The organism is Paenibacillus mesophilus, assembly GCF_005938385.1.
Lineage (GTDB): Bacteria > Bacillota > Bacilli > Paenibacillales > NBRC-103111 > Paenibacillus_AB > Paenibacillus_AB mesophilus.
This window is the reverse complement of sequence record NZ_VCRA01000044.1, coordinates 1-46,022: the sequence shown is the minus strand read 5'-3', so window position 1 is coordinate 46,022 and position 46,022 is coordinate 1. Positions and strand designations below refer to the sequence as shown.

Here is a 46,022-nt window from a genome sequence, read left to right as displayed (position 1 = left end):
GACTAACGGTTGGGTTCGCGACACCATAGTTCATCGACCTCCCTCGCCAGCCGTAATCTAATTATAAAACGTCTAGCCCCCATTTTCATATCTCTGTGGTGCCCCGTCAAGGGGCATGGTTGGCTAACGGAGACGATAGTGTGGAGCTGCCGCAAGGACAGCTCCCTCTGATGCGCGTTGAAGTAACAAGCGGGATAAAAATTTCTTAAGGACGATGCAATATGGATAAGCTAATTAAAGCGCTAGAGGAAGAGTATGGTATAAAAGCTTATGATGTTAAAAGAATACAGTACGGCCTTTGGGAGGAAAGTTTCTGTATTTTGGCTGGATCAAAAAAGTGGTATGCAAAAAGATTTTGGTATAAGGCACGAGTTGAAAAACGATATGACCGAATGATTAGAGGGCTTGAGTTAAGTCAGTCGTTACGAGAATACGATTTTCCTGCTCCCCTTCTTATTAAAACAAGACAAGGCAAATTGCTAGCGCATGTTGATAATGAGACTTATCAAGTTAATGAATGGGTAAGAGGCAATACATATCACCCTGGACAATTGCCAGAACGTGAAGCCTTTTATATGGGGCAACTTTTAGGAAAGTTCCATCGGAATTGGATTATAACAACTGATAAACCCAAAAATAAGTTTCATTCTCCATCGGATGCTAAAAATCGATGTTTTGAACTACTCCAAAAGTATGAAGGCTACTCAGAAGAGTTTGCTTGTATGGCAAAAGAAGTCCTTTCGGAGCAAATAATATTACTTGACTCAGTCACAGATGAAATAATTAAAAGCTTGCCAGCCTTAAGCTTAGTAGGTAAATGCTACAATTCTTACTGGGTAGAACAGTTAATGTTTCATCCAACTGGTGAAGTGGCTGCCTTGGTGGATTGGACTGATGGAGCAGGAACCGAGGGTTACATAGGTGAAGATTTATTGTGTTGTTTACATTTGTCGGCATTAGATTTAAACGGTATTTTTTCTTTTTGTAGAGGTTATCATTCAATTAATCCTTTGCCAAAAGAGGAATGGAAAGCAATTGCGGCTGAACTCTGTTATGGCTTTGTATCAAGTACAAACTTCTTAGGTGGATGGTTCGACAAGTATAACAGACGCATGGAACACTGGGAAAAAATTGCTACTGTATGGCATAAGAGGGTTCCCATTCGATTTAAAGAGTGGAAAGAAATTGAGAATGTTCTATTATCATTATGTTACTTTTCCGTTGACCGCTGCAATACAAGGTGATGAAATCCTGCGAATGAGTGAGTATATGTGAGATAACCCCTTAAAACCGAGGGACGGGGCAGGTTAATATAGTTGCAAATAAAGGAAAATAGATAAGATATGTGAAATACTAAAGGGATAGCGGTTCTGGGAGTTGTGTTGCCGTATTCGCAACTTCTTCCATGGATCATTCAGAATGGCCTGGATATGTCTCATTTAGTAGAAGAAATAACCCAAACGCGCATTGGATGATTTGCATGGATGGATGTTTTAGTATCAGCAATTGTACTTATTGTGTTCATTCTCTTCGAAGGCCAAAGAAATGGTATGAAGTCGTTATGGTTGCCAATTGTAGGTACTCTTGTAGTAGGTGTTTCATTAGGCCTTCCTTTATTTTTATTACATCGTGAAATAAACATCGAGAAGAAATTACAAGGATGAATTCCAGAACTTTTGTGGGACGGATACGATAGCTGAATAAATTAACGAAAGCAGCCGTCCAAATTGAGAGGCCACTGAGAAAGGCACGTTTTTTCCATGGCGCGTCGATTATTAAGTTTGATGTTACAGAAAAATAACGAAAAGACCGTTTTAAGCCATCTCACAGGCTAAAAACGGTCTTTTTGCATTTTAGAAAAAGCCGTAAGGACTTTTTCAGTGGCCTCCCAAATTGATCGGCTGCCTTTGCTCATCGAACGGGGAAGTTTAGTTTCAAAGGAAAGGAGGGCGGAGCAAAAAGCCCGCCCGGCGCGTCGATAAGGGACGCCCCCTGGGCGGGCTTGGGCAGGCGGATATTACTTGGCTGCCGTACCGGAAAGCTTAAATCTCGTCCACATAAGTAACCGGTTCTTGAACGGGTCCGTGCTGAAGTTTACTTTTTGGCCGATTCATCTGCCGTAATCTGTTTGTTCAGCTTCTCCTCCTCTTCCCGGAGTGCGGTGTTGATATCTTTCGACCCGTCAATAACCGCCATCATCGCATTGCCGATCGCAGCTGCCGCTGAAGTATTGTACTGGTTGTACGCAATCGTTTTAGGCCCTTTTTGCGCCGTGACCGCGCTAATGTTTTTGCCCTTCCAATCGGCTACGTCGCGGGCGAACGCGGACTTCACGTCCGGATTTTTCAGCGGGGCGAGGAACGCCAGCTTCGATGCGCGTTCTTGCTGCACCTCGTCCGTTAGCAACTGGGTAATCGCTTGAAACGCTTCGTCGCGGTGTTGGCTCGTTGTTGGCACGGTTAAGACGACAGGATAAGGCTGTGAGGCTACTCCTTTCAAGTCACCCATTTCCGGAAAGCTGGCGGCGTCCCAGTTCGGCACATTTGCGTTTACCGTTGCGGCGTACGAATTGTAAGCGCTAGTCATCGCCGCTGATTTTTCCTTCAGGAACAGATCGTACCCGTATGCCTCTTTGACTGCGTTGTAGCCTGGGGCTGTATAGATCGGAATAAATTTTTCCGCGATTTTTTTCCAGTTGTCGGAATTAATAACGGCCCGGTTCGTCTTCGCGTCGATAAAATCATATCCGTATTGATTCGCATTAATAAAATTCGATGGCGGTCCCACGTAGCCGCGATACGTAACTCCGCCTTCGGAACGGGTCATTCGTTTGGATACGTCAATCATTTCCTCCCAGGTCAATCCGTTTTTCGGATAGGGTACGCCGAACTTGTCGAACAAGTCTTTGTTGTAGTACAAAACGAACCGGAGCTCATAAAGCGGCAATGCAACCAGTTTCCCGGTATCTAGGCTGCGCATCATATCGAGCGATGCTGTTTCGATCCGGTTCAGATCAAAGTTGTGTTTCTTGACCAGATCGGACAGGTCGCCGAGCAGTCCGTTATCCTTCACCGCCGGCAGCGAAGCGAAGGAGGCGAGCATGACGTCAAGATTCGTTTTGGAGACGACCACATTGGCTAACGTATTCTCCTCTTTGTTGACGAGCACTTTGAACGAGAAGTTCGGGTATTTTTTCGCGATCAGTTGCCCGTACTGCTGCTGAAATGCGTCTCCGACCGGGCCGTCGGCCGGCACATGATACCATGTCAATTCAACCGGCTTTTGTTCCGCGCTTTTGGATGCAGGCAGCTTGCCATCATCCTTCGCGCCCGTATTCCCCGTTCCACATGCTGCCGTCGTCAACGTCAGCGCCGCAATAAGCAGCGAGCTTGTTCCTTTCTGAACGTTCATGGTCACAGTCCCCTTTTCATGTATGACTTCAACGCTATTATAAAATTCCTTCTAGCAAAATGATTTATCTGCTTGGTCGGTTCTTTTACCAAACTGGACGATCGCGTTATAATGAGCGAGTAGCGAGCAGGTGGGCGTTAGTAGACTCGGGTTCATATGGAGGAGGCATATCGAACATGAGGTTTCCGAGGTATCGGCTGCATAGAGAGCTGTCCATCGAAACGATCATCTCGTTTTCATACCGTCAACTGCCCAAACAATATTTCAGCGTTGGCGAGAGTCACGATTTTTGGGAATTTGCATACATCGACCAAGGGCAGGTTGAAGTATTTACGGATATCGGCCGGTACGACTTGAATCAAGGAGACATTATTTTTTACAAGCCCAATTTATTTCATGTCGGGAAAACAAATCCCGAAGACAGTCCGGTATTGGTCAATTTGTCGTTTGAATGTGATGCGGCGTGCATGAGCTTTTTTCCTCATCATCATTTCAGGCTTGAGCAGCATGAGCTCCAGCTTCTGACGAACCTGGTCAAAATCGGAACGGAGGCGTTCGATCCTCCTGTCGATTCCGCGCGAATGAGATTTCCGAACCGGTGGGAAGGGGCCAAGTTCGGTACGGAGCAGCTTATTATTAACTATTTGGAAATCTTTTTGCTGGAATTAATTCGCAATGGCGAAAGGCGAAGCGACCATGCGAAGCCGGCTTCCGTCATGAAGGACAACCAGCAAACGAGCGAAGTGCTGAAGCTCATTGAATATATGACTCGGCATATTGCAGCGGAAGATTTATCGATAGACGAACTTTGCAACCAGTTTGCAATCGGACGAACCCAGTTAAAGACAAAGTTCAAGGCGCAAACCGGGTACGGGATTATGGAATATTGGCGACTGATGAAGATTGAACACGCAAAGCGGATGATTGCCGACGAGCAGTACAATTTTACCGAAATCGCCGAATGTCTGGGCTATAACAACGTGCATAGCTTTTCCCGGCAGTTCAAAAATATGACAGGTATGACGCCATCGGACTATTCGCGGACGATTGATGTAAGATTCGTAACGGGGAAACCGTTTTTCCGATTCACTCGCGACGATTAGTTGTCATTCTGTAATCGCTTTCGCGTAGTTTTCAAAGTGAAAGGATCGGAAAATGGAAGGGGGATAAGCGGAGTAAAAAGCCCGCCCGGCGCGTCAAAAGCGACACCCCTGGGCGGGCCTGGCCGGCGGTTCTTAACGATAAAGAAAGATTAAGTTCGGTAAAACATGAAAGCGAAACGAAATACGAGCCAGCTCAGAGAGGCTTACACGTGATCATTTCTAGTTTACTATTCGAAGGGGAGCGATAAGAAGATGGCCATTATCATCAAACGAGTAGACAGCTGTGTCGAAGATGACGTGCAAAATGGTGTCATGTGCGGAGGCTGTGGGATCGGAACGACGAAGCATACCGAGCCGACTCCATGCCGCTGCGGAAAGACCATGGAGCCCTTCACTTTTGATTTCAGCAGACGGATTCCAGGCTATGTTCTGATCCGATGCGATTGCGGTAAAAAGATCGAGTGCTCCGGATTCACAAATACCTGCTCTTGCGGCAGGGCCTATAACTGGAACGGCGACGAGCTCGCTCCGTCCGATCAATGGGGAGAGGAGACCGGTGAGTACAGGTCGGAATGCTACTTAGGGGGTTCAGCGTTTGAACAAACAGCTGAACAAAACGTGGGTTACATTTAGAAAGATGGGTGATTAAATATGCGCGGTAAAATTGTAATCTAGGTAAAGGGCACGATAGTGGAATTAAACAGGGAGCAGACGCCGCGGCAACTGCTCCCATCTTCATTGAAGTACTGAGACGATAGCTCAATAAAAGGAAATCCTGTACTTGAAGAAAACCGCTGTTAGGCGGTTAAGTCTTTGGCTAATCATTAACAATCTTTAATGAGAATTAGATAGCCTTCTGTATCAGTTACATGAAAACTGGTCGTTTTCTCAAATGGACAAAAATAAATTTCATCAACTTGAGCACCTTTTAATTTTAAGTACTTGTGAGCGGCTTTAATATCAGGCGAAAACAAACTAAATACTGCATGCGTTATCGGGTTACGTTTTTCCGATTCAATCAGCAGTACTCGGGTGCTGCTCTCCATGTCCAACCCGCCTTCAGCATTTATCTGGATGCCAAGAACATCCGTATACCATGCCATCGCCTGTTCGAAATTTTTTACATGAATATAAATTTCAGTAACACGGCTTGTAATTACTTTAGTTGACGTTTCCATTGATTAAGGCTCCTTTCTTATGCTCGTATTCTAATTTCCAGCCTGCCAAACAGTTATTCGGTTTCCATCAGGATCATAAAGCTCAAAATGGCGACCGCACTCTCCTTCATCGATACTCTCTTCTGTTTGCACGCCTTTTTCTTTTAAATAGTTATGAAACTCGAAGATGTTATCACAAAAATAAGCGGTTCGCGGGAGTGGCTTTCCGTCCACCCTATTTTGTACAACGGGGGCATCCGTCCGTAATAACTGAAGGTCGGGTTGCAGAATGGCGTGTGTTTCGAATATTAAATCAGGCTGAAAGCCTAAAACCTCCGAATACCACTTTGCAGAACTTCTGACATCCGATACAGGAATAAAAGTAAAGCATAAACGGGCAATTTTGCTAACAACCCGTTCACGGAACCCATCACCTAATCTATTTTCCATTCCGAGCAATAACTTTTAGAACCTATGGCATCGAAAACCAGATTATCGCCTTATACGCAAAAGGTGTGAGCACACGCGACATCCAGGATCATCTGAACCGGCTCTACGGCAATGACGTCTCGAGCCTCAGCCGAAGGATTGCTTCGTCGGCTGAGGCTCGTTTTTTCTCTATATATGGTGGCTTTGCCGGTATTGGGACGGGCTGATGTGCATTTTCTGGGAGAACACACGGCTTAAGTACAGCCCGTTTTCATAGCCGCATTGACTCGCAATTTCATTCAGCGTCAGTTGGGTTTCCAGCAGCAGCGTCCGCACTTTGCTTAAACGTAAACTGGTGACGTAGTCGGTTGGAGACATGCCGTACACCGCTTTGAAGCGCCGTGTAAACTGCACAGCACTCAGATCAAGCCCACTGGATAGCGATTTGAGCGACAAACGTCCCATCGCATGATGGCGCAGCTGCTGCTCCGCGCGCTTCATCAGCGGATCGACTACCTGCTCCCGCAAATCCCGCTGAGCACTGTCCCACTCCCACGTAAACAGTTGCCACAAGTCTTGCAGTAAAAAATTGCGCCGTTCCAATGCAAACGAATCGATTCGGTCAAGCAGCTTCTGAAAATGGAGATGAGTCGAGGTAAGCCGCTGCATATCTTGAATAACAAATTTCCCGACCGGGCTGGGCATCAGCTGACGATCCGATTCGATCCGCTCCCCTTGCGGGGAAAACCAATTGAAGTTCATGATCAGAAACGTAGAAGATCGAATCATGTGACGATTAAACTGTGTGTGCGGCGGGCAAAGCAGGAGATCGTCCGGACCAGCAATGCCTTCGTGCTTCCCGATCTGATAGTGAAACTTCCCTTGCAGCACATAGAACAAAATCCACACAGGGACATTTACCGTTTGATGCAGAAACGCTTCTTTCTGCACCCATTCCGCCAAAAGAATCAGTTGGGGGTTCAATTGCGCTGGTGTGTATGGTTTCATTCCAAGTCGACTCCTCGTACTAGCCTTCTATTGCGCCCCATTATATCGTCTTGTCAAAGATGAAATCAAGTGCATGAAATCAAGTGCATGTGCAGCGCATTATTTCTGTATAGGAAAAGGAATGCGGTTTCATTTATGATGAATGCGTGCACACGGTAGAATGGGATCCCATACGAGGAATAGAGAATGCCATGCGACAGAAGGAATGGTGCCAACATATACGAAGCTGCAGACGTAGCTGCTTGTTGTGTGGGGGGAGGGGGAGGTTTGTCCGGCGTTGCGGCGACGATCGCTGAGGCGCGCAATGGCGTGCAGGTGGGTGTTGTACCAAGGCTGTCCGGTTCTTGGTGGAAACCCTTCCCCGGACGGCCGCCCGCAGCAGTCCATGGTAGGAACTGCTGCGGCGCAGCCGGTTGTATTGATGGAAGTGACGCTTGTGCTGGATAAGCGGCCTGCATCGCCATTTAGCGTTGTCTCAACAAAACGGGCATCACATCCGGAGCTGTTGAAGCAATTCCGTTAATGGAGGGAGCGGACAGAAGTGGCAACTCGCTGCCCAGGTGCACAGCAAATACAGGCGTCAGCTGACATTCGCCGTATCGCTGCAAGCAGTTTCCATGCTGCGGATTGAGCACATCGCGACGAACGGTCAGAATCATAGTCGGATTATCGAAATCGGTTGCGAATAACGAATCTTGCCATTCATTTTAAAACAGGGGGTTTACCATATGAATCCTTTCCAAGCACGAACAATCGCACTGTTGATCACTGCAACGGTCGTTGTACTGTCCGGCTGTGGCAGCAAGGAAAACAAAACCGCTGAACCGAAAGAGAGACAGTCGTCGCCGGTAACGCTTCGCCTTGCCAGCAAAGGAGCCGCCCCCATACTTGACGAAGTATTCCAGCAAGTTGTCGGGGAGCGTCTCAAAGCGAAGTACCCGCACATTACACTTGAATATTTGCCGGAGACAGCGGGGACGAAGTTGGATGAACTGATTGCATCCGGCAATGCGCCGGATTTGATCGTCACCAATACAGGCGCCCTCGCAGAGTACCGGGATATGGAACTGCTGTTCAACATGGAACCATTGTTCACAGCGCGGAACTTGTCCTTGAGCCGCTTTGACGCCAACTACATTACAGACGTCCGCAATGCCTCGGACAAAAACGAACTGTACGGTTTGCCGATCAACGTCAGCTATCATGCAATGTACTACAACAAAGATATTTTTGACCAAGCCGGTGCGCCTTACCCAACCGATGGCATGTATTGGGATGACGTGCTGAATCTGGCGAAAAAAGTGACACGCACCCTTGGCGGCGTGCAGTACCACGGTCTCGATCCAGGCTACACGATTATTTGGATGTCGCAACCGCTTGGCGTGGGAGCAATTGATGCGAACGATCAAGTGACGATTAACAATGACAAGTGGAAGCGCGTGTTTGAATTGGCAAAAGCGATATACACGATTCCGGGCAACGAGCTGATAGCGGAATCTCCGAAGAACCAGTTTATGAAAAGCAAAACGCTGGGCATGCTGCTCGATCTGAACATCCTCAACCAGCTTGTTGAAGCCGAAAAGGACGGGCTTCATTGGGACGTGGCGCAGTATCCGAGCTATCCGGAAAAGCCGAACACATACGGTAATGCAAGCGTATCTACAGTCATTGTGACCAAAACGACGAAGCATCAGGAGGATGCGATCAGCGTCATCGAGACGATGACCTCGGATGAGGTGCAGATGGAGCTCTCCAAGCGCGGCCGTTTGTCACCACTCGCCAGCAATGCGATCAAGCAAGCGCTTGGATCATCCAATCCTGGGTTGAAAGACAAACATTTGCCAAGCATTTTCAAAAGCAAACCCGTCCCATATCCGGTGTCCTCGCCATACCGCGGTCAGGGAGAGAGCATTGCCATAAACAAATTCAAAGAGTATTTGCAAGGAACGATAGACGTCAATCAGGCGTTATCACAAGCAGACGAAGAAATCAAGCAGAAGCTGGCAGCGGTCAAAGGCGCTAAATAACGAAATAGAAACAAAGATGCCTACTGATCTTCAAAATTGAGGCAAGTATTTGAGCAGTTAATCGGGATGTGGTTGGGCATCGAACGAAGTGGGAGAAGGTTTCAATCAATTTTCAAATATTTCCCCTTTTCGATGGATCGAAAGGGGGGCCATTTCAAGATTAGGGGTGAAATTTTAAGATGGACAATCAACGACTGGAAAGTGAAAAACAAAATCAGAGAATGGAACGAGCCAAATCAGAGGAAACGAGGACACACGGTAAATGGAGTCGAAGAGATTTGCTGGCTGCTATCGGCGTAACAAGCGTTACTTTCGCTGCAACCGGCGGGGTGGCCCAAGCTTTTGGTCAGGTCAATTCGGCAGCATCAGTAACTTCAGCAACATACGGAAAAGGCGCTGGTAATCCCCATGGACAAATTGGAGATTTATCTTCCTTAAAAACGGCAGAAAAATCCAATCTTGTTGGTGCGATCAATGAAACGTTCTCAAGCTTGGAAGCGTTTTCAGTCCCGAGCGTCGTTGACTCTATTTCTGAATTAACAACTTTCGAGGCATTGGACAAGCAGATTGTAATCGTAAAAGCATTTTATGATGACTCAAAAGTAGGTGGGGGCAAGTTTATTTTTACACTCGGTGACGTGGCTACCCCAGATAACGTTTATCGTTTTGCTGGTGACGGAGGTATATGGTATCGCTTGAATTGGAAAAATCCAGACATCTATGATGCTGGTATCAAGGCTGACGGAACGAATGAAACGCTAAAGTTTAAAGCATTGCTCAAAGCAGTAGTTGCTTATTTTGGCAGTGCTACAGTTTCTTTGCGGGGCAAAAGTGTAAAACTAACAGATTTTGAGCATCCGTCAAACATTACGCTGTATAACGGGGGGCTGGACTTCTCAGAATCAACAACGATACTTTCTGACAATAAGTATTACAATGGGTTTATTATCGGCGGTAATCGTGCCGACAGAACGTCTAATCCGTCTGCTAAAGATGCCTACGCCGCTTTAGATGAGTTGAGAAACATTGGCTACATCAAAATTAGCTTCAAAACACCTCCAGCAGGGACATACAATTTTTCTACTGACATAATGTATTTTCATAAACTGAAAGGATTCAAGCTTGTGAACTGCGACGGGGATGGTATTAACTCGAACCGTATTTGTACGATTGTTGGTGGAGCCAGCGGCACTGTAACCACAAATGATATTGGTGTTTTTGATCTTATCGACCCAGTTAATGGCTGGTCAAGTGACATCCTCATTAAATACAACAATTTTAATGCTGGGCATGTATTTGGGACAAATTCTAGTGGACAGAATTTGATTGTCCCGTCTATGCGTTTAACAGCGTGTGAAGAAGTTGAGGTGAGTCATAATACGTTTAAAAACTTTAATTTCGGTGTACTCATTGACGCCTACTCTCGTAATGGCTCTGCACATCACAACAATTTGTCAGTCGATGATGAAGTGCTAGACATTTGGTTAAGCACAACGAGCCGTACAGCACAAAGCGGTATGTACGTTGGTCAAAGTGCGTATAATGTGGACGTTTACAACAACAACATCTACAACTTCATCAATCAGGGAATTGTTTACGAGGGCGTAAGCGGCGGAAACGTTTACGGAAATCGTATCCAATTCTCCGCCTATGCAAAAACGTTAACTGTAACGCTATCTCAGGGAATTAACCTACAGCCGAACATTCGGCAACATCCATTCACGGCTGTTGCAGGTGTGCAAGAAATTTATGTGTTCGATAACTATATTGAAGCATCCAATGCACCATTTCTAATGTCAGGTAGTTTTAGTTATGCGCTTAAAGAGATAAATGTGCATGACAATACGTTCAATTCTAAAAATGGTTCAATGTCGATGCAAGTAACCCGCTGTTTTGATTCAGTATTCAGCAACAATAGCTGTATAGGTGGGTTGATGATAGGTGAAACGAACAACTGTTCATTTATTGGCAACAAATACAATACTCCTTCTAACTTCGCATTGTATTTGACCGGAGCTGAGAAGTTAAACTTACTGCTCGAGAGCAATACTTTTGTAGCAGATGCAGGACAAGCGATATACAACGGCACGGCATCAACTGCTCTTATTGAACTCTTCGGCGGCAAAATACAAGCGAAAGATGGCACATCGCCTGCACTTCGAAGTGGTACTGGCGTCGGCAAAGTTCGTGCTTATGAATTTGTAAATGGTGTGACTGAAATGCGCCATACGATCAGTCCAACGATTAACTTGGCGGCCGGTGCAAGAACGGTGATCACGCAGGCAATTGCAGGGCTTAAGGTAGGATGGCTTGCTGAAGCCAAGCTTGGCTCTCTTGGTTCTTTATGGACAAACAGCTCGATTGATATAACGCTTAAAGCAGGTGTACGCAATGGCGAGGTTGATATTTTGGTGAGAAATGAGGGGACAGCAACAGTAAATCTAACATTTACTTTTATGCTAGATTTTAAATCCCATTTAAGTAATGTATACACAAATTAAAAACAAGCCTCATTAATGCCCAGTTAAGCGCAACGGGTTTACACTGTCGCCTATTCGGGAGCTTACAGCTTGCTGGTTGGCGGAGCGGGTTGAGGCGGCCGTAGCAGCAGGTTCCGGCTGAACCGGGCTTGACTCATCTGAAATTACACTACTAAACCCCTGCCAGCACGTCAGCAGGCACGATTCAATTGGGGTTGAATTTGCTGGACGATCAGGGCAAACGGATCGGAAGCTTGCGTTCCGGCATACATGCTTTGTCCGAAACTGCGGGGTCGTGGACGGCATTCGAATTGAATGCGGATATAGCGGAAACGGTAAATGGCAAGCCGGTTAACGCGCTGAAGGTTGTCGTCATCGTCGAATCCTCCGCAGCGGAAGTATCTGTGGACGATGTGCAACTGCTGCAGGCCGACCCGTCGTCTATCGTACGAAACGCCTCGTTCGAAAGTATGGCGGCGGCGACTTCTTCGTCATCGACGAATTCGTGCGCTTGATCCGCGAGAAGCGCTGTCCGGCGATCGACGTATACGACGTCGTGCTGTGGAGCTCGGTGTTCCCGCTTTCGGTCGAATCGGCCGGGGCGAACGGCAAGACGGTCCGCTTTCCGGATTTAAGAGGCGGAACTAGTGGGAACCGCTTTTCACGATCAAAACTATATATAGCGGGATCGCATCCGCATACGGGAGGAAAGAAACAATGGGAAGCATACGCACGGCCGTAGTCGGCCTTAATTTGGGAATGGGACATGTAAGGGCCTATAAGGCATTGGAGCAGGCAGACCTGCGCTGGGTCGTCGATCTCGACGAAGAGAAGGCGGCGAAAGCGGCGGAAGAGTACGAATGCCGTTATACGACGGATTGGACTTCGATTCTCGACGATGTCGATGCCGTGAGCATCTGCACGCCGCACCATCTGCACTACCCGCAGACGATGCAGGCGATCGAGGCGGGCAAGCACGTGCTGCTGGAGAAGCCGTTCGCCAATACCGAGGAGGAATGCCTGAAACTGATCGAGGCGGCCGACGCCAACAACGTCAAGCTTATGCTCGCCTACGTCGTCCGTTACATGCCGCATATGCGGCGGCTCAAGCAGGCGATCGATTCGGGCGAATACGGCGTTCCCTTCAACGCCGAGTGCTGGGTCGAAGCGTACCTGCAGCCGCGGCCCGGCTCGTGGCTCGCGCAGAAGGACAAGCTCGGCGGCGGCGTGCTGTTCAGCCACGGCTGTCATTATGTGGACGCCCTCATGTGGCTGCTCGGAACGCCTACCCGCATGACGGCGATGGGAACGAGAGCGGGGACCGAATGGCTGGAAAGCGAGGGAACCTCCCATGCGCTGATGCAATTCGAAAGCGGCGCGCTCGCGCATCTCGTGACGAGCTGGGGGATGAAATACCGCGAGACCCCGGCCAAATACCATATTCATACGCCGAAGGCGGCTTTTATCGTAAAGGGAGAACAGGTCGACGTGATTACGGAGGAAGGCCGGAAGACGCTGTACGATCCGGCCGAAACGAAGCAGCCGAACATTTTCCTGCCGGAAATCGAGCATTTCCTCGATTGCATCGCCACGGGCCGAAGCCCGGAAACCGACGGGCGCGATAGCTTGAAGTCGCTGCGCGCGATTTGGCGCATGTATGAAGAGCAAGACCGCTTCGGACTGGGCGAAGCGCGGCTTTGACGGGCTTTGAATCATGAGGAACTGCCACGTATGACGCTATCACGATGAATCTAGAGGACTGGAACGAAAGTCAAATTGTCCGGCTTGACCTGGATAACTACCAAGGCTCGATGTCGCCTGGGAGCTAATATTGTGTCGATAGACACGACAAGAACGTGGTTGCATGTATCGATCACAATTTCCTGATGCAACCATGTTCTTGTAGCACAATCGTTACACAACGGCAGCCGGCCAAAATGTTCGGCTGCCGTCGAGTCGCTAAGCTAATGTCGGGTGACAAGAACATTATCTCAAACCCGACGGAGGGTAGAGAGGAGTATCTTTCAACTGAAGCAGATCATTATATATTAGACATAATTGCGGAACGCGGCTAGCCCGTACCAGCTCATTTTTTCGTGTCAGGGAAATGCTAGGAATTGGCATTAGAACTGGCCGGCAGAGAAAGATTTTTCTTTGTGATGAGCAAGGACTGAACAACAAATCAAAAAGCGGGTCAAGTTCTTGTCGTCCGACACAGGTGTCGGCTGACAAGAAAAATATAACATTAAGAGTCGCGTATATCGCGGCTCTTTTCATTTATGTTGTCATGTTCTTGTCTTGGGTCAATGACAAGAACTCGACAACATGCCCCACAGGTGACAAGAACATGACAACATACTCCACAGATTGATTTTGATTCTTATGTAATGGCTATCAGGCCATGGCTGACATTCTTGGAGGACAAGAACATACATTCAATGAAAGTTTCGGCTTTATATTTTTTATCTGTAAGTTCTTGTCCTTTTCGCTGGACAAGAACTTACATCGTTACCCGAATTGGACAAGAACATACCATTCTTAGCCGCGACTGAACAAAAAACGGTTGAGGGAGAAAGTGTTGAAGCACTTGCGTGGCGCGGGTTTCAAAAAGAAGTTCGGCTTTACGTGCACCTGTTTATTCCCAGATCATTCAGTCACTTGCCCTGAATTCTGATCTGAGGTATTTGTTGATTATTCACGAATGCACTTGAGACTGTTAGCAATCGTTTTTTCTTCTTCATGACTAAGCACGCGATCGGCGGGGCCGTACCCTTTGAAGGGCGGGCGGCGCTTCTTCGCGGCATGCGGGGATCCGGCACGGCTGCGATCGGGTCGATGAAGATGCGACCTGCCGGTCGGTTTCGTCTAAAGCGTGCGAGAGGGCCGGGCTAGCCGGCCCTTCCCGCTTTTCTTACCGCATACGGCTCCCACCGGGCGGTGGATCGCTGCACGACGGCGGTCAATCGACCGCATGCGGCGGCTTAGCGGCGGCCTAGAGCACATTGTTCAAATACGGATTTCCGGTAATTTCATCGGCCATATAGACGAAGATGCCGTCCACGTCGAGCTTGTCGTACGCGGCCGCATACCTCTTCAGATCGGCGGGCGAGTGCGGCATCAGGAGGGCGCCGGCACGCGGGTCGCTGGCCAAATAGTGCTTCCATCCGTCGATGCAGCCGTATATTTTTACGCCCGTATCGCGCCGCAGCTTCATATAATGGCCGATCGGCGGCATGGGCTCGGTCGTCACCAGATTCGACGGGATGATGCCGTCCACGTCGCCCTGCGCCGCGCAAACGGCCAAAGCCCGGTAATAGACCGCCTGATCGGCCGGCACTCTGACTTTCAGCTCGAGCTTTACGCCGGTGAGCTTCTCCTTCCTCCGCAAATACGATTTTGCGGTGGAGATTGTATCGACGAGCGATTCGACCGTCTGGTTTTTAAAATGTCTCATATAATCGAACAGAAGTCCGCCTACGTCGTAATCCGTCACGATTTCTTCGATGATGCCCAGCGCGTACCGGCGAACCTCGGGATCGCCGTAATCGAGGTCGCCGTCCTTGACCAGATGCGGGTGCCGCCTGACGAATGACTCGGACAGCGGCTTGTTCCACAAATACGGTCGGTTCATGCCGATATTCGCCGTCAAGCGAACGCCGCGGCCGTGGGCGTACGAAACGGTTTCGCGCAATATGTCGCAATTCGCGACCAGCTTCACCGGATCGTCGATAACCGTCTTGAAGTCGGTAACGGCGGGTTCGTTCAACCGTTCCACCAGTCGGCTGTGATGCAGCGATTTCATGCCGATGCGGATCGTCTGGCACGTAATCTCCGTCGGGCGGAGACGGAGAAACTCCTCGAGCATGACCCCGTTCATCGACTCGGCATCATGAAAGCCGTGCAAAGAGTACGTGTAAGGCTCGTAGTACAAGATCAACTCTCCGGTACGCGACGAAGCGGCATCCGAACTTGTTCCGGCATCTTCCGGGGAGTCGTTCCGTATCGCTTTTCCGTCGGAATGGGGGTGCGCGCCACCGGCGACAGGCACCAGCTTGATATAAGAGAGCCGCCCGAAATCGTAGTGGGATACGACCGTCTCTCTAAGCTGGGCGATCTCGATCGCGTCTTTCCGGAGGTAGCCCCTTGTCCAGTACAGCTCCTGATCGGTTTTGCCGGCATGGTGGCCCGCCGTCAAGTGCGGGGTCATCACCCGGGAGAATGGGGCGTCGCCCGCCCGGGCCATAAACCTGAGCCAGCCGCCGGACGTGCCGAAGTAAATGTCGTACCAGCCTTCGACCGGCACCGGCACGCGGATCGGGGGCAGCTTCTCGTGAAAGCCCATGCCGACGAACGGGCCGCACCTTCCTTGGCCGATCTTCCATTTCCCGTCCCCCTTGCGCGGATTCGCGGCCCCGTCTCCGCCCAAATAATGTGTCCAATCGTTCAAATAAACGACGTCCGACTGCTCTAGCGTGACGTCGTGTTCCTCCTCGTACTCGCCGTCGACCGTCATCCAAACGAACCTAAGCCGTACAGTACCCGTAAAGCACCCGATGTCGAGATAGCTGTTCCAATAGAACGCCTCAACGTTTTCGGTCAAACGGACGATTCCCATCGTAACCGCTTGATTCCATACGAACGTGCTGCCGTCGAGCGCAAAATCGCCGCTCAAGTCGGGATAGATCACGGCCGGCCGCCATTCCTTCCCTTCGATGGCAAAGCTTGCCTCGCAGCTGATGAGTCGCTCCCGCTCCCGGTCGGCCAAGCGAATCTCGACAAGCCGATCGGTTCTGACCATGACGGAATCGATCATGACCTAATCACTCTCCTACAACACAATAGTATGGTATGACCATATTATTTATAATCGAAAATAGCTCGTTCGTCAATGCAAAATGCAAAAAAGCTCCCGGTGGCGCGCGAACCGACGCCGTGTATCGCCCGGAGCCAGGCATTGGCGGCTTCGCGACTTACGAATCCGTAGAATAGAAGTCTTTTGCATCTCTTACTTTCGGTTGTATCCGATTTGCGAGAGGAATAAGAGACGATAGCATTCCTTATTCGGGGCGAAAAACCGTTTTGCCGGGGAGAGTGGCCGAATAGCAGCTGGAAATCGCTCTTATTTTGCCCAAGAACTACCCCGGCTTCGGAGATAAGAGGTGCAAACCGCTCGTATTTGGACGCGGTTGCCGACAAGCGCCTCCTTTTCCTTCCTGATCGAGGCCCGATGATGCCTCGCCGCCCGGTATGGATGCGGGTGGAGACAGCAGCCCAGATTCCGGGAACGGTGTGGGGGAGGGAGATGGGATGGACTGCCGGACTAGCATAAGCCAGCCGGCGACTCCGCCTCGCGCGGTCTTTCGCGGCCCCGAACCCCGTCGGCAAATTGATATTTGCGATGGACCAGATCGTCATCGCTTCGTTTGAAGGGCTAACCGGCTATTCAAGCGGCGCCGATGCGATCAAAATCGTGAATACATCGATGAACGGCATTGCCGGCCATAACGAGGTTTACCTGGATCGTCTCAAACAGACGGTCGGGGCGCTGCCCGAGTCGGCGCACATCGGCGGCTTGTCGGTGCTGCCCGATTCCGATGCGCAGCAAGTCACGCTGGGCGTCGAACTGGACGACATTCCTCCCTCATGGCTGTCCGGCGGCAGCTGAAGCTGAGAATGAAGCTGATGCAGCATGGTCAAATGCTGTGCATGGGAAAATATACCAGCCCTACCGCCTGCAATTGAGGAACTACCACCAGAGCAGCAGAAAGACCCGAATATTTTACGCGCTTCTGCTTATGCTGACCCATTTACTGGCAGTGATCGTTTCTTCTTAGAAGCGCTGCGAAAACGCGCGGCTGGTGATGAGCAAGGCGCAATAGATGTTTGCACCGCGGACGGTACACCGGGCACATGGGAGATCATCGGCACTAACGGAGGACTTACGGCATAGGCGATCAAGCTTGCATCGCCGAATGGAACCGTTTACAAAATGGCAGTAACCGATGCCGGGGCATTGACGGTAACGCCAGCTTGACCGCATGTACATAACTTGGGGAGGAATGAATCTTGGAAACGATCAGCAGAAGGAAGTTGTTGGCTTCGATCGGCATCGCAGGTGCGGCGCTCGCGACAGGCGGCCTCGTAAACGTTGGCACACAGGTCGCAGACGGCAAGACGGATGTGACAGATAGCGTATATGGCAGCGGCAGAGATAAGATCGAATCTTTTGAATCAATTGCAACATTAACAGCTTATACATGCCATAAAGACAAGCAAGTAGCGCTAGTGATGTCTTATTATGCTGGTTCTAATATTGGCGGTGGTTTGTTCTGTGCTGATGCTAGTGATACTACAACTGTATCAAATGGCGGCACGGTCATTGTAGCGGCAGACGGTACACGCTGGAAGCGTATTTATTCTGCTGCATTACAGCTTGAAGATTTTGGCTATAAAGATTCCAATACAGCCGCAGAAAACACCACAGTTCTAACCAATGCTTTGGCTGCATCATCAAACATTACACCAATACAGCGAACACAGGCGGCTTCTGTGGTGGTTATTTCATGTTCCAGCCGACTGGCATCACAATGACGGCATCACAGCATCTCATTGAAAACTGTAGATTCGAAGATATTTATACGATGCAAAACGCCGCAGCTCAACTTTATCATGATAGTGACGCGATTCGCTGCTATTTCAATCAATACGGTAAAAGCGTTGCTGGTTATGACGATGCAGTGCAAGCAACGGTTATCAAAGTGCAAAACTGTACGTTCATTAATGTGTTGAAGTCATCTTGTAAGCTGCAACATGCCAAAGTTGTGATTGATTCATGTTATTCAGAAGTGAATAGCTTGAAAGACCAAGGTCAAACATGGGTTTATACTGGTCCGCTATCAGTATGTTGAAAACGTCACAATTACTAACTGTGAAATTGTGGGCTATTATCGTTTTGGCTGCTATGTAGCAGGTACAAACAATGTGGTGGATAACCTGAAAACTAGTTTACTGGTAGTGTCAGGAGTTGAACAAGCTGCTGTTCAGGTGGGTGAATTATCTGCTGGGAACGTAGACTATTGCGAATTGGCGAATATCAATAGCTCATACGGTATTTATGCACTTGGCGCGAATCGCTTAATTGTACGTGACTCTAAACTCGGTAAGCCAATTTTGGCTAACGTGACATCTTGCAAGTTCGTGGATTGCGAATTAACGAACTTGATGGATAATACCTCATTAAGGGGCTATAACCCAAGTATCGGAAAAATTGAATATATCGGCTGTAAAGTGACGTATGCAGCGGGTGTAACGCTTATGTTGACTTTATCATCAACAACGAACATTGAGCTGTATATGCGCGATTGTAAGATTGTTGGCTCGGCTTCATTGTTACCAACAACAACCTATCCGTATGCTTTAGTGGATATTCGCAACTGCGAGTTTACGCTGACAGATAACACTACTTCAACCACGCGCCGTTTTATGATGGTGCCATCAACAGTAACGGTTTTCAATGTCATTGATGTGGTCATCAATGACAGTCGGACATCTACCCCTGACTTAGTTATAGCCACAAACTCAAATAGCACAGTAACCAAGATCAGCGGCGTGACACTAAATGGTAATTCTGCAAATCTATATACGCGGCTTATGTATTTGACGTCAGTGGCAATCAATTCGGTTGTTGAAAACTGTTTATTTAAAAACTTTCCGAGTGGTGTTGATGCTGTAACAACAACGAACAGTAATTTGGCGATTCGTAATAATGGCTGTTTGTATCCCTCAGCAAAGTTTGTTATCAACCAAACAAGCGGAACTGGTTATTATCCGTTCATTGGCAACTATGGAACTTTGGCAACCCCTCATATTGTGAGTAGTGGGGCTGGTACAGTGACGGTGTTAGAATATGGTACAGCGAAATATAGTTAATCGGGCGTGATTTAGTTGGGGGATGACTTTATGTCTGATCGCACTGTGGGAGTGGCTGAACAGTTATTGGAAAATAACGAGTACTCGGATGATACAATGGGTGAAGTTTTGCTAGAGGCTATCAGCAAGGGATACATAGACATCTGCCGATACTTGGTTGAAGGCGGAAAGGTAAATTTAAATCATCCCGTTAAATTTGCCAGCACAACATTTACACCCTTACATTGGACATCGATACCAAGGAAGACAGACTATGATTTAACGCGCTACTTTGTGCTTCACGGAGCGAAGCCCGATGCTGAGGCTTTAGGACAGGTAATAGCACGAGGAGACATCAAACTCGTTCAATTTTTGCTCTATCACAAAGCAGATCCCAATGGCGTTTCTGATGGCAAATCGATGCTAATGATCGCGAAAATGTGGAAACATGAATCCGTCGTTCAATTACTCATTCAATACGGAGCAGAATAATAATCCGTGTAACTAATTCCGCAACTAGCCGATATTTTCGTCCCGGCCATAACTCATATTCTAACGATTACTGGAACAGCAATAACGGAGCCACGCGGATTTGCGGGCTCCGTTTTCCAATTAATTCTGTAATATCATAAGGCCGATTTTGAAAGAAAAAGCCAAACCCTTGGGGAAATTCGAAGAAAGGAAGAAAGTCTGGGCTTACTTCGCAAACGAGGGCGAAGCGATTCCAAAGAAGCAACACCCATTCCTGAAAAAAAATTTTTTTAGGAGGCAGTTACGTGTGTGCTTATAGTGCGCTAGCCGGCTTTTTCGAATCACATTTTGTAGGTGTTTGAGCCCATTTTCTATCTTTTTTCATTAGTGGATTTAATAAACTTAGCATTTTTTAACGCGTATTCCAGAGCCAAATTTATTAATTCGTTGCGTGAACGATTAAAATTAAAACGTAGAATTGTTCATCTATATGACCGGTAGTCATGTTCTTTATACCACGGATATGAAATAATGAAAGCGCAATCAGGTAAGTATTCTGCGCGAGGATCATAAGCAATATCATACGATTGGACAACGGAAGCGATCGATCCGAAGAAGGGAGGCGCATATTTCTAAAATCACATATTCGTTTATTAACGGTCAGACATGATTGAAAATTCGAAAAAGAGAAGAGATGATAAATGTGTTAGGCAAACAAATAAGGGAGCGGTTGCATAATGGAGAACGGGTGTACGGCACGCATTCGGTCAGTTTCGGCAATCCCCTTTCCGCCAAATGGAGTACCGGAATGGAGCAGGACTTCGTATTCATCTGCACCGAGCATATTCCGATTGATCGGACGGAAGTGGCCGCCATGTGCAGGCTGTATGCCGATAATGGAATATCGCCGATGGTACGGATCCCTTATCCGGACAAGTACTGGGCGAACATGACGATCGAGGGCGGAGCACAGGGGATTGTGGCTCCTTATGTGGAAACAGTCGAACAAGTGAAGGATTTGGTAGGAGCCGTCAAGTATCGTCCGATCAAAGGGGAATTTTTGCAAGAGATGCTTGACGGTACCCGGCAGCCGAATGCCAAATTAAGCAACTATTTGAACGAATTCAACCGGGATTTATATTTGATCGTCGGCATTGAGAGCGTCGAAGCGATTGATAATTTGGAATCGTTGATTTCGATCGAAGGGGTAGACGGGGTATTTTTGGGGCCGCATGACATTACGTGTTCCATGGGAATACCGGAGGAGTACGACAATCCGGAATTCATCGACACGATCGTCGATGTCATCAAGCGATGCAGGGCGCGCGGCCGGGGTGTCGGCATTCATATGGATTCTACCTTGGATTTGTGCAAGCCGTTCTTTGAAGCGGGAATGAATTTTATATTGAACGGTGCGGATGAGACCAAGATGATCAAGTTGATTCGAGACGAATTTCAGCTATTGAGACAACGATATGGCGACAAGTTCATTCATTCCGGCAACATGGAAAATCAATCCGAGCGGATCGTGTATTGAGAACCGCTGTGGTAGAAGGAGGATGACATATGAGTCACGTTAAGGTCGGCGCTGTCGACTATACGGTCCAACTGGATACGGTTCACTCCGGGTTCACCGACTCGCACTGCTGGGTTCACAATCGTGCGGGATGCATTCCGGGCGTGCGACCCGAGGTAGTGATGACGATGCAGGAGGTCCGATTGATCGGAACGGACATATTCAACTCGCTTCATGAGATGTCAACCGGCGATCTGGGGCAAAGCTGGAGCGCCCCCAAAGAGGCATATGGTCTGCACAGCCGATACGAGGGCGACAATGAGCGAATGGTCGTATGCGATTTTACGCCATCGTGGCATGCGGCGTCGAAGAAGTTGCTCGGTACGGGGGCTCTTGTCGGATATGACCGGAATCAGAATAGAAGCCGCTTTGTACAGACCGCCTATGCCGCATACGATCCGCTCTCGCGCAGCTGGACGGATTGGCGGCAGCTCGAACTGCCGCCCAAATTTGTCGGTGCCGTTGCTGGCTGTACCCAGCGCTACGATTTGCCGAATGGGGATGTATTGCTTCCGGTCTACTTCCACGAAGGCGGGGTTCCGTATTTGCACGTTACTCCCACAGGGAATACATCGTTTTATCGCTCGACGGTTTTGCGATGCCGGTTCGACGGTAAAACATTGAGCTATGTCGAGCATGGGACCGAGCTTGTGCTGGAAAAGGATCGGGGCTACTACGAGCCTTCGGTGACGCGATATGGGGATGCCTTCTATATCACGCTGCGTGCCAACGATCGGGCCGATGCAGCGCGGAGCGCGGATGGAATTCATTTCGATGTGCCGAAAACATGGACCTGGGACGACGGTGAAACGGTCCCCATTTACAACACGCAGCAGCATTGGGTGACACATAGCAGCGGCTTGTTTCTCGTCTATTGCCGGAAGGCGGAGAACAACAACCACGTCGTTCGTCATCGGGCTCCTTTATTCATCGCGGAGGTCGATCCCGGCAGCCTGTGTCTGATCCGTTCGTCAGAACGGATACTCGTTCCGGAACATGGGGCCGGGCTCGGCAATTTCGGAGTCGTTAACGTTGGACCTGACGAGACCTGGGTGACAACCAGCGAATGGATGACTGCCGGGGCGCGCGAGCGCGGGGCCGACAATCGGGTGTACGTGGCCCGCATCAAGTGGAGCAAGCCGAATCGGGATGTCGAATCCAGGGAGGATTGTTAAGGATGGAGAATGAGAAACGCAACCAACGGATGGATATTCGGACCACGGCGCCATAATAACGGAATCGGAACAAGGGATCGACAGAAGAAAGTTTCTGCAAAAAATCGGGATCGCGGGAACGGCCGCGGCTGCGGCCGGTTTGATCCATGCAGGTATGTCCGGTAGCGCGTTCGGCGCCCCTTCCGTCAATGGACAGGTCTATGGCAACGGTCCTTGGTTCAATCCGCACACACACCCGGCCGAAGAGATCGATTGGTCCGGGCTTGGCGAATCGGCTGAAAGCGTTGCGGCCGCGGCTGCCTACATCAAGTTTGACAGCGTTGAACTCATGAAAAATGGCGTAGTGCCATCGGGTAAGAGGGCGAGATGCACCCGCTTATTATACTTTGGTCGCAGACCTTGAATATTACAGCAGAGGACAGGGTTGGACGGAGACGGCTGACGGTTATGTAAACCATTACGACAGCCAGGGCAATTTTGGGATTGATGGCGGCAGATGTAAATGCATAGCAAGCCGGCGCCAAGGGTGACGGAATAAGCGATGATACCGCTCCCATTCAATATTTGGTAGACAGAGCGAGTCTGGTAAAGAAAGCAGGGACAAGAGTTACTCTTGGGCCGGGAAAATTCAATATAAGTTCTACAATTATATTCTCTGGACGAGGATTGGCATTTGTTGGCGTTGAGGATGATGGAAGGCAATCCGGCTCCGATTTGTCTCAAAATACCCGCCTTCTACAAATGCTGCTTTGCCGAGGAACGTGGAGGTTATGCGCGGCGTCTCCTCCTCGATCAGCCCCCTGGAGGCCGGCATGCTAAGCGCACTGCTCTGCTAAAAGGCGAGAGAATCCGCAAGAACGGGCGCGTTTCAAAGCGTCGATTGGAATTTTTAGCTCTTGCCGTCCTATCGAAAACAGTCGGTTTGAACCAGTCATTCCGTACAAATTCCGCCGCCATCCCATGGATGACACGCTAAATGACAAACCCGCAGTTGTTATTACTGCGGGTTTGTCTCGTCTTGAGGCGGCTGCCTGCCAGCTTGTTCTATAGGGCGGCTATCCCCGCGCTCGGCGATGTTTTCCGGCTGAGCGGCGGCGATGGAGTTGCGGTAATGGTTGGGCGAAATGCCGTATTGTTTGCGGAAAGCGCGGTGAAAGTACGAGTAGCTGCCGAAGCCGGACGTGTAAGCGATCTCTTCGAGCGTGCGCGTTGTGTTTCGCATCTGATCGCGCGCGGTATGAAGTCTTACCTCAAGCGCGTAATCGATCATGCTGCGGCCAAAGGACGATTTGAAGATGTTGGACGCTTGCGACACCTTCAATCCGACGTGCTGCGCCACGTCCTCCACTTTGAACGTGGAGCAGGCGTACTTGTTGATGAAATACTTCATCTGTTGTGCAATCTGCAATTGACTTTTCGACAGGTAAGGATTCGTATCGATGGAACGGTCGATATAGATGCACAAGGTGCGGAGCAAGTAGTCCGTGGCTTCCCTCCGGTCGTGACTCATCTGATATTGCTCCAATACGATTTCCTTGAACATCGCGAGCAAGCTTTCGTTCAGCTTCAAGTTGATCTTCTGCGGACGTTTCTTCGCGTTCCACCACGTTTCCAGCCAAGGTCCCTGACAAAATAAATAATAGTTGGCGTTGAGCGATTGCTCCACTTTGGTGTAATTCGGATCGAACCAAAATTCCGTGACCTCCCCCGGCTGAAACAACAGCAAATCTCCGGAGGTCATGGCCTGCCACTTGCCATTGACCAATACCTTGCATTGCCCCTCCACCTGAAGCCGCATGTAATAGCTTCGGAATGTGAACGCCCCTTTTCTCTCGAACGGTTTGCGGTAGTATGCATAGTAAGCGGACAGCACTTCCGCAGCAGGCGAATAATCGTTGTTTGACATGACGGCCCCCTCTCAATCGCCGATATACGCAAATGAATCGTACGATAGGTCATCTTTTACCTTCTTCGTCATGTTCATTGTAGCACAAACAAAGCATAATGGAATTGTCATAATAGCAAGTCGATGCAGGAAAAAGAAATCGTATAATCAGGTAGGAAAGGGAAGACGAAGTGCAATACCAAAAGACCAAGATAAGGGGGAGCGATAGGTGAGATCTACGGAATTGTTCGACCTGCGCGGCAAGGTTGCGTTCGTCACTGGAGGATACGGGATGTTCGGGCGGCTGATCAGCGAAGCGCTGTTGGAGGCGGGAGCCGGCGTCGTAATCGCGGCCAGGGATACCGGTAAAGCGATCGGTGCGGCCGACGAAATGGCGAATCGAGGATTGATGGCGGATGTGATCCGGCTCGATCTGGCGGATCCGGACTCGATCCGATCGACGATACAAGCGATCATCGCCCAATACGGCCGGATCGACATACTGGTCAACAACGCAGTGGCCAGGCAAGGATCCACGCTGGAGGAGACGACGATCGAAGATTGGGAGGCTACGCAGGCGCAGGGCGGGGGGGAATATTATCAATATCGCCTCCATTCAGGGAGAAATAGGGCCTTCCTTTCATATTTACGAAGGTACGGAGAGGAGCAGTCCATTACACTATACTTTTGAAAAATGGGGCATGGTGGGAATGACCAAATATTTGGCCAATTACTATGGAGAGTATGGCATTCGGGTGAACTGCATCAGTCCGGGCGGCATCGATCACGGGCAGCCCGAGACTATACTATCCAACTACAAAAAGCATACCCCTTTGAACCGGATGGCTGAGCCGCTTGATATCAAAGGCCCCATCGTGTTCATGGCTTCCGAGGCGTCCCGTTATATTACCGGACACAATCTGCTGGTAGACGGAGGCTGGACATCATGGTGAGTTAACGAAACTCAATCTACTCCGAACAATACCGGGATGTATAAGTTGTTGCAACATCTTCTCAGTGATTCGCTGCAGCGATCAAAAAATTAAGCGCTTACAAATAAAAAAAGGAGGGGGAAGCATGGTTACAAGAAATAAGCAAGTCGTAGTTGCAGGGTTTCTATTGTCAGTGGCAGTTCTTGCAGGGTGCGGCGGCAGTGACGGAAACGGTATGAAGGGGGGGGGAGTCGGGACAGGCGGAGAAACAGTAATTGGAACCGGTGGAGCATACGGTTTACTACGCCGGCGGATCTTTCGGCAGGGAACGGTTAATGGAAATATACGGTAATCATGTTGTCCAGAAGTATCCGCATATTTCGTTCAAGTATTTGCAAAGCGGTACAGGAGGCGGCTCGGAAGGAATGGCCCTGGCCGACGCAATTGCCGCCAAAACGCCAATCGATATTTTGTTTACTGCGACGACGCGCGTTCCTTCCCAGTTGGTCGATTTCGGGCTGCAGTCAGTTTTACGGATAGAAGGCGAGGGGAGCAAATGAAAATCGTAGTATTGGACGGGTACACGCTCAATCCGGGCGATTTGAGCTGATCGAGATTGGAAAGCATCGGGAATTTGACGGTTGAGACAGACCATTTCTATCAAATAACAAAAGGTAATGAACTTAAAAGAGAAGCTCTCATTGACTCTTTTGATAAAATGTATGTCCCTTTGATTATCGAAGATAAAGAGGTGTATCATTGGTTAATAAGGCGAGTAACTTGCGAATATTTACTAAATTATTTTTACCAATGGCTTGAAGTCTCAGTGGAGGGATCAACACAACTAAGTGTACCGGATTGGAGACAAGTTAGCATAATGCTAGAAAAGAGTTTACCTAAAATCATCTTCAAACACGATATAAATGTAAAACATAAGCAAGAGATTCAAGTAATCATCAAGAAAGAAGATAGAGAAAAAAACATCAATGAAAAATGTGTCAATAACTCGAGAAATAAAAGAAAGGAGTTACGTAATATGAAATCTTTTACGCCACAACGCGTGTCGCGTGATGAAATGTTTTGACGATCCATCAGAAGAAAATAGAGCAATTCGCGATTATGTCAACCGGTATGTGAGAAAATTAAAGATATAAAAAATGTGTGCCGCCAAATGTTTTGTGGGCAATGTTGTTAAGTAAGTTCTTGTCGGCTGACAAGAAAAATATAACATTAAGAGTCGCGTATATCGCGGCTCTTTTCATTTATGTTGTCATGTTCTTGTCTTGGGTCAATGACAAGAACATGACAACATGCCCCACAGGTGACAAGAACATGACAACATACTCCACAGATTGATTTTGATTCTTATGTAGTGGCTGTCAGGCCATGGCTGACATTCTTGGAGGACAAGAACATACATTCAATGAAAGTTTCGGCTTTATGTGTAAGTTCTTGTCCTTTTCGCTGGACAAGAACTTACATCGTTACCCGAATTGGGACAAGAACATACCACCCTTAGCCGCGACTGAACAGAACAGCAGGAACAGCGGGAACTGTCTCGACTGCTGCTTGACATCGTCGACGGGGCCGACCCGGCGAATGCCAATGTGTCGTTCGAAACCGGCACGACTGTCGCACCTCCATGGACGTACTGGATCGAACACAGCGGCACGATTCAGAGGGCAACGGGAACGGCGCATACCGGCAATGCCGCTCTGCAGATTTCGTCTTTCCAGCGCGGTGGACCGCTTCAAACCGTATCCGCCGGGCCGGGGCCGTTTGCTGCGCGCGCCTACTTTCTCTTGCCGGCCGGGTCGTCAAGCAACGCCAAGGTGCAGTTGTATGTCGATCTTCTGGATGCACAGATGAAGGTGTTGGATAGGCCGAAATCCGAGATTATACCGATTGGCCCCGCCGGACAATGGGGCTCGGTGGAATTTGCCGGCACGATTCCCGCCTCGGTGGACGGGAAAGCGGTCGCGAACGTCAGGCTGGTCGTTACGGTCAGCTTCGTGGAGAACGGCGTTACCGTTTATGTCGACGATGCTTCGTTGTATTGGAACGCGCCATGATCCGCTTCTGGCCGTTTATCCGACAGAACTGGATTCAACCGAGAGCCGGATCGGCATGGGCAAAGGTTATGGGCATGCGGGAATAGAAGAAATGTCTGGAACAATATTCCCCAAGCGCTTTCTACTGCACGCATCCTCCACAAGATCCCTGGAAGTTTACCATCCCACGGTTCGACAGGTCTGTGCGCTTACATTCCTTCGCTGTCTGATTATTTAAACTTCATAGTAAGAGCGCCTCCTTGATGGTGTTGGGTCTCATACCCGTCGACATACCCATCATACCGAGGCGCTCCTTTTTTGACAAAGTCCATTTCTTGCGATGTTACGAAATGACCGCCCTGCTAGACGATCGGAGCTCACCCATTCCGGCAAGCCTCGATAAACAAAGGTCAGGGATGGTTCCGGTAACAACTTCTGGTCTCAATTGAAACTGCGGGAAATTATTTGTCTAAAGCGTCAGGGGCAATCCCTTTTGGAGTGGAATGAGTCTGTAGCCGCCATCGTGGGTACGATGCAGCGCATACTGCGTGCTATGGTGGCGGGCGGGGAGCGAGATTCAGCCGCTCGCATAAAGTCGATTCGTTGATTGAGCCGGCCCAAAACAGCTTCAGCAAGTGCAGCAGCGTATCATACGAACGGACGGGCATATTCATAGCGAATGCGTTCGGTAGGACGGGATAATTTTGCGGAAAAGCGAGTAGTGAAGTGGCCGATTGAAATGGTCTTTGATCGGCATTTCGGCTACCTGCTTCATGGCAGGCAGCGACAACGTGCGCCGCCGGATCGTTTCCTGCGTTTCCCGCGAAGCGATATAATCGGCGAACAACTGGGCGGCTTCTTTGTTTCTGCTGTTTTTGTTGACGATCATCCCCATCATCGTAATCAGCGTGATCGGAGTATACATAAAGGGTATGGCCGAAATGTCGTAATCGATGTCGGAATGTTTCAGATCGTTTAACGACGTATAAGTAATCAGCGTCATCGATATTTTCCCCTCAAGGAACAACCGGCTCGTATCGTGAGGCGTTTCCGACATGTAATGGGGGAAAAAGGAGCCGTTGCGAATGATTTCTCCATATAGACGTATGCCGTCCATTAACCTCGTTCCCCTGTAATCGCGCTCCCCCTCGTCTGTGCCTTTCGCCGCAAACGGCATGCCGCTCTGTACAGTAAGCAGCGGCCATCGGTTTTCTCCAGTTTGGTAAAAATAAAACCCGTTCCTCTCATTCGAAATCGTAAGCTGAATGGCGGCTCGTATAAGGTCGTCCCACGTCCATCCAGAGTCCGGCTCAGCGATGTTCGCCTGCCTGAAGTGATCCCGGTTATAACCGAGCATGACCGGGGAAAAAATGATCGGCTGAGCATAAGTGCGGCGGCATTCGATCGTGAAGGCATCGTTCAAAAACGAGTACACGTCCTTATTGGGGGAAATCGGTTCCAGCAGCGATGTATGGCCCCTTTCGAGGAATTCCCGGAAATGCACATGTTGCAGCAGGAAAACGTCGACCGTTCCTTTCTCCATGGACTCTGAAATATGATCGACATATTTTCCAGGCATAAAGGTGTCGGGCGCAATCTGATCGTTCCACGCTACCCGTATCGAAGGATAGAGAGTCTGAAAGCTTTCAATTAGGTGGGTAAAGTCAAGATCTCGTTTATTCATCGGATATCCGATGACGGATAACGTCGTTTGTTTATGGTAAGTCGTTCCGGTTACCCGGCTGCCGACTTTGTCCACCTTTACGATCCAGCCTTCGTTTACGAGCTGTTCCAGCCCTTTGCGTACTGTATTGTTGCTCAACTGAAATTGTTTAGCGAATGCGCTCTCCGACGGCAAGTAGCTGTCTTTGGCATACGTGCCGTCCTCAATGCCGTTCTGAATATGATCGATCATCGCTTGTAAACAAATGCGGAATGTTTTGCGGCCTGCTGTTTCGCTCATCGTAGGTTCTCTTTGTTTGAAATCATATAAAATGCACTAGAAAGAATCATTATTATAAATCTAATTCACATAATATTTCAAAGTATGAATTATAATATTGATTGACAACCGCTTTCAATGTTGAATATAATCGGATTATCAAGTAATAATGAACTAATTTGTGCATTAGGTTGGATTATCCGTTGTGAAATTGTGAATTAGGCATCGAATTACTTGATGAAGCTTTGCGCGGGTATGCAAATGAAACAAGACGATGGGGAGGTCGGACAATGAAAGCAGGGAAGCGGCGGTTAGGGGCGATTTCGTTGGCGGCATTAATCGGATTGACAGCGGGCTGCGGCGGCACGGATAGCTCCGGTCCCGGCAGTAAGCCGCCGGCGGAAGCGATGAGCACGGAGCCGGTCACATTGAAAATGCAATATTTCGGCTTTTTAATTTCAGCGGAAGAAGTGCAGCAGTTTATTACGGAACCTGTCAAAAAGAAGTATCCTTTTATTAACATCGAATATTTGCCGCCGGTGCCGGGAGTCACTCTGGAAACGCTTATTCAGCAAGGAAATCCGCCGGATATTGTGTTTACCGATTTTGTCAACAGCATTCCGGTTCTGAACAATAAGCTGCCGTTGGATTTGAATCAGGAGGTGAAAGCGAACAAAGCGGATTTGAGCAAGCTCGATCCATCGATTATGAAGGGCATTCAGGCGATCGGCAGCAAAGGAGAGCTGTACGGGCTGCCCTTTTACAGCGAAAAGTTTGTCTTATTTTACAATAAGGATCTGTTTAACAAGTTCGGCGTCCCTTATCCTACCGACAACATGACGTACGATGACCTTCTGGGCACGATCAAGAGGGTAACGCGCGTGGAAAATGGCGTTCAGTACGCGGGGATGGGGACTCATAACTTGCAGACAACCGGCACATGGTGGGGAATTCCCGTTATGAACGAGAAGACGGGTAAAGCGGATTTTCAGACGGATTCGTGGAAACGAATGCTGAACTTAATCAAAGACATCCGCACCATCCCCGGGAACGAGAAGGGCGATACGACCATATTTTACAAAAACCAAACGCAGGCGATGCATCCGCAAATGGCCAATATTATGCTCAATCTGATCAAGACGGTTGACGGCAGCTTCAATTGGGATATGGTGCCGATGCCTCAGCTTAAGGAATACCCCGGGATATCCGGCGCGTTACGGCCTGCGTATTTGATGGTGTCGCAAGTGAGCAAGCATAAGCAGCAGGCGGCGGCCGCCGTTTCGTACTTGGCGACTTCGGATGAGTTCCATCTGTATTTGGCGAAATACGGCAAATTGCCTCCGGTGAAGATCGACTCGATGAACGATCCGATAGCGAAACAATTCGGCAGCGATGTACCAATATTGAAAGGTAAAAATGTTCAGGCGATATTCCAATATAAGTCGGCCCCGCTACCGTACATTACCGAATATGACAAAATAGCCGCTACGGAGTTGAATAAAGCGGAAGCGCCCGTTGTGAACGGGACGCAAGATGTCAACACCGCTCTGCGCAGTACGGAGGAAGCGGCCAACAAGCTGATCGACGAAAAGAAGAACGCGAAATGAGAACGTAAACCGAAGCTCTCATAGAAACGAAGGAGGAGACTGCAATATGGATCGTTCGATACCGCTGCAGTTCGAATGGCGTCCCTGGAAACCGAAATACGGCGGGGGAGAGCCGAGATTCGAGCGCAAGGAAGGCGAGCGCGGCCCGGAGTTGTCGATTTACGGCTCCGGGAAATACGAGGAAATCGGGGCTTGGATCGGCACGATGCCTGTACAAGGGGGCCAGCACTACCGCGTCGCAGCGAAATACTCGGCATCCGGCATCGCTTGCGAAGAGACGACGATAGTCATGCAGGCGATATGGAAAAACTCCGTGCAAAAGAAACCGTTTCGCGACTACATCCATCACCGGCAACGGCTGGAGGACGGTCGAGGCGAGCTGTCCCGCATCCTTCAAGCGCCGCCGGAAGCCGAATGTGTGGAGCTTTATTTATATGCGCGTCAGCCTTCAGGCGGCACGGTCACTTGGTCGGAGATGGACGTTGAACCGCATCTGGATGCGCAGGCACATATTAGAAAAGCGCGAATCGCTACTACTTTTCTTCACGCCGATCCGTTTCCGACGACTGTAAATGCCAATGTGGAGAAAATGCTGGCGCTTCTCGACGCGATGAAAAGCGATCGTCCCGACCTGATCTGCATGACGGAATGTTTTCTGGACAGCAATTGCTACGCGAGCTACGAAGAGCGGGCCGGACATGCTCTGGCGATACACTCCGCGCCGATACAGGCTTTGGCCCAAAAGGCGAACGAGCTTCGCAGCTACTTGACGTTCTCCTTCTTTGAAAATGACGAGGGGACGCTCTACAATACAGCCGTCCTGTTTGACCGCAATGGAGAGCTTGTCGGGAAATATCGGAAGACGCATTTGACGACGGGCGAATTCGATATGGGAATTACTCCTGGCCGTGAATTGCCCGTGTTTCAGTTGGACTTCGGCACGATCGGCCTGCTCATCTGCTGGGATGCGTGGTTCACCGAAACGGCGCGAATATTGGCGCTGCAAGGGGCGGATATCATATGCGTACCGCTTAACGGCGACGGAGTTCCACATCATGCCGAGCACGTTTGGCCGACCCGAGCGTTCGACAACGGCGTATATATGGTCTATTCCTCTGTTTATAGAGGAAGTCCCAGCAGCATTATCGCGCCGAACGGGGAGTTTCTCGCTTCCGTAATCGGAGATTCCGCGCATCAAACGATTGAAATCGATCTGGAGGAGCGAAAGTCGCTTTGTCCGAATTTGAGCGTCGGGCCTGCGATCGGAGAAGGAAAAGTACTTTATTTCACGGAGCGCCGTCCGGATTTGTATCCGAACTATTTCGGTTGACGAATTCAATATCTATTCATTCATAAGAAAGCGGGTTATCGATTCATGATGATTAGAGCAGCAAGAAGCAATGCCGGAATCGTTGAAATTGTACAAAAAGAAAAACCTGTCTGCGACGACCATTCGATTGTCGTCAAAGCGCAATATTCGGCGATCAGCACGGGAACGGAATTGATGACTTTGCGCGGAAAAGGCACTGTTTTTATGGGAAACAGCGGTGTTGGCATCGTCGTGGAAAAGGGGGCGGGGGTGCATCACGTCGAGGTCGGTCAGCGTATCGCCTGCTATGGCGTGCCCGCGCATGCGGAATACTACAGCGTGCCTAAGCTGCTGGCCGCTCCTGTCCCCGAACATGTGGACGGTGTGGAAGCGGCATTCGTCGGGCTCGGGGCGATCGCTATTCAATCGTTGCGGCAAGCCGATCTTCGCTTCGGGGAAACAGCGGCAGTGGTAGGGCTTGGCATTCTCGGGCAGATCGTAGCGCAAATTGCCGACGCGGCGGCATGTCCTGTCGTAACGATGGATTTGAACGAATACCGATGTGAAGTGTTGAGGCGGACATCGAAGATCGTCGCTTGCCATTCGGCGGACGAACTGAAGGTGGCCGTCAAGGAGCTTACTTCGGGGATCGGCGTCGATGGTGTACTGCTGTGCGCCGGTTCCCCCACGGATACGCTGATCGATCAAGGGATCGGGTGGGTGCGCGACCGCGGCAAAATCGTCATCGTCGGCGTACCGAATACGACCTTCACGCGCAATGCGCTGTTCCGCAAGGAAGCGGAAATTGTCGTTTCCCGGGCGGGCGGTCCGGGCCGATATGATCCGACTTATGAGCAGATGGGCAACGATTATCCGATCGGTTATGTGCGATGGACGGAAGGCCGCAACACTGCGGAGTTCATTCGACTTTTGGCGGCTAATCGGCTGCGCATTCAACCGTTGATCAGCCACAGGTTCGCCTTCGAACAAATTGCCGAAGCGTACGAGACATGCATGAATGAGCCGCAAAGCACGCTGGGAGTATTAATCGAGTATAAATAATACGAATCGTTAAGGCCATGACCGTCAGGCCGGAGCTCGTGCGGAATGGTGAATTCCGAGAGGTTTATAGCTTATAAAAGATTGTCCGAAACCTTCAGTAGTCAAAGACGGGGAGCGCCAACGGCCGCCTTGTTCCCGGATTTTCACCGATTAAGGGCTTAATTAATCGGAAAATCCGGGAGAAGCAGCGGTCGGAGTCCCCGTCTGCTCACGCAGCGGAGTTAATAACTGCCCTGCCTGTCGAACCGCCTGCGAGAGCCGGCAAGCCGCGGCGGACAGAAAGCAGGGTCTCTATTTCGCAGCAACTCCTAAGTGCTAAGCATTATTTGGCGCATAAGTGACAATCCCGTTATCCACGATAGCCGAGCTATGGGTTCCGAATTTGTGGATCGACAGCAGAGTGGCCTTGCTGACACTGGCCGAGTGTGAAATAAACCGCCGCCTACGATTGACCCGGAGTAATATCCGGTTGCCTGGTACAGAAAGGCCTCGTTCCGCTTCGCTTCCGGCAGCGCCAGCAGGGAGGCGATGCTGTCGATGCAAATCGTCTCGCAATCGTCCAGCTCCTCCGCTTCACTGTACCGGCAGCCTGTCGACGCCATAGAGCAGGCCGTCGGCCCCCGTCCCCGCCATGCGTATGGCGGTAAGCAGCTTGCGGCGGCTTAGTCCGAAAGTCCCCTGGGGCGGCACTGACTTGGTTTCCTGTTCCCTAAATGGATGCCATTCCTGTTGTTGCTTCATTTGTTCCTCCATCGAAGTCCCTCCTCCTCGTTAGCGGCCCGTACCGACACCCGAAGTACTAACGGCTGCCATTGTTCTCGGATTTCGCCGATTTTGGGCTTAATTGATCGAGAAATCCGGGAGCAGCAGCGGTCGGAGTCCCCTTTCTGCTCACGCAGCGAATTTTTCACCACGCCTCTAAAGCTGCTTGAGCTGCTCGCACAAGGCTGTCTCGTCGATCAGGTCGGACCAGAACAATTTCAACACATTCAGCAGCGGCTTGAATTTGCTCACCGGCATATTCAAGTCGGACGTTGTCCGGTAGCTCGGAATGATTTCGCGGAAGAGCGAATCATGGATCGGACGATTGAAATCGTCCCGGATGGGCATAATCGCTGCAGGCTTCATCGCGGGAAGCGACAAGGTGCGCCGCCGGATGGACTCCTGCGTCTCCCGGGAGCGGATGAAATCGGCGAACAACTGGGCGGCTTCTTTGTTTTGACTGTTCTTGTTGACGATGATCCCCATGATGGTCAGCAAGGAGACCGGGTAATGAATAAACGGTACTGCCGAGATGTCGTAATCGAGGTCGGAATGCTTCAAGTCGTTCATCGACGAATACGTAAGCAGCGTCATGGAGATTTTTCCCTCCAAAAACAGACGGCTGGTGTCGTGGGGCGATTCCGCCATGTAGTTCGGAAAAAAAGCGTTGTTGCCCGTTAGTTTGCCGTACAGCCGGATGCTGTCCAAAAGCCGGGTGCCCGCATAATTGCGTTTTTCTTCGGCTTCATCTGCTCCCGCAAAAGGCATGCCGCTTTGCAGTAGAAGCAGGGGCCAGCGGTTTTCCGAGATGCGGTAAAAATAAAAACCGTTTCGTTCGTTCGGAACGGTTAAGCGGGTTGCCGCTCGGACCAGATCGTCCCATGTCCAGCCGGAATCTGGTTCCTGCAAGCCCGCCTGTCTGAAATGCTCCCGGTTGTAACCAAGCACAACCGGAGAGAAGATGACCGGCTGCACATACATGCGGCCTTCAACCGAAAAAGCTTCGTTCAAAAAAGAAAAAGTCTCTTCGGCCGGCTCTACCTCGTTGAGTAAGTCGGCGTGGCCGTTTTCGATTAATTCTCTGAATTGCAGGTGATCCAGCAGAATGAGATCAGCTGTCGCCTGACGAATGTACTTCACGATGCTGGGGAGATATTGGCCTAGCGCGAAAGTTTCCCGCGGCACATGCTCGTTCCACGTAATCTGTATCGAAGGATAGAGCGCCTGAAATTCCTCGATTATACCGGTAAAGTCAAGGTCCCGGTTGTTCATTGGGTAGCCGACAACGTTCAGCGTTGTTTTTTTGTAATGCTTCGCCCCGGTAACTCTGCTGCCGACTTTGTCTACTTTTTTGATCAGGCCTTCCTCGACCAACTGAGCCAAGCCTTTGCGCACGGAGTTGTTGCTGAGCTGAAACTGCTTGGCAAGCGCGCTTTCTGACGGGAGATAGCTATCTTTCGGATACGTGCCGTCCCGAATCCTGTCCCGAACCTCGTCGATCATCGTTTGCAGCCGAACACGGAACGCTTTACGGTCTGTTGTTTCGCTCATGCCGGAGTCTCCTTCTCCTTGTTGTTGAACTAGTCCTAATTGTTCGATTCGATATACATTATAATCTAATTGATCTTTCTGTACAATAAATGAATTAAAAATGGATTGACAGCGCTTTATCTGCGACTTATTATTGCATTATCAAGTAGAATTAATCAAAATGATGAATTATATACTACTTTTAATTTAATAAAATGAATTAGATATTCCTGATCTACTTGATGGAAAGAGAGAGGAGGTTTGGCAATATGACAAGGGAGGTTGCGCAATGAGAGGGATAAAACAGGGGTACTGGTCAATTTCGCTGGCGGTGGCAGTCGGGGTGCTGGCCGGCTGCGGGGCCTCAGGTCCACAGAATCAGGAGAGCGTGCCGGTGAAACAAGAAGAGATGAGCACCGAACCGGTCACCTTGCGGTTGCAGTATTTCGGATTTTTAATATCTCCGAAAGAGGTGTAGCAATTTGTAACGGAGCCGATTCAGAAGAAATATCCGTTTATTACGGTTGAGTACATGCCCCCGGTGCAGGGCGTGCCGCTTGAAATGCTGGTGCAGACCGGCAATGCGCCGGATATTGTGTTCACTGATTTCGTCAACAGCATTTCCAGTGATGAATTACAAGCTGCCGCTTGATTTGAACCAGCATGTGATCAGCCAATAAAGTGGATTGATCTGAGCAAATTCAGCCGCTTTCTTACATTACCGAGTACGATAAAATCGCCGCCACGAGCTGAGCAAGGCGGACGGTTGGGTCATAAACGGCATAAAGGTGTTCGAGTTAAGAATCAAAAGAACCGATGCGTGGTTCGCTTGTGGCGGAACCGGCAAATAGGGGGAAATCGGAATGGGCAAAGCGAATCGTCTGTGGGGCAAAGGGGCAAGGATCGCATTCGCGGCGGCGGCAGTTGTGGCGCTTTCCGCTTGCGGAGCTGGGTTGGGCGGAGGAACTGCCGCCGAAGGGGAGCCTCCTGCGAAGAAAAAAGAACCGTTCACACTGAAAATTTGGGGAGGAGGAGTGACGGTCAAGGAGTTCGAGGAGCGTTTTCGGAAAATGCTGACGCAGCACTTTCCGCATATTACGGTGGAGTATATTCTGAGCGGGAAAGGAACCACGATGCCGGAACTGGTTGCTGCCGGAGAAATTCCTGATATTATCCGATTCGCTATTCCGGACATGAGTACCAACTACCTGGATTTGAAGCTGGGCTACGATCTGAATCCGCATGTGAAGGAAAGCGGCTACGATCTGGCGCGTTTTGTCCAGATATTCACCGATGAGGTTCGGGATGCGGGGCGGTCGGAGGCGCTGTACGGATTGCCGATCCCTCCCTACTTTCCTCAGGTGCTGTATTTCAACAAAGATCTGTTCGATAAGTTCGGCGTCGGCTACCCACAGGACGGCATGACCTGGGATGACCTATACGAGATGGCGCGCAAGATGACGCGGACCGAAGGCGGCGTAAACTACCGCGGCTTCAGCTCCAATCTGGTCAATACGCTGCGGGACAATCAGTATTCGCTGCCGATCCTGGACCCGGCTGCGGACCGGCTTGCCGACTCGAACAAATGGCAGCAGCTGTTCGTGAATCTGAAACGGTTTTACGATATTCCGGGCAATACGATTGAGGCGAACAACACAGCGGAAAGCGCGGCGTTCTCTAAAGGTCATGTTGCACTGATGCCTAACCAGCACAGCGTCTACTTGACAATCCCGGTGGAAGTGAACTGGGACATCGTCTCTTATCCGACCTTGCCTGGGGCGCCGAAGCTTGCGCCACAGCGGGGGCCGGCTTACCTGGGTATCTCCAATACGAGCAAGCATAAGGCAGAGGCATTCGAAGTCATTGTCGCGATGTTGTCCGACGAGATGCAGCTGGCCGACTCCAAGCGAGGTATTACGACGACGCTGAACAACAATGAAATAGCGGGGGTGCTGGGTACTGGAGATCCGGTGTATAGTACGAAGCATATGGCGGCAGTGAACTATTATCCGCCCACCCCGTATACCCAAAAACGGAAGGCTGACTTGACTGACGTCCCTGGAGCGTTTCAGCAAAACCTCATTGCTTCAACGTTTATCGCTTTTGCTCAAGGGAAGGCGGATCTGAACACGACCTTGCGCCAATTGGAGGAGCAGCTGCGCGCGGAAGTTGAGAAAGAAAAAAACAAGTAGGAAAAATAATTAAAACGAATGAGATATTAGACGAATCGGGAGTAGAGACAATGGGGATGAAAATTGCCGTATTGTCTGAACCGGCTGTGCAAGATCTCATATTTGATGAGTTGCATTGGTCGCTATTGACGAAGCTTGGACAGGTTGTGTGCAACGATCAGGCGGGCAAGCCTGAGACGGAGACGTTGAAACGGCTGCTGTCTGGCGCGGAACGGTTGGCGTGATCGGCGCTGGCAAGGCTGGGGCGCATTTCATCAAGCTGCTGCGCAATTTCGAGGTTCCCGTCCTGGTCTATGATCCGCTCCTGCAGCAGTTCGGCAGCGAGGTGGCTCAGTTGGAATGCAAAAACGTCCAAGCTCTGTTTTTGCACAAGTCTACGCCGCTTACTGGATCGAGAACGTCGAACCGGCGGCAGGCGGCGGGACCGCGCTGGCGCTGGGCGAGCAGGGCCCTGGGTTTACGATCCGGCCGGACGGCAGTTCCGAGCAGATGACACAATGGACCGGTATACATATCATCCATGTGGCTCATGCGCAATAATCCACGAATAGGGCCGCAGACAAACTGCGGCCCCGAAGGAGGAGATGGAATGGTAGGGAAGAAAAGCGGAAAAGCGAAAACGGCCGGGGGAAAGCGGGTTTGGACCCGTCTTTTAGCCGGTGTGCTGGCGTCTTCGCTGGCTTGGCCAATCGGTGCAGGCGCGGAGCCCGTACCGCAGGGGGGAGCCGGAGTTTCGGCGGAAGCGCCGGAAGTTGCCGTTCGGATGGACCGCTGGCTGACGGCGCAGCGGACGGCCGCCCCGATCCAAACGGATGGCGAATGGAACGAGCCGGTATGGTCGGCGGTATATGGAGGCGGCGGCTTTTCGACGGCCTATGCCAATCTCCCGGCCGAACAGCAGACGGAAATGAAGCTGGCCTACGATGATACGCATCTGTATATTGCTTTGGACGGTCAATATGAAAGCGGATACGCGATGGCGGAAGCGCCGCAGGCTGAACGGGTTTTCGTCCTGCTGAGCCGCGACGACGACCGGATGAAGTTTTACAGCGTTCCCGTCAACATTACGCCGGGTGCGCATGCGATCCGGATTCGCTACAACAATTTTACGGCCGGAGATGTGCGGGAGACGATGCAGGAAATTGTGGACTTGTCGCAGGGCGGACAGTCGCAGCAGGCAGTAAGCAAGCGGAGCGACGGCTGGAGCGCCGAGGTCGCCATTCCGCTGTCGTCGCTGGGCATCACGGCGATTGAGGCAGGAGAGCAGTGGCAAATCAATGCGATCCGTTATTTCGGCATCGGCTCGGACAGGCCGCTCAGTTCCTGGGCGCCGGTGAAGCGGAGCACCGTTATCGACGGAGACGGAAGCGGGCCGAATCGGGGGTATACATTAGCTGTCTACACAGCCAACGAAGGCAATCTCGGCAGTGTGTATTTCGACAGGCGGCCCAATACGTCCGGCACGGGCAAGCCGGTAGCCGAATGGGAAGTGTCCGGTCCCGTTCGACTGCTGTACGACGGCTTTGCCGAAAAACGGCTGGTCATGGACGAGAACGACTGGAGCGGGTTATCCTCGGCGGTGGACTTGCGTTGGACTTCGCCGCATGGCGAGCAGACGGCGATTACGCCGACATCCGTCGCGACCGAAGGCGGCGAACGGATCGTTGCGTTTGTACATCCAGGTCCGCTGCAAAACGGCACGTATCGTCTTCAAGTGACCGCGGAGGAAACCGGGGGAGCTCAGGCCAGGCAGCTGGAGCTGTCTTTTGACCGGGAGGCGCTGATTGCCGCAGGGAACCAACTATATCCCAATGAGCCGGTGACAGGCGAGACGCAGCTGGTCCTTGCGCCCCCGTCGTTGGAGGTAGCACAGCTGCTGACGCTGGTGCCGGAAAAGGTGGGGATGTTTTTCGCCGGGGTGCCGCATGCGCCGGAGCTGTCGGAGCGGGCGACCAACTACACGTGGTCGGTAGCCGATCCGTGGGTGTTAACCTCGACGGATAGCCAGAAGGTGATCTATCCGAACACGGAATATCCGGAAACCGGGACACTGACCGTTACAAACCGGCTCGGACAGCCGGTGGACTACCCGTACTATGAGGATGTCTCGGGGAAGCGCTACTTCCTCTCCGCGCATCTGTGGTACTTGCAGCGGCAATATTTGATTACACGGACTCGCGAATTGGCGCTAACCGATCCGCTCGGGGCGGCTCGTCTGCTGCACCGGTTCGCCGAGGTGTTTCCCGGCTGGGTGCCGATAAACGATTACGACAGAGGGGCGCAGTACCCGGTCGAGCCTGCGGGCGGACCGCCCTATCCGTACTATGGCGGCTTATGGTCCCGCTGGTCGCAGAACGAGCTGGACGCGGTCGGCCTGTTGGCGGAAGCGTATGCGATCGTCAAGCGGACGAATGCGTTCGAGCTGCTGAGCGATGAGCTGAACGAGGATGCGGAGGCGCGCATTGAGGAGGAGATGTTCCGGCCGACGCTGGATTACTTCCATTCCTTTCCGGTCATCCGGTACAACAATGAAGTGCTGAACTACCTCGGGCTGGTCTCTCTGGCCAAGGCGCTGAACGATCCTGATCTGATGCATGAAGCGGTCGAACTGATCGAGCAGTACGCGGCCAATGTGTACATGCTGGACGGGTTCTGGAAAGAAGTATCCGTGACATACCATAAGGACTCGGCGCTGCTGCTGAGCCGAGCGGTCGATGAGACGGCGGGCTGGAGCGATCCGCCGGGGTACGTCTCGCCGCGTACAGGAGACCGGCTGGAACAGCTGGATTTGCTGCAACGGCTGCCGCTGCTGTCGGCGATGCTGGGTGTGGCGGGCAAGCTGACGTACCCGGACGGCTATGTGCTGCCGATCAATGACACGTGGGCGTTCTACAAGCCGCCTGCTCCACAGGATACCGGTTCGCTGCTGATGCCGGCGGGAGGGATCGCCAAGCTGGCGCGAGGCCAGGGCGCAGGGCAGACGATGCTGTATATGGGCTTTTCTCCAAACAATGGCCACGACCATAAAGACCCGTTGAACTTGACGCTGTTCGCGAAAGGCCAGGAGTTGCTGCCGGATATCGGGTACACGCATACGAAATACCGGCAGTGGAGCGCCTCAACGCTGGCGCACAACACGGTGGTAGTGGACGGCAGGGATGCTGCGATTGCGGGCGAGGCCAAAGCGGGCGGGGCGGTTCGCGAGATGGTCAGGCTGGGCGATGCGGCCGAGGTGGTGCGGGCGGAGCAGCCCAACGCCTATCCGCAGACAGAGGCGTACGGCCGGGAGCCGTGGTTGATCGGTTTCCATGGCGCGGGTCCGAACGAGGCGTACGTGCTGGATCTGTTCCGCGTCAAAGGCGGGGAGCGGCATGAGTACACGTTGAACGGCGACGCCAATCGGACCGCTTACTTTGAGACGGATACCGCTTTGCAACCGTATGGTCCGTATTTACTGGAGGGCAATCCGACGGTTACGGAGCCGACCAATGAGTCTGAAACAGGCTACATCAGCGACGGGCAGTACCATGGGTACATGCATGTGCGTAATGTCCGGTCGGCGGCGCTGCCGGACGGGACATTTGAGGCGACGCTGCGGACGGTGGACGGAGCTTCGGCAAAGTCCAACCTGCGTATCACCGGGTTTGCGGGCTCAGGCGCAAGCGAGCTGTTTATAGGCGAGTCTCCGTCGCTGCAATCGACACGGGTAAAAGGCCTTGCTTATGATACGCAGACAGAGGCAGTCAAGCATTTCATGCCGAAGCTCGTCGTGCGTCGGGAAGGCACAGCGCTGCAAAGCAATTTTATTACGCTGATGGAGCCGTTCGCAGCCGGACAGCAGCCGCGTATCGAGCATGTCGAGGTGTTGAACAGCGATGAAGCGACAGGGGCGGCTGCTGTGGTTATTACTTATGGCAACACACGTGACATTGTACTAAGCGCGCCTGCCTATGCGGGAACGCCTCTTGTCGTAGGGGAGCTGCGGCTGGACGGCAAGCTGGGCTTTATCCGACTCGTAGACGGCAAGATTGAACAAATGCGGCTGGCGGATGGTACGCGGCTGAGCATGGGAGATGCAGTCGTCACGGCGGGAGGCGCTGTCGAGGGAGCGGTGACCGGGACGGAGCGGCAGCGCGACGGCGACGGGCGCAATGCGCTGATCACAGCGGCGACGGTGCCCCCGGCGGCAGCAGGCGGTCACGCCATTGTCGGGCATCCGGACGGGACGACGACCGGTTACCGGATCGAGAGCGTCGAACCGGCGGCAGGCGGCTGGACCGCGCTGGTGCTGGGCGAGCAGGACCCCGGGTTTACGATCCGGCCGGACGGCAGTTCCGAGCAGCTGTATTTTCCGATGAAGCAATGGACTGGCGCGCATACCGTCCACGTGGTCCATGCAGCTGCCGGAGGACCGTTTGTACTGCCGCAGCCTGCTGCGGGCACGGTGCAGGGGACCGTATACGGTTCTGGCTCGGAGCCGCTCTCCGGGGCGAACGTCAATGTGAGTGGATACGGGAGCCTGGTTACAGTGACTGGGATGGACGGAAGCTTTGCGCTGACGCAAGTGCCTGGCGGCTGGCAGCGGCTCACGATTCGGAAAGAAGGTTACAGCACGACGGTATCCGAGGCCGTCTATGTCCAGGCGGGCCAGCCGGCAAGCATCCGCGTGGAGATGGAGGACACGTCGCCTCCGGTACTGAGCGGGGCTCCGGCCGTCGGCGCTGGGATCGGCCAGCCAGTGCAGGCAGCGCTGTCGAGGGACGGGACGCTGTATCTTGTGCCGGCGTCGGTTGCTCCAATACCTGCGCAGCTGGCGGCGGCCGCTGCAAGCCCGTCTGTGCACGCTGTCAGCGCCGCAGCGGCATCAGGCTTGCCGACAATCCTCCCTACAACCGGTTTTGCCGCCGGACGGTATATGCTGTACGGCGTAGACGGCAAAGGGCTTGTATCTGCCGGATCGTCCGTTATGCTGCTGGATACGGGCCATACGCTGATCGACAATGAAGATCCGCTGGTACGATATTCCGGGACATGGACGACGACGCGCAATGATGACCGTCAAATCGGCAGCAGCGCGGTTACGGCGACGTCGAATGGAGCTTATGCGGAGATTCCATTCTATGGGGACAGGGCGCAATTGCTTGGCGTGCGGTTCAATACGCACGGCAAGGCGGCGATCTATATCGACGGGGTATATCACAGCACGGTGGACAATTACCGCGCCAGCTGGAAGGCGCAGGAGATCATCTTCGACACCGGGACGCTGCCGGAAGGCCCGCATGTGATCCGGTATGAGCGGATCGGGGAGAAAAACCCGGCGTCGAGCAACTACTTCATCCATTTTGACGCGCTGCGAGTGATGACGGCGAACCTGCTGCCTGTTGTAGACGGAATGCCGTCGGGCCCTGTGTCCATCGGGATGCCGGTGTCCGCTAAGAGCTCCAAGAACAGCACCTTGTATCTGGTTCCGCACGCCACGGTTGCTAACCGCAGCGCGATCGAAGCGGCGGGAGCCACGGCGAACGGCTCCAGCGTTACGGTAACGGCCTCGACGTATGGGGTCTTGGACACCAGTGGATTTGCGCCGGGGTTGTACAGCGTGTACGCGATTGATGCCAACGGCTTTATATCCGAGGCCAAACCGCCGATTGCCATCATTGATCCGAGCACGGAACTGGTGGACAGCGCAGACCAGGTTGTCTATTATTCCGGCACATGGTCGACGACGCTCGATGACGACCGTCATATCGGCAGCAGCGCCGTAACCGCCACGTCGGAGAGGGCCTATGCGCTTATTCCGTTCTATGGTTCCAGAGCGCAGCTGCTCGGCGTCCGCTTTCATACACACGGCAAGGCGGCGATCTATATCGACGGGGCGTACCACAGCACGGTGGACAATTACCGCGCCAGCTGGAAGGCGCAAGAGATCATCTTTGATACGGGAACGTTGACGGAAGGACTTCATCTCATACGATACGAGCGGATCGAGGAAAAAAATCCTGCGTCCAGCAACTTTTATATCCACTTTGATGCGCTGCGGGTGATCGAATAGCTCGGAGGCGCGCAGACTGAAGGCGGCCGCGGCATGATTGCTGTTAACCGTTATTGGCTATGGCAAGACCGAAGGGGTTGTCCTTGTATACAGGGGCAGCCCCTTCGTATGTGCTGCAGGTGCTGCGAGGCTTAAGTCTACTGAAAGAAAGATTCGTTGAAACGGGATTTTCCGTTCGGATGAGGAGAAAGAATGTTATGTTTGAAGGAAGCCCAAAGTTTGGAGGAAAATCATGCTTGTGACAACAGAGAGACTTATCCTTCGCAGCTTTCGGCACGACGACTGGCAGGTTGTGGAATTTTGGAAAGGTGGACTTTTGACCCTAGTCTGAACCAGGAGAGGGGAGTAGGGGAGATGCTGAATTCGGAATTTATCGTCAAAAGCCAAAAAGGTGCTGTCCTGAAAAAGCGGAAGGAAGGTAGTGACAAAATCAAGGATGTGAAGTTTCCGGTTACACCGAAGAATCAGCGGAAAGAGCTACGACGCCGATCGCAGAATGCCCAATTATGCGCGACTCCAGTGACAAATGTTTTGTACACTGCGTTTCCGTGTATGTCGGCCATAATCTTTAGAGCCTTCATTACTTGTTCTTCCTTTGACATATGGATCCAAGGTATTGCATCATCTTCCCACGTATAACTTACCAAAACAACACCACCTGGTCCTCCAAAATTATGACTGGGGTAGTATGAAAATCGAATAGGAAAGTCTGTAACGGTTTGACCACCATATAATCCATTTGCTTCCCAGAACCGATGTGAAAATTGGAGACCAATTTTTGTGGAAGAGACATAGTGAAGCTGACGAATTGCAGTCCATTTATGATAAGAGAATAAATTGTAAGGCTCTACTTCGATTAACTGCAACACAGTAAAAGGAACAGTAATAACAGCAAGATCCGCTGAAACCTGAAACGGCTCTTTAGTATGGGGCTGTATGCCGGCAATCGTTACATTGCTGCCGTTCTGGATGATTTTAGTCATCCTACAGTTGAAATGAATGTTATCTTTTAATTGTGGAAGGAATGAACGAGGCAGTTGGTCAAATCCGCCTGAAATTTCATGAAACCGGGTGGAGGGAACAAAGAGGATAAAATCACGTAAGATTTCCAAAAATGAAAGTTCAGGGAATCCTTCAAAACCGGACATCACATTGATCATATTCACCGCAGCAGCAGACAAAGAAGGGCCCACAGGGTTGTCTCGCATAAAAAGTTCCATCGAATATTTATCGAATTTATTGATTACAATTGGCCAATGCTTTTCAGGATTTTGACTAATGTAGTCTATGATTGGCTTGACTACCAGTTGGGCTAATTCGTCAGCAGTCTTCCCTCTTTCGTGGGGAGCTACCGGAAAGCGAAGAATATTGGGATCGCGTTCATAAATCCAACGGCGTGTTTTTACTCCATTTACATATAACAGATCATTTGGTGACATGTTAACAAATTCATTAAGGGGTAGGCGAAATTTTGAGATGTATTCCAGGGTTAATTGATGAGTACTGGGAATTCGCATTGCCCCTGCCTCAATATACTGATCATTACGAAAAGGTGAACGAAGAGTGAAGATACGGCCACCGACCCGGTCGGAAGCTTCGAGTATCGTTACCTGATGTCCTGCATCTTTAAGTAAGGAGGCCGAAACTAGTCCTGCCATACCCGCGCCAACGATAACGATGTGTTTTGGAGACGAGGTTTTAGGCAGCCCATTCCTGATGAAAGAAACCATGGTTGAATGCGAAAGCGAAGAGATATTTACCATATAGATCTCCTTGAAGTTTATATTCGAACAAATATTATTCAAGGATTTGCCTAATATGATATCTATATAAGTTGAACTAATGAGACTTACATGCGAATACAAAGCCGATCAATAATCTTCATTGGATCTTGCATAATGTTGTCCATAAATGCTCCAACATTCTTGCGAATCTCTACAGTTGTATGGTAAA

The 46,022-nt window shown here is 50.9% G+C and carries 38 protein-coding genes and 3 pseudogenes; 32 read left to right on the top strand and 9 right to left on the bottom strand.

All coding sequences use genetic code 11. The features are described 5' to 3' along the window. Window positions 1–221 precede the first annotated feature (221 nt). Entirely contained in the window at window positions 222–1,244 is a 1,023-nt protein-coding gene (locus FE783_RS35185) for a protein kinase family protein (RefSeq protein ID WP_138884077.1), read from the top strand. Window positions 1,245–1,361: 117 nt separating this feature from the next. After that, window positions 1,362–1,664: pseudogene (locus tag FE783_RS38885) on the top strand (DUF2834 domain-containing protein). A 430-nt stretch (window positions 1,665–2,094) separates the two neighbouring features. Here the strand turns inward: FE783_RS38885 and FE783_RS35175 are convergent. Then, window positions 2,095–3,411 carry an ABC transporter substrate-binding protein gene (locus tag FE783_RS35175; protein WP_138884076.1) on the bottom strand — a complete coding sequence of 439 codons (1,317 nt, stop codon included), beginning with the start codon at window positions 3,409–3,411 and terminating at the stop codon, window positions 2,095–2,097. Between the two features lie 176 nt (window positions 3,412–3,587). Here FE783_RS35175 and FE783_RS35170 point away from each other — a divergent pair, with 176 nt between their 5' ends. Next, window positions 3,588–4,514 (top strand): AraC family transcriptional regulator, encoded by a 927-nt coding sequence (locus FE783_RS35170; RefSeq protein ID WP_158302207.1) that lies wholly within the window; start codon window positions 3,588–3,590, stop codon window positions 4,512–4,514. An 824-nt stretch (window positions 4,515–5,338) separates the two neighbouring features. Here FE783_RS35170 and FE783_RS35165 read toward each other — a convergent pair. Further along, window positions 5,339–5,692 (bottom strand): VOC family protein, encoded by a 354-nt coding sequence (locus tag FE783_RS35165; protein ID WP_138884074.1) that lies wholly within the window; start codon window positions 5,690–5,692, stop codon window positions 5,339–5,341. A 30-nt stretch (window positions 5,693–5,722) separates the two neighbouring features. Continuing rightward, window positions 5,723–6,121 (bottom strand): VOC family protein, encoded by a 399-nt coding sequence (locus tag FE783_RS35160; protein WP_138884073.1) that lies wholly within the window; start codon window positions 6,119–6,121, stop codon window positions 5,723–5,725. Between the two features lie 29 nt (window positions 6,122–6,150). Between FE783_RS35160 and FE783_RS35155 the strand changes: the two are divergent. After that, a pseudogene (locus tag FE783_RS35155) lies at window positions 6,151–6,243 on the top strand (transposase); the annotation flags it as partial. A 46-nt stretch (window positions 6,244–6,289) separates the two neighbouring features. Here FE783_RS35155 and FE783_RS35150 read toward each other — a convergent pair. Further along, a complete protein-coding gene (locus FE783_RS35150; RefSeq protein WP_138884072.1) occupies window positions 6,290–7,108 on the bottom strand; it encodes a helix-turn-helix transcriptional regulator in 819 nt (272 codons plus the stop codon). Window positions 7,109–7,385: 277 nt separating this feature from the next. Here FE783_RS35150 and FE783_RS35145 point away from each other — a divergent pair, with 277 nt between their 5' ends. From FE783_RS35145 to FE783_RS35125, 5 genes are all read left to right on the top strand, one after another. Further along, the gene (locus tag FE783_RS35145) at window positions 7,386–7,631 is read left to right on the top strand and encodes a hypothetical protein (RefSeq protein WP_138884071.1); all 246 of its coding nucleotides are present in this window, start codon (window positions 7,386–7,388) and stop codon (window positions 7,629–7,631) included. Between the two features lie 205 nt (window positions 7,632–7,836). Further along, complete coding sequence (locus tag FE783_RS35140) at window positions 7,837–9,135, top strand: ABC transporter substrate-binding protein (protein ID WP_138884070.1); 1,299 nt, start codon at window positions 7,837–7,839, stop codon at window positions 9,133–9,135. 179 nt (window positions 9,136–9,314) lie between these two features. Beyond that, window positions 9,315–11,636, top strand: coding sequence for a hypothetical protein (locus tag FE783_RS35135; RefSeq protein WP_138884069.1), 2,322 nt, complete (start codon window positions 9,315–9,317; stop codon window positions 11,634–11,636). A 188-nt stretch (window positions 11,637–11,824) separates the two neighbouring features. Next, window positions 11,825–12,130 carry a hypothetical protein gene (locus tag FE783_RS35130; RefSeq protein ID WP_138884068.1) on the top strand — a complete coding sequence of 102 codons (306 nt, stop codon included), beginning with the start codon at window positions 11,825–11,827 and terminating at the stop codon, window positions 12,128–12,130. A 202-nt stretch (window positions 12,131–12,332) separates the two neighbouring features. Beyond that, window positions 12,333–13,316, top strand: a complete 984-nt coding sequence (locus tag FE783_RS35125) for a Gfo/Idh/MocA family protein (protein ID WP_138884067.1) — start codon at window positions 12,333–12,335, stop codon at window positions 13,314–13,316. Between the two features lie 1,291 nt (window positions 13,317–14,607). Here FE783_RS35125 and FE783_RS35120 read toward each other — a convergent pair. Further along, entirely contained in the window at window positions 14,608–16,428 is a 1,821-nt protein-coding gene (locus FE783_RS35120) for a hypothetical protein (protein WP_138884066.1), read from the bottom strand. Window positions 16,429–17,013: 585 nt separating this feature from the next. Here FE783_RS35120 and FE783_RS35115 point away from each other — a divergent pair. The 8 genes from FE783_RS35115 (at window position 17,014) to FE783_RS39090 (ending at window position 23,148) form a co-directional block, all read left to right on the top strand. Next, entirely contained in the window at window positions 17,014–17,280 is a 267-nt protein-coding gene (locus FE783_RS35115) for a hypothetical protein (protein ID WP_138884065.1), read from the top strand. Between the two features lie 401 nt (window positions 17,281–17,681). Beyond that, complete coding sequence (locus tag FE783_RS35110) at window positions 17,682–18,206, top strand: twin-arginine translocation signal domain-containing protein (RefSeq protein ID WP_158302206.1); 525 nt, start codon at window positions 17,682–17,684, stop codon at window positions 18,204–18,206. Next, window positions 18,179–18,523 (top strand): hypothetical protein, encoded by a 345-nt coding sequence (locus FE783_RS35105; RefSeq protein ID WP_138884063.1) that lies wholly within the window; start codon window positions 18,179–18,181, stop codon window positions 18,521–18,523. The genes FE783_RS35110 and FE783_RS35105 overlap by 28 nt, the downstream gene beginning before the upstream one ends. A gap of 73 nt (window positions 18,524–18,596) precedes the next feature. Beyond that, entirely contained in the window at window positions 18,597–19,544 is a 948-nt protein-coding gene (locus FE783_RS35100; protein WP_138884062.1) for a hypothetical protein, read from the top strand. A gap of 30 nt (window positions 19,545–19,574) precedes the next feature. Next, window positions 19,575–20,015, top strand: coding sequence for an ankyrin repeat domain-containing protein (locus FE783_RS35095; protein ID WP_138884061.1), 441 nt, complete (start codon window positions 19,575–19,577; stop codon window positions 20,013–20,015). A gap of 682 nt (window positions 20,016–20,697) precedes the next feature. Next, entirely contained in the window at window positions 20,698–21,531 is an 834-nt protein-coding gene (locus tag FE783_RS35090) for an HpcH/HpaI aldolase family protein (protein ID WP_158302205.1), read from the top strand. A gap of 29 nt (window positions 21,532–21,560) precedes the next feature. Beyond that, on the top strand, window positions 21,561–22,745 hold the full coding sequence (locus tag FE783_RS35085; protein WP_138884059.1) for an exo-alpha-sialidase: 1,185 nt from the start codon (window positions 21,561–21,563) through the stop codon (window positions 22,743–22,745). A gap of 52 nt (window positions 22,746–22,797) precedes the next feature. Continuing rightward, window positions 22,798–23,148 carry a twin-arginine translocation signal domain-containing protein gene (locus FE783_RS39090; RefSeq protein ID WP_138884080.1) on the top strand — a complete coding sequence of 117 codons (351 nt, stop codon included), beginning with the start codon at window positions 22,798–22,800 and terminating at the stop codon, window positions 23,146–23,148. A gap of 594 nt (window positions 23,149–23,742) precedes the next feature. On the opposite strand, the gene FE783_RS35075 is transcribed toward FE783_RS39090, so the two are convergent. Then, window positions 23,743–24,651 (bottom strand): AraC family transcriptional regulator, encoded by a 909-nt coding sequence (locus tag FE783_RS35075; protein WP_138884058.1) that lies wholly within the window; start codon window positions 24,649–24,651, stop codon window positions 23,743–23,745. A gap of 208 nt (window positions 24,652–24,859) precedes the next feature. Here FE783_RS35075 and FE783_RS38780 point away from each other — a divergent pair, with 208 nt between their 5' ends. The 5 genes from FE783_RS38780 (at window position 24,860) to FE783_RS35055 (ending at window position 27,634) form a co-directional block, all read left to right on the top strand. After that, window positions 24,860–25,321, top strand: a complete 462-nt coding sequence (locus FE783_RS38780; RefSeq protein WP_202916316.1) for an SDR family NAD(P)-dependent oxidoreductase — start codon at window positions 24,860–24,862, stop codon at window positions 25,319–25,321. Continuing rightward, window positions 25,227–25,583, top strand: coding sequence for an SDR family oxidoreductase (locus FE783_RS38775; RefSeq protein WP_338015935.1), 357 nt, complete (start codon window positions 25,227–25,229; stop codon window positions 25,581–25,583). The genes FE783_RS38780 and FE783_RS38775 overlap by 95 nt, the downstream gene beginning before the upstream one ends. A gap of 254 nt (window positions 25,584–25,837) precedes the next feature. Further along, window positions 25,838–26,122, top strand: a complete 285-nt coding sequence (locus tag FE783_RS35065; protein WP_138884057.1) for a hypothetical protein — start codon at window positions 25,838–25,840, stop codon at window positions 26,120–26,122. Between the two features lie 56 nt (window positions 26,123–26,178). Next, window positions 26,179–26,646, top strand: coding sequence for a hypothetical protein (locus tag FE783_RS35060; RefSeq protein WP_138884056.1), 468 nt, complete (start codon window positions 26,179–26,181; stop codon window positions 26,644–26,646). A gap of 523 nt (window positions 26,647–27,169) precedes the next feature. Continuing rightward, complete coding sequence (locus FE783_RS35055; RefSeq protein WP_138884055.1) at window positions 27,170–27,634, top strand: hypothetical protein; 465 nt, start codon at window positions 27,170–27,172, stop codon at window positions 27,632–27,634. Between the two features lie 649 nt (window positions 27,635–28,283). Here FE783_RS35055 and FE783_RS35050 read toward each other — a convergent pair. Beyond that, window positions 28,284–29,576, bottom strand: a complete 1,293-nt coding sequence (locus tag FE783_RS35050) for an extracellular solute-binding protein (protein WP_138884054.1) — start codon at window positions 29,574–29,576, stop codon at window positions 28,284–28,286. Window positions 29,577–29,845: 269 nt separating this feature from the next. Here FE783_RS35050 and FE783_RS35045 point away from each other — a divergent pair, with 269 nt between their 5' ends. From FE783_RS35045 to FE783_RS37790, 4 genes are all read left to right on the top strand, one after another. After that, a complete protein-coding gene (locus FE783_RS35045; protein ID WP_138884053.1) occupies window positions 29,846–31,162 on the top strand; it encodes an ABC transporter substrate-binding protein in 1,317 nt (438 codons plus the stop codon). A gap of 46 nt (window positions 31,163–31,208) precedes the next feature. Continuing rightward, window positions 31,209–32,492 carry a carbon-nitrogen hydrolase family protein gene (locus tag FE783_RS35040; RefSeq protein ID WP_238403379.1) on the top strand — a complete coding sequence of 428 codons (1,284 nt, stop codon included), beginning with the start codon at window positions 31,209–31,211 and terminating at the stop codon, window positions 32,490–32,492. A gap of 45 nt (window positions 32,493–32,537) precedes the next feature. Then, window positions 32,538–33,533: a zinc-dependent alcohol dehydrogenase gene (locus tag FE783_RS35035; RefSeq protein ID WP_238403378.1), complete on the top strand. Its 996-nt coding sequence runs from the start codon at window positions 32,538–32,540 to the stop codon at window positions 33,531–33,533. A gap of 528 nt (window positions 33,534–34,061) precedes the next feature. Further along, window positions 34,062–34,199 carry a hypothetical protein gene (locus tag FE783_RS37790; RefSeq protein WP_158302204.1) on the top strand — a complete coding sequence of 46 codons (138 nt, stop codon included), beginning with the start codon at window positions 34,062–34,064 and terminating at the stop codon, window positions 34,197–34,199. Window positions 34,200–34,451: 252 nt separating this feature from the next. Here FE783_RS37790 and FE783_RS35030 read toward each other — a convergent pair whose 3' ends face one another. Then, a complete protein-coding gene (locus FE783_RS35030; protein ID WP_138884052.1) occupies window positions 34,452–35,846 on the bottom strand; it encodes an extracellular solute-binding protein in 1,395 nt (464 codons plus the stop codon). 268 nt (window positions 35,847–36,114) lie between these two features. On the opposite strand from FE783_RS35030, the gene FE783_RS35025 reads away from it, so the two are divergent. The 6 genes and pseudogenes from FE783_RS35025 (at window position 36,115) to FE783_RS35010 (ending at window position 44,069) form a co-directional block, all read left to right on the top strand. Beyond that, window positions 36,115–36,303, top strand: a complete 189-nt coding sequence (locus FE783_RS35025) for a hypothetical protein (protein ID WP_138884051.1) — start codon at window positions 36,115–36,117, stop codon at window positions 36,301–36,303. Window positions 36,304–36,688: 385 nt separating this feature from the next. Beyond that, the gene (locus FE783_RS35020) at window positions 36,689–38,017 is read left to right on the top strand and encodes an ABC transporter substrate-binding protein (RefSeq protein WP_138884050.1); all 1,329 of its coding nucleotides are present in this window, start codon (window positions 36,689–36,691) and stop codon (window positions 38,015–38,017) included. A gap of 50 nt (window positions 38,018–38,067) precedes the next feature. After that, window positions 38,068–38,241, top strand: coding sequence for a hypothetical protein (locus tag FE783_RS37785; protein WP_158302203.1), 174 nt, complete (start codon window positions 38,068–38,070; stop codon window positions 38,239–38,241). Then, window positions 38,238–38,297: pseudogene (locus FE783_RS39085) on the top strand (hypothetical protein); the annotation flags it as partial. The gene FE783_RS37785 and the pseudogene FE783_RS39085, both read left to right, overlap by 4 nt. A gap of 59 nt (window positions 38,298–38,356) precedes the next feature. Continuing rightward, complete coding sequence (locus FE783_RS38530) at window positions 38,357–38,557, top strand: hypothetical protein (RefSeq protein WP_238403376.1); 201 nt, start codon at window positions 38,357–38,359, stop codon at window positions 38,555–38,557. 49 nt (window positions 38,558–38,606) lie between these two features. Further along, window positions 38,607–44,069 (top strand): heparinase II/III domain-containing protein, encoded by a 5,463-nt coding sequence (locus tag FE783_RS35010; RefSeq protein WP_138884048.1) that lies wholly within the window; start codon window positions 38,607–38,609, stop codon window positions 44,067–44,069. A 464-nt stretch (window positions 44,070–44,533) separates the two neighbouring features. On the opposite strand, the gene FE783_RS35005 is transcribed toward FE783_RS35010, so the two are convergent. Continuing rightward, entirely contained in the window at window positions 44,534–45,832 is a 1,299-nt protein-coding gene (locus FE783_RS35005; protein ID WP_138884047.1) for a flavin monoamine oxidase family protein, read from the bottom strand. Window positions 45,833–46,022: the final 190 nt, after the last annotated feature.

What these genes read in the sequence shown, in the direction of transcription:
- FE783_RS35035 (WP_238403378.1), top strand. Translation starts at nt 32,538, where the DNA reads ATGATGATTAGAGCAGCAAGAAGCAATGCCGGAATCGTTGAAATTGTA.
- FE783_RS35105 (WP_138884063.1), top strand. Translation starts at nt 18,179, where the DNA reads ATGTTCCAGCCGACTGGCATCACAATGACGGCATCACAGCATCTCATT.
- FE783_RS35150 (WP_138884072.1), bottom strand. Translation starts at nt 7,108, where the DNA reads ATGAAACCATACACACCAGCGCAATTGAACCCCCAACTGATTCTTTTG.
- FE783_RS35140 (WP_138884070.1), top strand. Translation starts at nt 7,837, where the DNA reads ATGAATCCTTTCCAAGCACGAACAATCGCACTGTTGATCACTGCAACG.
- FE783_RS35020 (WP_138884050.1), top strand. Translation starts at nt 36,689, where the DNA reads ATGGGCAAAGCGAATCGTCTGTGGGGCAAAGGGGCAAGGATCGCATTC.
- FE783_RS35005 (WP_138884047.1), bottom strand. Translation starts at nt 45,832, where the DNA reads ATGGTAAATATCTCTTCGCTTTCGCATTCAACCATGGTTTCTTTCATC.
- FE783_RS35025 (WP_138884051.1), top strand. Translation starts at nt 36,115, where the DNA reads ATGAGAGGGATAAAACAGGGGTACTGGTCAATTTCGCTGGCGGTGGCA.
- FE783_RS35135 (WP_138884069.1), top strand. Translation starts at nt 9,315, where the DNA reads ATGGACAATCAACGACTGGAAAGTGAAAAACAAAATCAGAGAATGGAA.
- FE783_RS35170 (WP_158302207.1), top strand. Translation starts at nt 3,588, where the DNA reads ATGAGGTTTCCGAGGTATCGGCTGCATAGAGAGCTGTCCATCGAAACG.
- FE783_RS37785 (WP_158302203.1), top strand. Translation starts at nt 38,068, where the DNA reads ATGGGGATGAAAATTGCCGTATTGTCTGAACCGGCTGTGCAAGATCTC.
- FE783_RS35085 (WP_138884059.1), top strand. Translation starts at nt 21,561, where the DNA reads ATGAGTCACGTTAAGGTCGGCGCTGTCGACTATACGGTCCAACTGGAT.
- FE783_RS35010 (WP_138884048.1), top strand. Translation starts at nt 38,607, where the DNA reads ATGGTAGGGAAGAAAAGCGGAAAAGCGAAAACGGCCGGGGGAAAGCGG.
- FE783_RS37790 (WP_158302204.1), top strand. Translation starts at nt 34,062, where the DNA reads ATGCTGTCGATGCAAATCGTCTCGCAATCGTCCAGCTCCTCCGCTTCA.
- FE783_RS35125 (WP_138884067.1), top strand. Translation starts at nt 12,333, where the DNA reads ATGGGAAGCATACGCACGGCCGTAGTCGGCCTTAATTTGGGAATGGGA.
- FE783_RS35030 (WP_138884052.1), bottom strand. Translation starts at nt 35,846, where the DNA reads ATGAGCGAAACAACAGACCGTAAAGCGTTCCGTGTTCGGCTGCAAACG.
- FE783_RS35175 (WP_138884076.1), bottom strand. Translation starts at nt 3,411, where the DNA reads ATGAACGTTCAGAAAGGAACAAGCTCGCTGCTTATTGCGGCGCTGACG.
- FE783_RS35160 (WP_138884073.1), bottom strand. Translation starts at nt 6,121, where the DNA reads ATGGAAAATAGATTAGGTGATGGGTTCCGTGAACGGGTTGTTAGCAAA.
- FE783_RS35095 (WP_138884061.1), top strand. Translation starts at nt 19,575, where the DNA reads ATGTCTGATCGCACTGTGGGAGTGGCTGAACAGTTATTGGAAAATAAC.
- FE783_RS35045 (WP_138884053.1), top strand. Translation starts at nt 29,846, where the DNA reads ATGAAAGCAGGGAAGCGGCGGTTAGGGGCGATTTCGTTGGCGGCATTA.
- FE783_RS35165 (WP_138884074.1), bottom strand. Translation starts at nt 5,692, where the DNA reads ATGGAAACGTCAACTAAAGTAATTACAAGCCGTGTTACTGAAATTTAT.
- FE783_RS35185 (WP_138884077.1), top strand. Translation starts at nt 222, where the DNA reads ATGGATAAGCTAATTAAAGCGCTAGAGGAAGAGTATGGTATAAAAGCT.
- FE783_RS35050 (WP_138884054.1), bottom strand. Translation starts at nt 29,576, where the DNA reads ATGAGCGAAACAGCAGGCCGCAAAACATTCCGCATTTGTTTACAAGCG.
- FE783_RS35115 (WP_138884065.1), top strand. Translation starts at nt 17,014, where the DNA reads ATGGACCAGATCGTCATCGCTTCGTTTGAAGGGCTAACCGGCTATTCA.
- FE783_RS35120 (WP_138884066.1), bottom strand. Translation starts at nt 16,428, where the DNA reads ATGATCGATTCCGTCATGGTCAGAACCGATCGGCTTGTCGAGATTCGC.
- FE783_RS35075 (WP_138884058.1), bottom strand. Translation starts at nt 24,651, where the DNA reads ATGTCAAACAACGATTATTCGCCTGCTGCGGAAGTGCTGTCCGCTTAC.
- FE783_RS38530 (WP_238403376.1), top strand. Translation starts at nt 38,357, where the DNA reads ATGCAAAAACGTCCAAGCTCTGTTTTTGCACAAGTCTACGCCGCTTAC.
- FE783_RS35040 (WP_238403379.1), top strand. Translation starts at nt 31,209, where the DNA reads ATGGATCGTTCGATACCGCTGCAGTTCGAATGGCGTCCCTGGAAACCG.